Source organism: Saccharopolyspora sp. NPDC045941, assembly GCF_056431445.1.
The window spans coordinates 1-48,807 of sequence record NZ_JBWKKU010000070.1 but is presented as its reverse complement, the minus strand read 5'-3'; the positions used below and the strand labels follow the sequence as shown (position 1 = coordinate 48,807).

Below are 48,807 nucleotides of genomic sequence, written 5' to 3'. Positions count from 1 at the left end.
CCTTCGTGTGGACCAAGACCGCTGACGAGATCCTCGCCAGCCTCGCCCACTACTGCACCAGAATCAATAAAACTATTAACGACTCGGAACACTAGTGGGGTTTTCCAACCTCGTTTTGCGTGGCGGTGTGGGTAGCGGAACCTCAGAGGCTTCCTGGTCTGTGGGGGGCCCTCCTGATGTACGTCCAATACACGGCGGAGGGGCCGTCCTCGCCCAGGAGTGCCCCAGGGGCACGGGCGCAGTGAACCCGCGGCGGTGCCAGTGTCGTAGGTGGGCTATGCGCCTGCGGCGCATGCGACACCTCATCGACGTGTCGCTTTGCGACCCGCGGCTGCAGGGCGACCAGGATGAAAAACGCTCAGTGGGAAACCAGACCTCCGATTTCCATTGAAATTGCGGGAGTTGTCCACAGGCGTCGGCGTGTCGGGGTGCGACACGCCGACGGTCCGCAAGTTCCATTGAAATCGAAGGTCCGATTTCCATTGAAATTGCGGGCGTCAAGTGGTTCGCCGCTGGGGCCGGGGGTTGGTCAGGAGCCGAGGAGGGTCGTCAGGCGCGGCGAGTAGGCGTGGTCGAGCACCAGCGACGCCGCGCCCACCGCTCCGGCGTCGTCGCCGATCAGCGCCGTCTCGACGCGCACCGGTCGCACCTTCGGCGCCCACACCTGCGCGTCGACCACCTTCGCCACGCGGGCCCGCACCAGCTCCGCCACATGCCGGAGCGCGGGTCCGCCGAGCACCACGCGGTCGACGTCCAGCACGCTCACCACCGATGCCAACGCCTGGCCCAACCGGGTTGCCGCCACGCGCAGCACCCGGGTCGCAGTGGCGTCGCCGTCGGCCGCCGAGCGGCACAGGCGCTCGTAGGTCGCCGCGACCGGTTCCCCGTTCGGCTCCTCCCGGGTCGCCGCCCGCCAGTCGGCGACGATCGCGCGCATCGAGCAGTACGCCTCCAGGCATCCCTTTCTGCCGCAATGGCATTCGCGCCCGCCGCCGCTGTGCACGTGGCCGATCTCGCCGGCGTTGTTGCTGACCCCGCGATGCACCTGATCGCCCAGCACCACGCCGATGCCGACCCCGGAACCCAGGTAGACGTAGACGAACGAGCCCGCGCGGTCCGCGCGGCCGGCCCACCGCTCGCCGATCGCCGCGGCCGTCGCGTCGTTGTCCATCACCACCGGCAGCCCGGCGCGGCCCTCGACGATGTCGGCGAGCGGAACATCCGCCCACCCGGCCAGATTCGGCGGCCCGAGCACCCGCCGGTTCGCCGCGTCCAGCGGACCGGGCACCGCCAATCCGACGCCGAGCACCCGGCCGTCGGCGATGCCGGAACGCCGCACCAACTGGTGGAAGGTGCGGGCCAGAGCCGCCCCGACCGCCTCGGGCGAGGCGTCGTCGGGCACACGGCGGCGGCTGCGCATCCGCACGCCGCCCGCCAAGTCCAGCAGGACGCCGGTGATCCGCTCCGGATCGAGGTGCAGGCCGACCGCCGAGTACGCGTCCGGCACGACTTTCAGCAGCACCCGGCGCTTTCCCCCGGTGGACGGCGCGTGGCCGTTCTCGGTGACCAGTCCGTCGTCGATCAGCGCGCGCACGATGTTGGACATCGTCTGCGCGGTCAGCCCGGTGCGCCGCGCCAGCTCCACGCGGCTGACCTCACCGTGCTGCCGGATCGCGTCGAGCACGACCGCCCGGTTGAACCCGCCCACCCGCGGCAGATTCGTGCCCTGCCAGGACGCTTTCGCCATCGACGCTCCTCGTCTGGGGCAGCAAGATCGTTGACTTGTTCCATCGAATGGAATTATCTTGCCCAAGAGTGTGATCCGGATCTCAGGTCAGGCGCAACCACTGCCGGCGGGAGGCCGCGATGCGGCGGAACAAGGCGATGTCCGCGTTCATCACCACCACCCTGGTCTTCGTGCTGGCCGCGTGCGGCGGCGGCGCGGCCGACGACCCGAACACGATCAGCGTGGCCTACCACCGGTACGGCAACACGTTGCAGGTCGACCAGTGGATGCAGCGGGTCAAGCAGCAGTACGAGCAGGCGCATCCGGGCAAGGTCGTGAAGCTGGATCCGGTGGTCGCGCCGGAGAGCGAGTACCTGTCGAAGCTGCAGCTGCGAATGCGCTCGCCGTCCACGGCGCCGGACGTGCTCTACGAGGACAGCTTCAACGTGAACTCCGACGTCGCGGCCGGATACCTGGCGCCGCTGGACGACCGGCTCGCGCAGTGGCCCGACTGGGATAGCTACATCGACACCACCAAGCAGGCGGGCCGGGCGCAGGACGGCAAGACCTACGGCGTTCCGCTGGACACCGACACCCGCGGCCTCTGGTACAACCGCGAGTTGTTCGCCGCGGTCGGCCTGCCCGCCGACTGGCGGCCCCGGACCTGGGACGACGTGCTCGCCGCTGCCCGGCAGGTCAAGCAGCACCGCCCGGACGTCATCGCCCTGGACCTCGCGCTGGGCAAGGCCGAGGGCGAGTCGGTGAGCATGCAGACCGTCGAAATGCTGTTGTACGGCACCGAAACCGGCACTCTCTACGACGACCGGCAGCAGAAGTGGATCGCGCCGAGCAGCGGTTTCGCCGATGCGATGGGCTTCCTGTCCACCGCGTTGACCGAGGGCCTGACGCAGAGCGGGGCGCAGATCGCCGACGCCCAGTACGACAAGGTGTTCCGCGACGACCTGACCCGCGAGGGCAAGATCGCGATCCGGCTGGACGGCAGCTTCGCCTCCGGGAACTGGGTGGATTCCGGCTGGCAGGACTGGAGCCGGACGATGGCGGCGACGCCGATGCCCACCCAGCACGGGCAGCCGCCGGGCACGGTCACCCTCTCCGGCGGCTGGACGCTGGCGATCAGCTCGTCCAGCGGCAAGCAGGACGACGCGTTCGAGTTCATCAAGCAGGCGATGACCAAGGACAACGTCGTGGCCTACGCGGCGGCCAGCGGCAACCTGCCGGCCCGCGCGGACGCCGCCGCCGATCCGCGGGTGGTCGGCGCCAACCCGCTCAACCCGTTCTGGATCGGCCTGCTGGACAACACGCACTACCGGCCCGCGCTGCCGGAGTACCCGAAGGTCTCCGAGGCGATCCAGCAGTCGGTGCTCGACGTGGTGGCGGGCAAGCCGCCTGCCGAGGTCGCCGATCGCTGGTCGGAGCAGGTGTCGCGGATCGTGCAGCCGGCGAACACCCGGCCGGGTTGATGGGGGCGCGGGTGGGGCGCTGGCTGGTGCCGATGGCACCCGCGTTGCTGCTGCTCGGCCTGTTCGTCGCCGGTCCGATCCTGTGGAGCGGCTACGTCTCGCTCACCAACGCGGCGCTGACCGGGGCCGCGGCGACCGCGCCGGAGTTCGTCGGGCTGGAGAACTTCCGGCGGCTGCTCACCGATCCGGCGCTGTGGCATTCGGCCTGGCTGACGGTGGTCTTCACGGTGGGCTCGGCGGTCATCGGGCAGAACTGCCTGGGCATGCTCATCGCCGTGCTGACGCAGCACCGGCGCCGCTGGGTGCGCAGCGCGGTCGGCACCGTCGTGGTGTCGGCGTGGGTGCTGCCGGAGCTCGTCGCGGCCTTCGCCGTGTACGCGTTCCTGAACGCCGACGGCACGCTGAACCGGCTGCTCACCGGCCTCGGGTTCGGAGCGCAGGACTGGCTCTACAGCGCGCCGATGGTGGCGGTGATCCTGGGCAACGTCTGGCGGGGCACCGCGTTTTCGATGCTGGTGTACCAGGCGTCGCTGTCGGAGGTGCCGACCGACCTGGTGGAGGCCGCGGAGGTCGACGGCGCCGGGGTGTTCCGCCGGTTCTGGCACGTCACGCTGCCGATCATCCGGCGTTCGGTGCTGACCAACCTGATGCTCATCACGCTGCAGACGATCGGGCTGTTCACGATGATCTACGTGCTGACCGCCGGCGGCCCGGGCGCCGCGACGCAGACGCTGCCGCTGCTGATGTACGACTCGGCGTTCGAGTTCGACGAGATCGGCTACGGCGCCGCGATCTCCCTGGTGCTGCTGCTGATCGGCGGCATTTTCGCGGTCGTGTACGCCAAGAGCCTCCGGGAGGAGGTCTGATGGCCTCGGTGACTTCCGCCCGGCGGCGCTCGGTGTCCACTGTGGTCAATATGGTGCTCGCGGCCATCGCCCTGGCGTTCCTGGCCCCGCTGCTGTGGCTGGTCACGGCCGCGTTCGACGCGGACGCGCCGCTGGCGGCGCAGCTGCCCGCCGCGCTCACCCTCGACAACTTCGGCCAGGTGCTCGACTGGGAGACCAGCGTTCGTCCACTGTGGAACGGGTTGTTGATGAGCGGCGGCGCGGCGCTGATCTCGGTGGTCGCCGCCGTGCTGTGCGCCTATCCGCTGTCGCGCTACCAGCTGCGGTTCCGGCGGCCCTTCCTGTACGTCGTGCTGTTCGCCTCCGGCCTGCCGATGACCGCGGTGATGGTCCCGGTGTACAGCATGTTCGTGCGGCTGGAGCTGATCGACTCGTTGTTCGGCACCACCCTGTTCCTGGCGGCGACGTCGCTGCCGATCGCGATCTGGATGACGAAGAACTTCATGGACGGCGTCCCGATCGCGCTGGAGGAGGCGGCGTGGGTGGACGGCGCGTCGGCGATGCAGGCGCTGCGCGCGGTGGTGCTGCCGCTGATCGTGCCCGGCCTGGCGGTGGTCGGGATCTTCACGTTCATCACCGCGTGGGGCAACTTCTTCGTGCCGTTCGTCCTGCTGCTGGACCCGGCGAAGCAGCCCGCGTCGGTGGGCGTGTTCACCTTCTTCGGCCAGGGCGGCCTGATCGCCTACGGCCAGCTGGCGGCCTACTCGATCCTCTACACGGCCCCGGTGATCGCCCTGTACCTGATCGTCGGCCGAACCCTCGGCGGCGCCTTCAACCTCGCCGGCGCCATCAAGCACTGACCCGCCGCAATTTCCATTGAAATCGAAGGTTCAATTTCAATGGAAATTGCGGGAAGGACGGGCGCCGACGCCGGGCGGGGCCGCCGAGGTACCGATCCGCCGCATGGCGGCGGCGACCGCGGCGGGGTGGGTGAGCTGCGGGTTGTGCCCGGCGCCGGGGATGGTGGTGACGGTGGCCGAGCCTGGGTCGTCGAGCAGCGGATCCTGTTGTCCGGCAACGATGTGGACCGAGACGTCGCCGAGGAGCGTGCGGAGGGCGGCGCGTTCGGCGGGTTGGTTCGCCGCTCTGAGCCAGCGGGCGGTGCGACGGGCGACGGCGGGCCGACGCAGCTGGGCTGCGGCGCTCGCGACGGCCTGGCGGGCTTCGGCGGGCGGAGCGTCGCCGAGGAGCGCAGCCGTGAGGCGCGGGACTGAGATGCGTTTGAGCAGCGGCGCGGCGAGCGCGCGGAGCAGCTTCGAGGCTTCGGCCTGGAGGAAGTAGGGCGAAACCAGGAGCACGCCCGCGATGCGGTCGGGATGCGCGGCGGCGAAGCGCAGCGCCGGCGCGGTGGCCGCCGAATGGGCGACGATCACGGGCCGGGTTCGCAGGGGTGCCAGCAGGTCCGCGAGCCAGTCCAGCGGCGTGGCCCCGGTCGGGGCCGAGCGGCCGAGGCCCGGCAGGTCGGCGACCAGGGCGCGAGGGTCCCCCAGCTCGCCGAGCACGCCCCGCCAGGACTCGCCGTCGAGCGGAAGCCCGTGCAGGAGCACGAAATCGGGCGAGGTCCGGTCGCCGGCGAGGTAGGTCCGGGAGCCTGCGACGTCGTGGAAGCCGCCGGGGAGCGCGGCGGAAGTCGCGCCGAACCGGTCCGCCACGAGCCGGTCCGCCCAGCGGCGCAGCGCGGTCCCGGCGGGCGGCTGCCGGAGTCCGGCGGCGTCGGCGACCCGCTCCGCCGAAGCGGTGTCGTAGCGGTCCTCGATCAGGAAGTCCAAGGTTTCCGGGTCGGCGCCGGTCAGCGCGGCCGGGAGGCGGTGGACCAGGGACACCGGCACGCGGGTCCGCGGCGCGCGTACGCCCAGGTGGTCGGCGAGCATCCGGACCACGTCGGGCAGGTCCGGGGTGTCCGCGTCGAGCACCCAGTGCCGGCCGCCGGGCTCCGGGTCGTGCTCGGGGACGGCGGCCATGAACTTCGCGAAGTGGTCCACGGTCACGACGGGGACGAACGTGCGCGCGGTTCCGGGCAGCGCGGGCAGCCGCCCGGTCCACAGCTGGCGGACCAGTTCGGCCAGGCCGATGTACTGGCCGGCCTCGCCGGTGGCCGAGTGCCCGATCACGCTGCTGGGGTTCACCAGCGTCAGCGGGACCGCCAGCCGGGCGGCGACGACCCGCACGGCCGCATCCGCCTCGAACTTGGATCCCTCGTAGGCGCCCTTGTCCCGGTAGAGCGCCGCGAGTTCGGCCTCGGGGAGGGGATACCGCGCCTGCCGGTCCAGCCCCACCCGGTAGCCCGACACGTGGACCAGCCTGCGCAGATCGCGGCGGGTGGCGGCCCAGCGCAGCACGTTGAGGGCGCCCTCGACGTTGACCGCCCTCGCCTCCTCGCGCTGCAGCCCGAACCGGTAGAGGGCGGCGGTGTTGAAGATGTCCCGCACGTCGGCGAGCTGTTCGTCGTCGGCCGGGCTGAGTCCCAGGCCGGAACCACCGGTGAGGTCACCGGCGACGACCACGAGCCGGTCGTCGGCCGCGCCGCGATCGCGCAGCCACCCGCGCAATTCCGCCTCCCGGCTCGTCCCGCCGCGACCCCGGAGGACTGCCGCGACCGTGCGGCCCTGGTCCAGCAGGTGCAGCACTGTCCACCGGCCGATGAATCCGGTCGCGCCGAACACCACCGCGTCCGGTGTCCCGATAGGCCTGCCGCTCTCGATCACCATGCGAAAAAAATAGACCGGTCTACATATTTTGTCCAGCACCCGACGCCGAGCCCCTTGCCGTCGGAAGCGGCACCGCGCTGGTTTCGCGCGAAACCGGCGGATCGCGTGACGGGTGGCAGCGATTTCGCGCGAAACCGCCGCCACCCGGTGCGCCTACCGCCCGGCCGGAACCTGCCCGATCCCGTCGACCACGCCCCGCTCCAGCACGGCCTTAGTCTCCACGAGCGATCCGCCCGCGCCCAAGCTGCTGTCCTCGGCGAGCACGGTCCGCTTCCCCAAGTACTCCAGGGTCTGCGGGTCGAAGATCCACTGCTTGCGCATGCCGGCGTCCTCGTCGAGGTAGCTCACCACCAGACCGGTGCGGCCCTCGGCGTCCTGCGCCTGGCCGCCCAGCTCCACGCCGGGGATCTTCGCCGCCGCCTGGTACACCGCCGCGGCCAGGTCCGGCGGCAGCAGGGCTTCCTGGATCAGGTCGCCGAGCTTGTCGAACGTCCGCCGATCCTTCGAACCGCCGCTGCCGGAGTTCTCCCGCGCCCAGGCCAGCAGCGCGTCGGGGTCGGTCGGAAGCTTTTTGAGCTCCTCGTAGGTTGGCGTCTGGTCGGCGTGCTTGATCAGCTCGAACATCGGCTCGGAGCCCTCGCGGATCGCGCCGACGGGCGTGCCGGGGGCGACCTGCCGCTGCGCGAACCAGATCTCCCGCTCCTGCACCGGTCCCAGCACGAACGGCCCGCCGGTGTCGCCGTCGGCGGTGGAGTCCGCGCCGACGCTCCTGATGTAAACGTACTGGTCGGGCCGGACCTGGGGCTCTGGCTTCGCGGCGGCCGCCGCCGAGATCCGGCCCAGTTGCTCGGCCGCTGCGGCCTGCCCGGCGTTCGGGCCGGACTGCAGCACGAACACGCCGGCGGTGATGGCGGCGATCGTCAGCGGAACGGCGGCCAGGGCCCACCGCCTGCTCCGCGCCGGGCGGGCGTGGGTCCGGGGCTGCTGGTGGATCTCCTGCATGAGGTTCTCCCTGAGGACGGTGAACCGCTCGCCGGACAGCTCGGGCTCGGCCGGGGACGGCAGCAGGTGAGCGAGTTCGGCGCGGTCGACCTCTTCGCGCGACCCGCGTCGCATGGCCTTCATCGGTTCCTCCCTTGCGGCGAACGGGACGCCATCGGGCGTCCACCCCCTTCCTGTCCGGCTGCGGGCGCGGGTTCCGCCGCCACGCGCAGGTTCTGCATTTCGGCGTCGGCGAGCTTCTGAAGCCGTGCGCGGGCGCGCGACAGCCGGGAGCGCACCGTCCCGACCGGGACGCCGAGTGCTTCCGCGGCGGCCGCGTAGTCCAGGCCGGACCAGACGCACAGCGTGAAGACCTCTCGCTCGCCGCGGCGGAGCTTGGCCAGCGCGCGTTGCGCGGCCGCGACGCGTTCGGCGTCGTCCATCCGGCCCGCCACGTCGTCGGCGAAGTCCGGAACGGTGTCCTGCGGCCGGGTCCGGGCCAGCGCGGCCTGGTGCCGCCGCGCCGCGCGGGAGACGTTGCGCTGGACGTTGGTGGCGATGCCGAGCAGCCACGGCAGCAGCGATTCGCCGTCGGCGTGCACCCGGTCCCGGATCCGTCGGGTGGCAGCCGATGGCCTTCGAGCGGCGCTGGCGCGAGGACGTGCTGCCCTGGCTGGCCGCGCACGACGCGACCTACCACCTGGGCACCGATCCGCGGCAGGTCCAGGCCACTGTGGACGAACTGCGCGCGGCGCTGAAGGCGAATCCGCTGCCGTCGCCGGACGGCCCGCCGGTCGACCACGCCGCGCTCGACAACCTGGTGGTGCAGAGCATGTACTCGAAGTTCGCTTTCCCGCAGCTGGGCGGCACGCTCGCGGCGCTGCGGGACGGCGCGGGCGAGGCCGCCCCGGTGCTCGCGCAGGCGCAGGCCCGCACCATGCCGATGCAGGCCGATCCGAGCGACAGCATGGCGGCGACGTTGTACTCGATCCGCTGCAACGACACGGGGTTCCGGGGCTCCCCCGAGTCGGTGGTGGCGCGGTCCGGAGTCGAGGGGCGGCTGTTCCCGACCATGGGCTACTACTCGATCGTGCAGCCGTGCGTGTTCTGGGAGCGCCCGGACGTGAACCTGCCGAAGATCACGGGCAAGGGCCTCCCGCCGGTGCTGATGCTCCAGTCGGAGAACGACCCGGCGACCGCGTGGGAAGGCGCGGAGGTCGCGCACCGGAAGTTCCAGGGCTCGCGGATGATCACCGTCCGCGGCGAAGGCGACCACGGGGTCTTCGGCACCGGCAACGCCTGCGTCGACGACGCGACCACGGCGTACCTGCTCGACGGCGTGGTGCCCGGGCGCGACCTGACCTGCCAGGGCACTCCGGCGCCGGAGCCGGGGACGCGCAGCCTCGAGTCCGGCGGCCGGAGCCTGCTGGACGAGCTGGACCGGCTGTCCGGCGTGCTCGGCTGATCTCGGAAAAGGGCTTGGTGGCGCGCAAAAAGCTCGCGGGCGGGGAGTGGATTCGATCCGCTCGCCGCCCGCGGGCCGTTGAGACGCCTTGCACTCATCGCAGTTGTGGCCTCCTCCGGATCGGAATGGTGTCCCGGTGCAGCCGGTCGATCTCACCGGCCTCCGACTGCTCGTCGACTTCGGCGTCCTCCCTGCGCAGCGAAACGAACACCGCAGCGACCGCGATCAGGGACAACGCCAACATGGCCAGATCAGCCATGACACACCCCCTCGTATCGGCGCGCCGTTTTCGGCGGTAATCACTGGGACGCACACAGTGTCCGCCGGGTTGCTGATCGTTTGAAATCCCCGGATCTGCTCCCCCGGGCTGCGTAGATCCACCCGTCGGCGAAAACGAAAACGGCGTTTCCCCGAAAGAGCTTCAGCTCTCTTGGGGAAACGCCGCACGATTGCGCACACTGCGCTGGAGCTCCGCGCCGGACGGGTGGACGCGAAGCTTCCCACGTCGCTTCGCGAATCCACCCGTCCGGGGGTCGCTCGGTCAGTGACCGAGACGCTGTTTCAGGGCCTCCAGCTCATCGCGCATCGAGCTCGGCAGCGAGTCGCCGACGGTGTCGAACCACTCCTCGATGAGCGGCAGCTCCGCCTTCCACTCCTCGACGTCGACCTTCAGCGCCTCGTCGACGTCGGCCGTCGGCGTGTCCAGCCCGGTCAGGTCGAGCTCCTCGGCCGACGGCACCCGGCCGATCGCGGTGTCGGCGGCGGCGGCGTTGCCCTCCAGCCGGTCCACGATCCACTTGAGCACGCGCGAGTTCTCGCCGAACCCGGGCCACAGGAAGCGCTTGTCGTCACCTCGGCGGAACCAGTTCACGTAGAAAATCCGCGGCAGCTTGGTGGCGTCGGCGGACTTGCCGACGTTCACCCAGTGCTGGAAGTAGTCGCCGACGTTGTAGCCGATGAACGGCAGCATCGCCATCGGGTCGCGCCGCACGTCGCCGACCTTGCCGGCCGCCGCGGCGGTCTTCTCCGAGGACAGCGTGGCGCCCATGAACACGCCGTGCTGCCAGTCGAACGCCTCGTTCACCAGCGGCACCGTGGTCTTGCGGCGGCCGCCGAAGAGAATCGCCGAGATCGGCACGCCGTTCGGGTCGTCCCACTCCGGCGCCAGGATCGGGCACTGCGACATCGGCGTGCAGTACCGCGAGTTCGGGTGCGCGGCGTTCTCCCCGTTGTCCGGGGTCCAGTCGCGGCCCTTCCAGTCGGTGAGGTGCTGCGGGTCGCCCTCCATGTCCTCCCACCAGACGTCGCCGTCGTCGGTGAGGGCCACGTTGGTGAACAGCGAGTTGCCCTTCTCGATGGTCTCCATCGCGTGCGGGTTCGTGTTCCAGTTGGTGCCCGGGGCGACGCCGAAGAAGCCGGCCTCCGGGTTCACCGCGTACAGGCGACCGTCCTCGCCGAAGCGCATCCACGCGATGTCGTCACCGAGGGTCTCGACCTTCCAGCCCGGGATGGTGGGCCGCAGCATCGCGAGGTTGGTCTTGCCGCAGGCCGACGGGAACGCGGCCGCGACGTAGTAGACCTTGTCCTCCGGCGAGATCAGCTTCAGGATCAGCATGTGCTCGGCCAGCCAGCCCTCGTCGCGGGCCATCGCCGAGGCGATGCGCAGCGAGTAGCACTTCTTGCCCAGCAGCGCGTTTCCGCCGTAGCCGGAGCCGAAGCTCCAGATCATCCGCTCTTCGGGGAAGTGGGTGATGTACTTGGTGTCGTTGCACGGCCACGGCACGTCCTGCTGCCCCGGCTCCAGCGGCGCGCCCACGGAGTGCAGCGCGGGTACGAAGTCGCCGTCCTCGCCCAGCCGCTCCAGGACCTTCGCGCCCATCCGGGTCATGATCTGCATCGACACCACGACGTACTCGGAGTCGGTGATCTCCACGCCCAGCTTCGGCGGCTCGGCGTCCAGCGGGCCCATGCAGAACGGGATGACGTACATCGTGCGACCACGCATGCAGCCCCGGTAGAGCTCCGTCATGGTCGCCTTCATCTGGTTGGGGTCCATCCAGTTGTTGGTGACCCCGGCGTCCTTCTCCTCGACCGAGCAGATGTAGGTGCGCTCTTCGACGCGCGCCACGTCCGAAGGGTCCGAAGCCGCGTAGAACGAGTTCGGCTTGTTCGCCAGGCGGGTGAAGGTGCCCGCCTCGACGAGACGGTCGGTCATCCGCTGCCATTCCTGCTGCGAACCGTCGCACCACACCACCTGGTCGGGTGTGGTCAGCTCGGCGACCTCGCGCACCCACGACAACAGGCGCTCGTGCGTGGTCGGTGCCTGGTCGAGACCTGGGATGGTCAATGCGGTCATCGCTCCGCGTCTCCTGACTGGGCGCCACAGCCCGGATTCGCCGACGGGGTCTCCCGTCGGCCTTTACAGGGAAAGCTTCGCCCGCCCCGAAGACCGGGCGAAGTGAAAAAGGGATGCACCGAGGCTAACGGCGGATCGGGCGCGCAATGGAGATCAGCCATGTTCGTTCTCTCACAAGAACGATAAGGGAATCGATTCAGAAGCGACCTGAGTAGTGGTCTGGACGAAAATCTCGCCGTGCCGGGATCGCTTGGATCCAGAATTTCCGGCGAACCGGACGTGTTCGCGAACACCGGGTTACGCGCAGGCATCGACCGAATGGCGGTTGCTCCCCGTCGCGGACGTGAAAAACCCCGCCCGATGCGCATCGGGCGGGGTGGGAATCGAGCCGAGCGGTCAGCCCCAGACCTCGTCGGAGTCCGCCTTGCCGCCCGCTCCGCCGCGCAGTCCGCCGCTGTGCGTGTCGGCGTTGGCGGCGTGCGGCTGGGCCGCGTCGTCGAAGGTCCAGGCCGCGTCGTCGGTCGCGCCGGTCGCCTGGTTCGGGGCGTATTGGCCGTCGTCGGTCATCTTGCCCTGCTCGACCACGGTCCACTGGCCGTCGCCGGTGTGGTGCGAGATCGTCACGTCGCCGGTCTGGCTGATCTCCACGACCTGGTCGGCGGACCCGTCGCCGTCGACGTCGGTGACCAGCATGGTGCCGCCGGCCTCGGTCTCCACGACCGCCGTGTCTGCGATGCCGTCCTGGTTGGTGTCCTCGGTGGCCGGGCCGACCTGCATGTCGCCCTGCGGCGTGTCGATGACCATCGACCGGCCGTGCTGCTGGTCGTCCGGGTCGGCGCCGCCCGGGTGCTGCTGGGGCGCCTCGCCGGCCCACCCGCCGGTCTCCGCGTCGAAGCGGGCCTGCTCGACGACCACGCCATCGCTGTTGATCGACTGCATGAGGTCGGCCTGGCCGTCGCCGTTCTCGTCGATGTACGCGACGTAGCCGTCGTCGGTCATCACGGCGACCGTCTCGTCGATGCCATCGCCGTCGAGGTCGTAGTTGGCCTCGGCGGTGTACTCCTCGCCCTCGACGGTGACCTTGATGTCACCGTCTCCCGCGCCGGTCTCCTCGATGTACACGTCCGCAACCTCTCAGCCGCCGATCAACTGCAACGCCTAGGACGCAGGGTAGAGGCCGCGGGTTCCGCAGATGAAGGACGTCGCTTGTTTCCAGGCTCGTTTTGCGTGGCGGTGCTGGTGGCGGCCCCCCTGCGGGAGTTGCTGTCGCCTTCTCGCTGTGGGATCCCCGACATCATGAATGCCAATTCACCACGTCGGGGCTGTCCTCGCGAGAAGACGCCTGAGAACCCGCGGCGGTGCCGGTTGCGTAGGTGAGCTAAGCGGCTTCGCCGCTTCAAAGCCCGCCCTACCGCGCTCCACTGGATCCCGAACAGCTCTAGTTCTGCGCCTCGATCACGCAGCGCGCCGGGGCGGTTCACCCGGACAGACGTGTACGCCGTAGACCTGGCGTGTATACGGTGTAGACATGACCGAGCGGGGTACCGCGGCCCGGATCGCGGACGCGGCGTTGGAGATCCTCCTGGCGGAGGGCGCGCAGGCGGTGACGATGCGCCGCGTCGCGGCGGCGGTCGGCGTCACGCCGATGGCGACCTACCGGCACTACCCGAACCGCGAAGCGCTGCTGCGCACGGTCGCCGACGCGGCCTTCGCGGAGCTGGGCAAGGACTGGGGGAAGCGCGGCGCGGACCTCGACTTCGAGTCCCGGCTCGACGGGCTGACCGACGACTTCCTGGACTTCGCGCTGGGCAAGTCGAACCTTTACGCGTACCTGATCACCGAGCAGCGTGCCGGGACCCTGCGCTTCCCGGGGGACTTCCGCGAGGGCGGCTCTCCCGCGTTCGCGCCCGTGCACGCCGCCGTCGAGCAGGCCATGCGGGACGGCGTGCTGCGGACCGACGACCCGCTCGAAGTCGCGCTGGCGATCACGATGCCGGTGCTCGGCCTGGTGCAGCTGTACCTAGGCGGCCGTTTCAGCTCGTCGGAGGAGGACTTCCGGGCGCTGTGCAAGCGCACGACGAGGAGGGTTCGGGATGGGCTCATGGCGTGAAGCGCGCAACCGGTGGGCGCTGCCCGCCACGGCCGGTTCGGCGGTGCTGTTCTTCTTCGGCACCGGGCTCGCGCCGGTCGCCGCGCTGACCTGGCTCGCCCCGTTGCCGGTGCTGCTGATCGCGCCGCGCGTGTCGGGCGTGGTCGCGGCGACCGTCGCGTTCGCCGCCTGCTTCCTGGGTACGACGAACCTCTGGGGCTGGTCCGCGAACTCCCACGACCTGCCGCTGCTGCCCGGCGGCCTGCTGGTCACCGCCGCGTTCGGGCTGACGTTCGCGCTGGCCGTCCTGGTGTTCCGCGGGCTGCTCCGCCGGGGCTGGGCGTTGCTCGCCGCGCTCACGGGCCCGGCCGTCTGGGTCGGCGTGCTCTACCTGGTGTCGGTGTCCAACCCGATGGGAATCATGGGCACGCTGGCCACGACGCAGGCCGACGTTCCCGTGGTGCTGCAGGTCGCTTCGGTGACCGGGGCGTGGGGCATCGACTACCTGGTCCTGCTCGTGCCCGCGGCGCTCGCGGCGGTGCTGGCCCCGGCGGTGAGCACCGGGGCGCGGGTGCGCACCGGAACCGTCGCGGTCGTGCTGCTCGTCGCGGCGCTGGGCGGCGGGGCGCTGCGGCTGGCGAGCGAGCCGGGGCCCGCGCAGCGCGTGGCATTGGTGGCGAGCAACCAGAAGGGCTGGGCCGCCGATCTCGGCACGCCGGACGGCCGCGACCTGCTGCGCGACTACCTCGCCCGGCTCGCCGAGCTGCCGCGCGGCGTGCAGACGGTCGTGCTGCCGGAGGCTGCCTTCGGCTCCACCGAGGCCCGGCCCGCCGTCCTCGTCGAGCCGATGGGCCGGCTCGCGCGGGAGCGCGGGTTCGACATCGTCGTGGGCTTCGCCCACTGGGACGGGGGCGCGAAGTACAACTACGCGCTCACCTTCCCGGCCCGCGGCGGAGGCCCGGTGCCCTACCTCAAGCAGCACGACACCGTCAGCCCCACCGGGCGCGAACTCGTCTTCCCGCCGGTCGGAGGAGCCCGCCTCGGCGTCGAGATCTGCATGGACGTCAACTTCCGGAATCCCAGCAGCGACTACGCCGCAGCGGGCGCTCATCTCCTCGCGATCCCGGCGTCCGACGAAAACGCCAACGGCTGGCAGCACAGCCGCACGGCGCTGCTGCGCGGCGTAGAGAACGGCCAAGCGGTCGCCTGGGGCGGTCGGCAGACGACGCTGATGATCTCCGACGGGTGGGGCCGGGTCCTCGCGGACGCGCCCACCGACGTCCCCGCCCCGTTCACCTCGGTCGTCGCCGACGTGCCGCTCGGTCCGGGCGCCACGCCCCACACCCGCCTCGGCGACTGGTTTCCCCGGCTCGTCATCGCCCTGGCCCTGATGGGGCTGGCCATGTGCGCCGTTCGAGCAAGCCGGGTGCAGCGCGACTCCTCGGCGGTGTGCGGAGCGCCACATCGGGTGGACCTTTAGTAAGGTCGAAGTTCGAGGATGGAGGTGATCGCGTGGCTACGACGGAAGGTGTTCCCATGACCGACGGCCGGACGGCTCTCGTCACCGGTGCCACCGGAAACCAGGGCGGCGCGACCGCCCGCCACCTGCTGGCGCGCGGCTGGACGGTGCGCGCGCTGGTGCGCGACCCGGAGAAGCCCGCAGCCCGCGAGCTGCGGGATGCGGGTGCGGTGCTGGTCCGGGGCAACCTGGACGACGCCGATTCCCTGCGCGCGGCGATGGCCGGGGCGGACGCGGTGTACAGCGTGCAGGCCCTGGCGTGGGACGAGGCAGGCTTGGCCGCCGAAGTCCGCCAGGGCACGACCGTGGCCGACGTCGCGCTGGAGACGGGCGTCTCGCACCTGGTCTACAGCTCGGTCGGCGGCGCCGAACGCGACTCCGGCATCGCGCACTTCGAGAGCAAGTTCGCCATCGAGGAGCACATCCGGCGCATCGGTGTGCCCGCCACCGTGCTGCGCCCGGTGTTCTTCATGACCAACCTGGTCAGCACCACCGGCGATGCAGGCGAGCAGGTCCTGTCGCTGCCGCTGGCCCCGGCGACTTCGGTGCAGATGATCGCCCCCGACGACATCGGCTACTTCGCGGCCACCGCGCTGGACGACCCGCAGCGCTACATCGGCCGGCAGCTCGAAATCGCCGGCGACGAGCCGACCATGCAGGAGGTCGCGGCGACGATCCAGCGCGTCACCGGCACCCCGACCCGCTACGAACCGAGGCCGATCGAGGGGCGGGACCGGATGTTCGAGTGGTTCGAGGAGAGCGGCTACCGGGCCGACATCCCGGCCCTGCGCCAACAGCACCCGGGGCTGCAAACCCTCGAAGAGTTCCTGCGGCGGCAGGCCTGACCGGCGGTGATCGTGCGCCGTTTTCGCGCGAAAACGGCGTTCTCCACGCCTGGGGATGACGGTTTCGCGCGAAACCGTCGTCCCGCGAGCGCTTGTGGCCCACCTGCGGTCAGGTGGTTTCGGTGTAGAGGCGGGCCCAGCCTTCGGCCGTGAGATCCCGGGGCAGCGCGGGCAGGTCGCGGACCCGGCCTCCCGTGACGTTGCGGACGATCTCGCCCAGGCCCCGCCCGCGGCCGGTGAACACCGCCTCGACGAACCGCTGGTAGCGGCGGAGTTCGCCGAAGGGCACCAGCGGACCCGCGCGGCGCAGGATCCTCAGCACGCCGCCGTCGACCGCGGGCACCGGCCGGAACGAACGAGCGGAAACCTTGCCGCAGAGCCGGAATTCGTACCAGGGCGACCACTGCGCGGTCAGCTGGTTGCCGCCCGCGGCTCGCTTCCGGGCGACGTCCCACTGCACCAGCAGGACCGCCTCCGACCAGCACCGAGTGCCCAGCAGCCGTCGCGTCACCGCGGTCGTGATGCCGAACGGGAGGTTGCCGACCACCGCGTGCGGCGCGTCGGGGAAGCGGAATTCGAGCATGTCGCCCGTGATCACGTGCACCTGAGGCCATTTGCCGCGGAGCTCGTCGGCCCAGTGCGGGTCGAGCTCCACGGCCGTGATCGGTCGTCCGGTGCGGGCCAATTCGCGGGTGATGGCCCCGCGTCCCGCGCCGAGCTCCACCACGGGAACCGGCGACGGATCGAGCAGATCGGCCATGCGGCGGGCGATGCCGCGGTCGATCAAGAAGTTCTGGCCGAGTTCGCGGCGCGCACGATCGCGCGCCGAATTCCGGCGGGAAGGCATGTTGGCTGCTCCTGCGTTCGCGGACCGGTCGGAACCGGGCCCTCGCGAGCGCAGGTCAGCGTGGAATCACCGCACGACGAACCGCGCGTCGGGAAACGAGAGCCCGGACGCGGAAGGCGACGCGAAAACAGATCCGGCGCCGCCTAAGCGGAACGCAGCCGGATGAAGTAGGCACAAGCAGCAGGACAAGCCATGCGGGGAACGTAGCAATGCACGCACCGCCGGCGACACCGATTTTCCCGCTCGGGTTGACCTTGCCCCCAGGGGCGGGGTTTAGCGTTCGTCGAGGTGACAGGAATGCGGATCAGCGAACTGGCCCGGCGGGCAGGCGTGACGACCAAAGCGGTGCGCTACTACGAATCGCTGGGGTTGATCGCACCCGGACGGCTGCCCAACGGCTACCGGGATTACGACGAGGCCGACGTCCGCCTGGTTCGGGAGGTCAAAGCCCTCAGCAACCTGGGCATCCCCGTCGAGCGCACCCGGCCGTTCCTCGACTGCCTCGCGGCCGGGCGGCAGCACGCGGACGACTGCCCGGCCTCGCTCGCCGGGTACCGGGAGGCGATCGACGAGCTCACCGAGCGGATCGAAGCGCTCACCTCCCGTCGCGCGGTGCTGATCGCGCACCTGCAAGAAGCCGCCCATCGCAACAGCTGCGCGACCAGCGGAGAGGACCCGATGAACGACTACCTGAACCTGCCCGCAGACCTGCCCGTGCCCGAGGACGACGGCGCGGCGGACCACCTGCCCGGGATGCGGATGCCGCGCCTGGAACTCCCGAGCACAGCAGGCGAGACGGTCCGCGTCGACGCGCTCGGCCCGGGCCGCGCGGTGCTCTACATCTACCCGCTCACCGGCCGCCCCGGCACCGACCTCCCGGAAGGCTGGGACTCGATCCCCGGGGCGCGTGGCTGCACCCCCGAGGCGTGCGGCTTCCGGGACCACCACGAGGACCTGCACAACGCCGGCGCGGCCCGCGTGTTCGGCCTTTCCAGCCAGTCCACCGACTACCAGCGCGAGGTCGTCGAGCGGCTCCACCTGCCGTTCCAGATGCTGTCCGACCCCACGCTGAGCCTGGCCGACGCGCTCGACCTGCCCACGTTCGAGGCCGGCGGGATGACGCTCTACAAGCGGCTGACGCTGATCATCCGCGACGGCGTGATCGAACACGTCCACTACCCGATCTTCCCGACCAACGAGCACGCCGAGCAGGTCCTGACCTGGCTGCGGGCCAATCCTCTTCGCTGAGCACCCGGTCGCGTGAAACCATGCGGTGACCGGTGATCTTCGGAGGTGGCGGATGCGGATCTACCTGAGCGTCGACATGGAAGGCGTCACCGGCCTCGTCGACGCCCAAGACGTCCAGCCCGCCGGGCGCGACTACGAGCACGGTCGGCAGATGATGGCCGAGGACGTCAACGCGGCGATCCGCGGCGCGATCGCCGCGGGGGCGACCGAGATCACCGTCAACGACGCGCACGGACCGATGCGCAACCTGCGCTCCGACATGCTGCACCCGTCGGCCCGGCTGATCCGCGGCAAGCCCAAGAACATGGGCATGCTCGAAGGGCTCGACGGCACCTTCGACGCCGCGCTCTGCATCGGCTACCACTCGCGCGCAGGCACGTCGGGCGTGCTCAGCCACAGCTTCATGGGCCACGAGATCGAGGACATGTGGCTCGACGACCGCCCCACCGGCGAGATCGGCCTCACCCACGCCACCGCCGCCGCGCTCGGTGTCCCGGTGGTGCTGCTCTCCGGCGACGACACCGCGTGCGCGGAGATGACCGAATGGGATTCCGGCGTGCGGACCGCAGCTGTGAAGTACGCGCGCGGCCGCTTCGCCGCCGAACTGCTGCCACTCGCCGAGGCCCGCGATGCCATCGAAACCGCGACCGCCGCAGCCCTGACCGGCGAGCTCCCGGCTCCGCGGCCCGCGCCGGGAACCACGACGCTCGCTGTGCGCTGGCAGTCGGCGTCGGTGGCCGACACGCTGCTGAACCTCCCCGGTGTCACCGGCCGCGACGACCGCACCGTCGCGATCAGCGGCCCCGTTCCGGAGGTCTACCGGCAGTTCCGGGTGTGGCTGAACGTGGCCGCTTCGCTCACCGACCAGCGGCCCTACTGCTGATGATCCGTGTCCGTCCGGATACGCTGCGTTGGGCCTTTTCGGTTGCCCCGGCGCCGTTTTGATAACTCTGCGTCGCTTGTTCAGGCCTCGTTCACCTTCGCGTCCAGGAACCATCGCCTGGTCGACCTAACTTCCAGATGTTCCCCGACGAGCACCTGGAGGTCCGCTTGCCTTCCCGACCGGACAGCGGGCGGGTAATCCCGCTCCCCCTGCTTTCCCACCACTCCGCGAACCGCGCCTCGGTCACCTGCAAGTACCGCTGCGGCAACGCATGCGCGCACGAGGCCCCGAACACCTCGGCCAACGCCTACTTCGGCGACATCGTCGAGAGCGTGCTCAGCCGCCGGTCCGCGCTGAAGGCGAGCGGCGTGATCGCGCTGGCCGTCGGCGGCGCAGCGGCGCTCACCGGAACCGCGACCGCCGCCCCGGCGCCGCCGGCCCGCCCCGGCAGCGGGAACGTCCCGGGCACCGACTTCACCCCGGTCGCCCCGAACACCGAAGACCTCGTGGTCACCGCCGAGGGCTACGACCAGGGCATCGTGATCCGCTGGGGCGACCCGGTGGTGGCGGGCGCGCCCGAGTTCGACTTCGGCAAGCAGACCGCGGCCGCGCAGGAAAAGCAGTTCGGCTACAACAACGACTTCGCCGAACTGGTCCCGCTGGACGGCAGCGGCAAGCAGAACCTGCTGGTGGTCAACCACGAGTACACCACCGAAACGCACATGTTCGTCGGCTACGACGAGAACAACCCGACCGAGGAGCAGGTGCGCATCGCCTGGGCCGCGCACGGCCTTTCGGTGGTGTACGTGGAGCGGGAGCAGCGCGGCGGGCTCAAGCCGAAGCCGAGCCGGTACAACCGGCGCATCACCCTGAACACGCCGTTCGAGCTGCGCGGCCCGGCCGCGGGCAGCGACCACCTCAAGACGTCGGTCGACCCGACCGGCACCAAGGTCTTCGGCACGCAGAACAACTGCGCGGGCAGCCTGACGCCGTGGGGCACGATCCTCTCCGGCGAGGAGAACTTCAACCAGTACTTCGCCAACGCCGACTCGGTCACCGACCCGGCGACCAAGGCGCGCTACGCCCGCTACGGCATCAAGGGCACCACGAGCACCCGCAAGTGGGAGAAGTTCGACAAGCGCTGGGACCTCGCGCAGGAGCCCAACGAGGCCAACCGCTTCGGCTGGATCGTCGAGATCGACCCGCACGACCCGGACTCCACGCCGGTCAAGCACACCGCGCTCGGCCGGTTCAAGCACGAGGGCGCGGCGGTCAAGATCGCCGACGACGGCCGGGTGGTCGCCTACTCCGGCGACGACGAGCGCTTCGACTACATCTACAAGTTCGTGTCGAACGGCAAGGTGAAGCGGGGCACCAGCGCCCACGCCCGCCGGCACAACATGACGCTGCTCGACGACGGCACCCTGTACGTCGCGCGGTTCGCCGGCAACAGCCCGGCGAGCGAGATCGACGGCACCGGCAAGCTGCCGTCGGACGGCGCCTTCGACGGCACCGGCGAGTGGATTCCGCTGGCCAGCGGCAAGAAGTCGTTCGTGCCCGGCTTCACCGCCGAAGAGGTCTACATCTTCACCCGCCTCGCCGCCGACAAGGTCGGCGCGACGAAGATGGACCGGCCGGAGGACATCCAGCCGAACCCGGTCAACGGCCGCATCTACTGCGCGCTGACCAACAACTCCAACCGCGGCTCGACCGGCAACGCGGCGCCGGACGAGGCCAACCCGCGGGTCGGCAACAAGCACGGCCACGTGCTGGAGGTCGACGACGACGCGACGGGCACCAAGTTCCGCTGGGACCTGCTGCTGGTGTGCGGCGACCCGAACGACGCGGGCACCTACTTCGGCGGGTTCGACAAGTCGCAGGTCAGCCCGATCTCGTGCCCGGACAACGTGGCGTTCGACCGGCACGGCAACCTGTGGATCTCCACCGACGGCAACGCGCTGAAGAGCAACGACGGCCTGTTCGCGGTGCCGGTCGACGGCCCGGAGCGCGGTCGGGTCAAGCAGTTCCTGACGGTGCCGCACGGCGCGGAGACCTGCGGCCCGGTGGTCCGCGACACCGTGGTGACCGTGTGCGTGCAGCACCCGGGCGAGCTCGACGGGGCGAGCGCGGACAAGCCGGCCTCGCACTGGCCGGACGGCGGCGACTCGCAGCCGCGTCCGTCGGTCGTGGCGGTCTGGCGCAAGGACGGCGGTGAGATCGGCCGACGCTGATCCACCTTGCGAGCGCGGGGGTCTCCGGCAGGTCCGGAGGCCCTCGTTGCGTTGTGCGGGATTTCGCCCGGTCGCGGGATCGCCAGCACGGCTAGCCTCGTGCTGTGGCGGTGTTTTCGGACCAGCGAGCGTTCGCCGCGGCGATCAGCCGCGCGCTCGCCGATGCGATGCCGGGCTCGCGGGTGTCGTTGACCGGGTCGCTGGGGGCCGGAACCGACGACGAGTACAGCGATATCGACCTCGCCTGGGTGGTGCCGGACGGCGCGGTGCCGAGTGCGGCCGATCGGCTGGGCGCGGCGCTCGGTGCGGTCGCCGAGGTCGCGTCCGTGCGGTCGGCTCCGGAGTTCCAGCGATCCGCGTTGCACCGGTTGGTCTTCGCGCGGTTTCGCGGCGTGCCGTTGTTCTGGCGGCTCGACCTGCAGATCTGGGCCGCCTCGCACGCCTTCGCCGCCGACGTTCCTCAGGCGAGCGGCACCGACTGGTCGCTGCCGGAAAGCGCGGCGATGAACGCTCTCGGTGCGTGCAAAGCACTGCTGCGCGGGCGACCCGCGACGGCGGAAGGCTTGCTGTCGCGGGGTTTTCATCGCATCGGTGAGCCGGACCCGGCCGGTGGGTGGGCGCAGCGCATCGCCGCGCTCGTCGATGCGGCCGCCGCTCGGGAACCGCGACTGCACGAGCTCGCTTCGGACATCCATGCGCTGCTTCGCAGGTACGGCAACGACTTTCGGCTGTCGACGGGGTGAGGCCGGATGGATCTGGAGATCGTGCCGTTCGACGGCCGTTTCGCCGGGCAGGCCGCGCGACTGATCGCCGGTGACCACACATCGACGGGGACGGACCTCGCCGACGCGGATGTGGCCGAACGCCTCGTGGCGCAGTGGCGGGGCGACGGGCCGGCCGTGGCGGCCGTGGCCCGCGGCGAACTCGCCGGTTTCATGGCGGCATCGGCACCGGCATCTCCGGGAGGCCAGCTGGCCAGGATCCGCCTCCAGCAACACGCCTCGGTGCCGGGAGGCGCGAGATCTATCGCCGCCTGTACGGGGCGCTGTCCGGGCAGCTCACCGCGGTGGGCGCCTTCGAGCATTCGGTGGTGGTCGCGGCCGCGCACCAACCCATCATCACCTGCCTGTTCGAGCTGGGTTTCGGCATCGACCAGGTCAAGGGCCTTCGGCAGGTGGAGCCGATCGGTGCCGCCGGGGCGGTCGAGGTGCGCGAGGCCGATGCGGAGGATCTCGCGGAACTGCTGGATCTCGCGGTTGAACTGCAGCGATTCCACGCCGCACCGCCGATCCTGCGCCCCGCGCTCCTGGACCTCCGGGCGATCCGGGACGACCTCCGGGCGTCGCTCGTTGACGCCGACCGGGTGGTCCTCGTCGCGGTGGAGCGCAGCCGGCTGATCGGGGTGATCCAGGCGGGCCGCGACAACCGCTTCCCGGCCACGGCCACGGTCGGCCTCGCCGTGGTGACCGCCGACGCGCGATCCGGGGGAGTGGGCACGGCGCTGGTGTCCGGCGTCCTCGGCTGGGCGGCCCGCCGCGGCTTCCGCAGCTGCGGCGCCGAGTGGTCGTCGGCGAACCCGGTCAGCGACGCCTTCTGGCGCGGCCGCGGCTTCGTGCCCGCGCGCTACACGCTCACCCGGCTGATCGACTCCCGCGTCGCCTGGGTCGGCACCGGCCTGAGCTATCGCTATTTCTGAGCCATGTTGGGAAAGTGCGCGGCTCGTACCAGCGATCACCGTGCTCCGGTCTGGTTGTTGGCGGTAAACTACACGGTGCAGTTGAGTTGATGCACTGATGAGTGTAATTTCGTGGCGAGACCCAGAGGAGGATCACCATGTCCTACCCACCAGACCGGTACCGGGGCGACACCGGCGAGATCAGCGCTTCCTTCCGCCCGGCGGACGCCGATCCGGAGCTGGTCAACTCCTCCGGCACCAGGACCTACTACCTGGCCACCGGGAAACCGACCGGCCGAACCCACGACATCGCCACCGACGGCGAATTCGGGCTCTACCACGTGGTCGACCTGGCTCCCGGCGCCGGAACCGGCACCCACTTCCACAAGGCGATGTCCGAATCGTTCTTCGTCACCGACGGATCGCTGCAGGTCTACGACGGGGCGAAGTGGCGCGAAGCGACCAAGGGCGACTTCCTCTACGTGCCCCCGGGCGGACTGCACTCCTTCTACAACGAGTCCGACGAGCCGGCGTCGTTCCTGATGCTGTTCGCGCCGGGCGCCCCGCGCGAGGAGTACTTCGAAGGCGTCGGCCACATCGCGGCGCTGGGCGACGCCGAGCGAGAGCGGTTCTTCGTGGAGCACGACAGCTACTTCACCGACCTGCGGTCCGGCCCCAAGAGCGGCAACTCCCGGTGAGGCCCGACGTAGACTGCACGGAGTAGTGCAGTTCGTTGGAAGGAGGCTCCGGTGTCACCGACCGGCCGGCCGGAGAAGCGCCGCGCCATCGAGCAGGCGGCGCGCAAGGTGTTCGGCCGCGAGGGCTACACGAGGGCCAGCGTGGACGCGATCGCCGCAGAAGCGCAGGTGTCCAAGCGCACCATCTACAACCACTTCGCAGACAAGGAGCAGCTCTTCCTGTCGGTGGCGCTGGACGGGGCGCACGAAGTCACCGACGCCATCGCGCGGCTGATGGAGCTGCACCTGCGCAAGATCGTCGACATCGAGGAAGACCTCGTCGCCTTCTGCCGGGACCGGGTCGCGGCGGTGGCGGAGTTCCCGGACCACTTCGCGCTCGTCCGGACGCTGGAAGCGGAGGTGACCCGGATCCCCCCGGCGGTGCTGGAGAAGTGGCTGGCCGCGGGCCCGCAGTCGGCGCACGAGCGGCTCGCGCCGTACCTCCGGAAGATCGCCGACAACGGCCTGCTCCAGTTCGACGACGCTGAGCGGGCCGCCCTGCATCTCAACCTGCTCACCATCACCGCCGTGCTCCAGCGGACGTTCTACGGCTCGATGCCGATTCCGCAGGTCGAGGCCGACGAGCTCATCGTGAGCGGTGTGCGGGCGTTCTTGCGGCTGTACGCCGCTGCTCGCTCCTGAAGCGCGCTGTTGCGTCCACTTTGGATGCCGCGCGTCAGCTTTCGGATCGGTTGCCGGTCGATTCCCGCTGCTCCCCGCGTGGCGCCGCGCGGAGGGCGACCACCGTGATCGCCGCCGCGACCATCACGATGCCCACCACCCACAGGCCGGTCTTCTGCGAGCCGGTCGCGTCCTTGAGCGCTCCCGTGATGTAGGGCGCCGCGAACCCGCTGATGTTGCCCAGCGAGTTGATCAGCGCGATTCCGCCCGCCGCCGCCGCGCCCGCCAGGAAGTTGCTCGGCAACGCCCAGAAGGTGGGCAGCGCCGCGCAGACACCGACGGCGCAGATCGTCACGGCGACCATCGCGCTGAACGGATTGCCCAGGTACAGCGCGATCGGGATGGAGATGCCGCCGAGCAGCATCGGCAGCGCGACGTGCCACACGCGCTCCCGCGTCCGGTCGCCGTGCGCGGCCCAGAGCACCATGGCCACCGTGCCGACCACGTACGGAACCGCCGTGATCAACCCCGTTTCCATCGTCGACAGGTCAGTGCCGTACTGCTGCTCGAAGCCCTTGATGATGGTGGGCAGGAAGAAGCCCAACGCGTACAGCCCGTACGCGATGCCGAAGTACACGAACGCCAACGCCAGGATCCGCGGGTGGGTCAGCGCCTTCCGCAGCGGCCAGCCGTGCGCCGTCTCGGTCTGCGCCCGCTCAGCCTCCAGTTGCTCGGTCAGCCAGGCGCGCTCTTGCGGCGACAGCCACTTCGCCTGGGACGGCCGGTCGGTCAGGTAGAACCAGGTCACCACCGCCAGCAGCATCGCCGGGATGCCCTCGACGAGGAACATGAACCGCCAGCCGGACAGGCCGAAGACCCCGTGCCCGGTGCTGATCAGCGCGCTCGACACCGTGGCGCCGATGGCGCTGGACACCGGGACCGCGGTCATGAACAGCGCGACCGCCTTCGCCCGCTGCACCGCCGGGAACCAGTAGGTCAGGTACAGGATGATGCCCGGGAAGAACCCGGCCTCGGCCACGCCGAGCAGGAATCGCAGCACGACCAGCGCGGTAGCGCTCGGCACGAACGCCATCACCGTCGCGACCACGCCCCAGGTGATCATGATGCGGGCGAGCCACTTCCGCGCCCCGAAGCGGTGCAGGGCGAGGTTGCTCGGCACCTCCAGCACCAGGTAGCCGATGAAGAAGATGCCCGACGCGAAACCGAACGCGGTCGCGGTCAGCCCCAGCTCATCGTTCATGCCGTTCGGGCCGGCGAAGCCGATGTTGACCCGGTCCAGGTAGTTCACGAAGTAGAGCAAGATCAGGAACGGCATCAACCGCACCGCGACCTTGCGCAGGACGCGGTTCTGGGCACCGGCAGGGGCGGCGTCGACACTGCTCACTCGGGTGACCTAAGCCTCATACCCCCAATGGGTCAAGGGGTAGTCCGCTGATTGGGACGGCCGGTCGCCGGGCCGAAACCGTACGGCGATACCGTTAGTACATGCCCGAACGCCCAATTGCCCTGGTCACCGGCGCCTCGCGAGGCATCGGTGCCGCCGTCGCCCGCTCGCTTTCCGACACGCACGACCTGCTGTTGGGCGGGCGCGACGCCAACGCGCTGCAGGAGCTCGTCGACGAGCTCCCCGGTGCCAAATCGTGGCCCGTGGAACTCACCGACCACGAAGCCGTGGCCACTGCGGTCGCCGACATCGAACGGCTCGACGTGGTGGTGCACAGCGCCGGCCTGGTCGAGCTGGCCTCGGTCGCCGAAGCCTCCAGCGACTCCTGGCGGCGCACCTTCGAGCTGAACCTCTTCGCCGTCACCGAGCTGACGCGCTTGCTGCTGCCCGCGCTGCGCGCCGTGAAGGGCCACGTGGTGCTGGTCAACTCCGGTGCCGGCCTGTCCGCGAAGCCGAACTGGGGTTCGTACGCCGCGAGCAAGTTCGCGCTGCGCGCCTTCGCAGACGTGCTCCGCGCCGAGGAAGCCGGGCACGGCGTGCGGGTCACCTCGGTGTTCCCGGGGCGCACCGCCACCGACATGCAGCGCACCGTCCGGGACCAGGAGGGCGGGGCGTTCGAACCGGACCACTACCTGCGCCCCGAGTCGGTCGCCGCGCCGATCGTGTCCGCGGTGCGGGCCACCGGCGACGCACACCTCACCGAGATCGTCATCCGGCCGTCCTGAGGCCGTTCCGCGAGGGCCGACCCGCATGAGCCGACACTGCGCCGCGGGTACCTAGGTCCTCTGCGGGAGCCGCAGTCCCGCTGTGGCCGCTCCGGCGTGGCGAGAGCCTTGGTCGCTACGTCGGAGCCGTTCCAGCCGGACGACCTCGCCGCCGTCCGAGCAGCACCGCATGCCGCAAGCGGCTGACGCCGCCTCGCGAAGCGCGTCCTGCCCCGGAACCGGTCGAAGCATCCGGTCCGAACAGGGTGGTCCGGTTCAGCCCCGGATGTGCTGCGCGGACTTGCGTGCCGTGGCCTGCACGGTGCGCCGGTCCACGCGCGTGGGCTCGCGCTCGTGCAGCACTTCTTCACCCGCGACCCAGACGTCCCGGACGCACTGGGAACCGGCGGCCCACACCACGTTGGCCAACACCTGATCGTCCGGCGCGTCCAGGCCCGTGGCGAACGCCGGGTTGTCGATGTCGAGGTGCACGATGTCGGCCCAGCGCCCGGGCTCCAGCGCGCCGATGTCGTCGCGGTGCAGCGCCTCAGCCCCGCCTCGCGTCGCCGCGAGCAGCGCCGTCCGCGAGCTCAGCGCCGTCGCATCGCCCGTGACCGTCCGTGCGAACATTCCTGCCAACTGCACCTCCTCCCACAGATCCAGATCGTCGTTGCTGGATGGCCCGTCGGTGCCCAGTCCCACCGGAATGCCGGCGGCCAGCATGTCGACCAGCCGTGCGGTCCCCGACGCGAGCTTCGCGTTGGATCCCGGGCAGTGCGCCACGCCCACCCCGCGGCGCGCAAACAACTCGATGTCGTCGTCCGACAAGTGCACGCCGTGCGCGGCGAGTACCCGGCCGTCGAGCACGCCGAGCTTCTCCAACAACGCGGGCACCGAACCGAACTGCTTGCGCTGCTCGGCGTCTTCGGCGGCGCTCTCCGCCACGTGCGTGTGGACCAGGGCGGCACGGTGTTGGGCGGACTCGCCGATGGTCTGCAGCGCCTCCGGCGGCAGCGTGTAAGCCGAATGCGGCCCGTACGCCAGCTCCACCCGGTCACCGGGGCCGAACCGAAGGCCGTCGGCGTCGATCCACCGGTTGATCCCGTCGACCATGCCCTGCCAGCCGCCGAGCTTCTCCAGTGCCGGCGTGGAGATCACCGCCGATGCGAACACCACGCGCGAACCGACCGCCAGGGTGGCCTCCACCACCGACTCGCCCATGAAGTACATCTCGGCGCTCGTCGTGACGCCGGCCCGCAGCATCTCGACGCACCCGAGCTCCATCCCGGCGCGGACGTCCGCCGGACGCAGCCGAGCCTCGGCGGGCCAGATCACCTCGTGCAGCCAACGCAGCAGCGGCAGGTCTCCACCCATCCCCCGCAGCAGTGTCATCGGGCTGTGCGCGTGCGCGTTGATCAGGCCCGGCAGCAGGATTCCGCTGCATTCCCGGACGGCCGCACCGTTCGGGCGTTCCGGCGCCCCGACCCGCGGCCCGCAATACACGATGCGACCCTCGCCGTCGACGTCCACCACGGCGTCCCGGATCACCGAGCAGCCGGGATCGCAGGGCAGAACCATCGGTGCGTGCAGGCGCAGTGCGATCGACATGCCCGCATTCTGCCCGACGCTTATCCGCCGCCCGCCGTGCTCATGACAAGCAACATGATCACCCCCGCCAGCCCCGCGATACCGCCCAGCACCGCCATGAAAAAGATGTCTTGCGTGCGCCTCGTCATGACTCCAGAATCGCCGGATTCCGGTCCCTGGACCTCGGCTGATCGGCCCGTCGACCTCGTTCGATCGGCCAGTCCCAGCTGACCGTTCGACCGACCCCGAACGGGTAGGCGCAGCAGGCGGGTTCGGCTATGCGGCAGCGCCGGTGCAACAGCGCCGCGGCTCGCCGGGCAATGCTGTTACACCGCACGAAACCAACGGCGTGGCACCGCAAAGGCGGCGCACGAGCCGGATCGGCCGGCTAAGCCGTGCCAACGCGTGCCGGGGCAGAGATCATTCGTCCATGAGCCCGCTGCGCCAGGCCCAAGCCGCGGTCTCCACCCGGTTGCGGGCCTTGATCTTGCCCTGCGCGGAGGCGAGGTGCGTCTTCACCGTCGACAGCGACATGAACAGCTCCTGGCCGATCTCGCCGTTGGTCAGGCCGCGCGCGGTCGCCCGCACGACGTCGAGCTCGCGTTCGGTCAGGTCCACGCTCGGCGCCTGCACCGCGCGACGTTGCACCTGGGGCTGGGAGAAGTGCTTGAGCAGGCGCACCGTGATCTGCGGCGAGACCAGCGCATCGCCGCGCTCCGCCGCCCGGATCGCCTCCAGCAGCAGCGTCGGGCCGGCGTCCTTGAGCAGGAAGCCGCTCGCCCCGTTCCGCAACGCGCTGTCGACGTATTCGTCGAGATCGAAGGTGGTCACGACGACCACCTTGATCGGGTCGGTGACATCGGGGCCGGCCAGCTGCTTGGTGGCCTCCAGCCCGTCGATCCCGGGCATCCGGATGTCCATCAGGCACACGTCCGGCCGCTTCTCCCGCGCGACCCGGACCGCGTCCGCACCGTTCGCGACGTCCGCCACCACTTCGATGTCGTCCTGGGATTCCAGGATCATCCGGAAACCGGCGCGCACCAGCTCCTGGTCGTCGGCGATCAACACCCGGATCATCGCTGTCCCACTTCCCCGCTCTGCTCCGCCAACGGCAGAACTGCTTCGACGCACCAACCGATGTGGTCTCCGGGACCGGCCCGGAATCTGCCGCCCAGCAGCTCGATCCGCTCCCGCATCCCCACCAAACCGTATCCGCCCGAGCCACCGACCGGTTGCTGGCGTACCGCCGTGCCGTCATCGGTGATCCGCGCGTAGATGTTCACCGGGTCGGCGTGGACGTCGATCTGCACGTAACTCGCGTCGAGCGCGTGCTTTTCGGCGTTGGTCAGGGATTCCTGCACCACGCGGAGGGTGGACCGGGCGACTTCCGGCGGGATCTCCCGGCCGAGGTCGATGCGCAGGTCCACAGTGGTCGGACGGTGGTCGCCGACCGGAACCCGCCGAGTGGCGTTCACGAGGGCTTCGAGGTCCGCTTCGAGGTCGGTGGTGGCCTGCTCGGTGGCTGTCGACGCGCCGGCCGGTTCCGCGCCGCGCATGCTCGCGACCAGCCGGCGCATCGCGGTCAGCGCCTCGGTACCGCTGTCGGCGATGCGGGCCAACGCGTCGGTCGCCGCCTTCGGGTTCTTCTCCGCGACCATCTGGGCGGCTTGGGCCTGCACCACGATGCCGGTGACGTGGTGCGCCACCACGTCGTGCAGTTCCCGCGCCAAGGCCATCCGCTCGGCCTGCTGCGCGTCCGACACCGCGCTGCGCACGGTCTTCGCGCGCTCCGTGTCCCGCGCGCGGAAGTACAGCCCGGTGCCGACCGAGATGACCAGGAACAGCCCGCCCATGAAGATCGACTGCAGGTAGTCGCTGAAATCGCTGAGCGACGACGAGGGGACCGGCATCACGAACAGGGCGAACAACGCCGAGCCGACCAGCGCGGCGCCCGCCAGCACCGCGCGCTGCGGCTCCGCGTGCCTGGTGGCGTAGGTCACCAGCAGCATGCCCGCTCCGGTGGCGGAGATCGGGATCCCGCCGATCATGGCGACCTCGGTCGAGAGCCCCCAGAAGCGCATCATCAACGCGGTGAGAACCAGGGCCGTGGCCCCGAGCACCGCCGCCTCGAACGGCCGGACCGGCCCGAAGACGGCCAGCACCGACATCACGACACCGCACAGCAGGAGCACGACGCCGCTGACCAGCGAATCGCTCCCGTTCTTGGTGAATTCCAAGAAGGCCAGCACGCTCAGCACCGCGATCACCGGCCACTGCCGGCGCACCAGCGCGCGCAGCGGGGTGTCCCGGGACTCCTCCGGCGCGGAGAGCCGGCTGCGCAGGTAAATGCCGGTGCCCGCGGTGAGCATCAGCTGCAGGAAGCCGAAGCTCAGCGTCTGGCCGAACACCATCCCCGGGTAGACGGCCGACATGTGCCCGCGCACCAGCACCGATGCGACGCAGCTCACCACCAGCACCGCGGTGACCGGGATCGCCTTGTGCAGCGGGCGGAACCGGAACAGGTACAGGACCAGCAGGAGGCCTGCCAGGTTCTCGGTCGGGGTGATCGAGAGCAGCCCCAGGGAGTGGAAGTACGCGCCGGACAGCCGGCCGACCACCGTGGTGCAGCCCAGCACGACCGCGGCCGCGAGCCCGCACCAGACCGGGGCGCGGCGACCGAGGATCGCCAGCAGCGCCATCGCGGTGATCCCCGGGAGCAGCACGATGTCGTCTTCGAACAACCCCAGCGTGTTCCCCAGCCAGATCAACCCGAGCAGCCCGGCGAAGATCCACTGCTCGCGCAGGAGATCACCGAGCCGACGCCACCACGGGGCGGATGGCTCGGTCCCGGGCCTTGTCGCGATGTTGCTCACGGCTCGACCGTAACCGGTGGCCCGATTCGAACACCTTGGCCGAATGGTTCGAATGCCCTGGCCGATCGGCCGACCCTCGCGCGTCGATCAGCGGCCCCGAGGCCGATCCGGAATCCGCCGCCGGCCGCCAATCTCGAATCCAGCAGGTCCCGCACCGGTGGGACCCCGAGATCCGGACCGCAGCCCGAACACGAGCAACCGCAGGCACGGCGAGCACGGGCCAGCACGGCGACGAACGGCGTTAGCGGCGCGAAACGAGCAGGAGGAAGGAAGATGTCGGCTTCAATCGTCGACCGGCGGCCCGGGGAGCCGTTCCTGGTGGGGCGCGGATTGGTCAAGAACTACGGCTCCTACCGGGCGCTGGCCGGGGTGGACCTCGCGATCCGCACCGGCGAGGTGATGGCGATCGTCGGGCCGTCGGGCTCCGGCAAGACGACGCTGCTGCACGTGCTGGCCGGGATCCTGCGCCCGGACGGCGGCGAGGTGCTCCTGGACGGGCACCGCATCGACCAGCTCGGCGAGGCGAAGCGCAGCGCGCTGCGGCGCCACGAGTTCGGCTTCGTCTTCCAGCAGGGCATGCTGGTCGGCGAGCTGACGGCGGCGGAGAACACGGCGCTGCCGCTGCTGCTGGCCGGGGCCAACCGGAAGCAGGCGCTGGATGGCGCGCGGGACTGGCTGGGACGGCTCGGCCTCGGCGGGCTGGAGAAGCGGCTGCCCGGCGAGCTCTCCGGCGGTCAGGCGCAGCGGGTGGCGATCGCTCGGGCGCTCGCGCACCGCCCCAAGGTGATCTTCGCCGACGAGCCGACCGGCGCCCTGGACACCCGCACCGGCGAGGAGACCACGCAGGCGCTGTTCGCCGCCGCTGCGGCGACCCAGGCGGCCGTGGTCATCGTGACGCACGACCGGGAACTGGCCGCCAAGACGGGCCGGATCGTGGAGATCCGCGACGGCTTGATCGCGGGCGGGGTGATGGTCGGATGAATCCCGTGCAGCTGGCGCTGCGGGTGCTGCGCGTCGACTCGCGCAGCCGCCTGTCGGCGCTGCTCACCGCAGCCGGGGTCGCGGTCGCCACCGCGCTGGTCCTGTTCCTGGCGACCCTGCCGAACGCGACGGACGCTCGAATGGATCGGGCGACCTGGATGCGCGGTGCCGCCGATCCCTCCGGCGCGGTTTCGCAGGCGAGCCTGGACTTCTTCGAGAACGAGAAGATCATCCGGCTCGACGTGTCGGGCGACCGGCCCGCGGTGGACGGCGCGCCGGGCTTCCCCGGTGCCGGCGAGGTCCTGCTGTCGCCGCGGTTGGCCGAGCTGGCGAAGCAGCGCCCGCCTGAAGAGCTCGCCAACCGCTTCGACGGCAACGTCGTCGGAGTTCTGGACGAGACCTCGCTGAAGTTCCCGGAGCAGCTCGTCGCGGTGGTCGGGCACCAGCCGGGCACGCTGGACGCCGTCAAGGCCGAGGAATCGGGCTGGATCGCGGCCGGTACGGACGATTTCCTGCTGAAGTTCCTGTCCGGGGTGGGGATCGTGCTGCTGGCGATTCCCAGCCTGGTGCTCGTCGCGTCGGCGGCCAGGCTGACCGCCGCCAGGCGGGAGCGCAGGCTCGCGGCCCTGCGGCTGGCCGGTGCGACGCCGGGGCAGGTGGTCGGCACCGTCGCCGCCGAGACCACCATCTCCGCTGTGGCGGGGACCGTCGTCGGCCTCCTGCTGAGCTGGCCGCTGCGGTTCGTGGGGGCGCAGATCCCGTGGGGTGGCGGCACCTGGTTGCCGAGCGACTTCACCCCGTCGGTGCCGACGGTCGTCGCGGTGGCGGTCGTGATTCCGCTGCTGGTCGTGCTGGCTGCGGTGCTGGGTCTGCGCCGCGTCGTGCAGGCACCGGTCGGCGCGGCGATGAACCAGTCGCGGAAGGCGCCCAAGGCGTGGCGGCTGCTCGCGTTGCCCGCGGCAGCGGGATTCTTCGCGTTCGGGCTCTCCACGGCCGAGGCGACCGGCGGCCTGACGTTCATGCTCGCGGCGCTCGCGGCGGTTCTGCTGTCCGCCTCGATCGTCGGTCCGTGGTTGACCGGCGCGCTCGGCAAGCTGTTCGCCACCACGTGGCGACGGCCTGCGATGCTGCTCGCGGGTCGGCGGCTGCGCAGCGACCCGAAGGCCGCCTACCGGTCCGTGTCCGGCATCGTCCTCGCGGTGTTCGTCGGGTCGATGGCGCTGACGCTGCTGCCCAGCTTCGAGGCATTCGCAGGCGGCGGGCGTTCCTTCAAGGACTCCGTGCTGTACCTGGACGTTCCGTCCGCGACGGTGGCCGACCAGAAGAAGCGTGTCGTCGGCGAGCTGGAGCGCCGCGGCGCGAACGCCACCGTCGCGAGCGCGAACCAGGTCACCCTCGAGACCTCCGAGGGCGGGGAGTACGCCGGCCTGGTGATCAGTTGCCCGGAAGCGGCGGCGGTGACCCGGATGGCCGTCGGCGTGTGCGCGGGACCGCCCGCGATCCGCGCTGATCCGGCCACCCAGCTGCCGGACTCGGGGCTGCGCATCCGGGCCTATGCGGCCCAGGACTCCAACGAGGAGCCGGCGACGTTCGGGCTGCCCGCCAACGTCGTGACGCGGCCGCTCGGCGGTCAGGATCCCGAGCTGAGCTCTTCGGTGCTGATCGACCCCGATCTCGTGCCCGAGGTCGCGAACGTCGGGGAGTCGACGCTGGTGGTGAACCCGGCGACCGACGCCGACCGGGAGAAGGTGCGGACCGCGCTCGCCGCGGCACTGCCAGCCGAAAGCTTCATGAGCCGCGAGCTGCGGCTGAAGGACCAGCAGACGATGCTGGGCGACCTCAAGCGGGTGACCGCCATCGGCCTGGGGCTCGCAGCCCTGCTCGCGGGCAGCAGCGCCGCGATCACGGCCGCGTCGTCGGTGGTCGATCGCCGACGCACCTTCGGCGCGTTGATCGCGGCGGGAACCCCGGTGCGCATGCTGGGGCGCGCTCTGCGGACCGAGGCAGCGCTGCCCGCGCTGGTCGCGACGCTGACCGCCGGTGCGGGCGGTATCGCGATCGGGGTCTCGATGCTGACCCTGTTCGGGGATGACGCCCCGGTGGTGATCAGCGGCTGGATCCTCGCGCCGGTCGTGATCGGTGTGGCCGTCGCGGTGCTCGCCGCCTCCAGCAGCGGCCCGATGCTGCGCAGGATCAGCAGCGAACCCATCGCCGACGAGTAGTGGGCGAGCGCCCTGTCAGCAACCATCCGGCCAGTTCCGCCCGCGCGGGACTGGCCGGATGGCCATCCGGGGCCGACCACATGACCGATCCGCCGGACCTGTCCCGAACGTGATGCTTGAAGAGTCGGAAGGAAAGACCAGGGAGGTCAGAGATGCTCGCCAACATCGTTTCCGGAATCGGAGCCTTCATCGCCCTCGCGGTGCTGCTGCTCATGTCACTCAGCTCGGTTCTCCCCGAGATCATGGACCGTTTCGCGGCCCGGCGCGTTGCGTCGACGGCCGGTGCGCGGGTCAGTCCTCGGGCAGGCCGGTTCCCAGGCAACGCCGGTTCATCCGGGCCAGCACGTCGTACCGCGGCCGGCTCGGTTCGGGGGACTGGAAGCCACTCGGTGCTCCCTGCCGGGCACGCCGGGTCGCTTCGTTGGTGACGGTGAACATCGGCCGGGAGGCACCGTTCTGGGGCGCGGAATGCAACCACGCCAGCCGGTGCAGTGCCTCGCTGTGGTGGTCGGTGATCGTGACGCGCGCGGAGTCGAACGAGAACAGCACGGCCCGGTTGATCTCGACGATCGCCCGGTCCCGCCACAGGGTTCGTTCGGTGGAGGTGTCCATGCCCAGCCGTTCGGCCACGTGCCGGGTGACGCCGTACGCGTTCTCGTCGGCCAGGCCGCGAGTGCCGATCTCGGTCCCCACGAACCAGGTGTTGAACGGCGCGGCCGGGTACCGGATGCCGCCGATGAGCAGCTGCATGTTGCTGATCAAGGGCACCGTGTGCCAACGGAGGCCCAACTCGACGAACCACGGGAACTCCGGGTGCTCCAACGGGACTTCCTGCACGACGTCCCGCGGAACGGTCACCGGCTTGGGGCCTTCGTGGGCGGTCTCCACCACCAGCGGCAGGTGGTCGAAGCGCCCGCGCTGGGTCGGCGGTCTCCAGCCGAGGCGCTGGGCTTCGGCGGTGAATCCGCTGTACCTGGCGTCACCGAGCACACCGCCGTCGGACAACGCGTAGCCCGCGTACCGGACGACCTGTTCGTTCCAGATGCACGGGCCGGGACCATCCGGCGCGTCCGGGGCGAAAACCGTGATCAGCGGCTGGATCTGGCCCGCATTGGTGGCCAGCCGGAGATGCTCGAAGCATTCGCTGGCGATCGCTGAGGCGTTGCGCAGGCCGCGAAGATCGCGGACCTTCAGCCGGCGCCACGGCACACCGCTCGTGCACCACCCGCTGTCGCGCAGCGCGACGCGCGCGCCGTAGGCGAGTTCCTCGCTGGTGTGGCGGTAGGTACCGGTGTCGGCGAACTCCTGGCGCACCTCGGCCAGGCGCCGGGACAGGGAGCCTGCCTCGGGATGAGCGTCGTGGAAGGCCCGCAGGAACTGCTCGGCCGCCGAGATATCCGTGGTCGGTTCGGACCGATCGGCGACGAGTCGGCTCGTGCCGGTGGCGTATTCGCCACCGATGTCCGGCGGGCGCTGCTGGGTCGGGATGACTTCATCACGGATATCCGTCACGGGCCGGAAGGTAGTCGCGATCACCGCTCACTCGTCACTACATGAGCATTCTTCTTTTCGGTGAATTCACAACACCACGATCGCGCGGCAACCCACTCATCGTGACTTCTATCGACGTGCAGGTCACGATCCTTGATCGCCCAATTGAGTGAACATCTTGCTGTTCGTCGTGGATGGCCAGACCAAGTGCGGCGTCTGATCACCGCCAGCATCCGGCCTCCCGTGCGGCAAAGCTGGACGCGTGACGGCGATGAAAACGAAGATGCAGGTGTTGGAGGGCATGTACGCGGCGGAGGCCGAGTACCTGGCGGCCGGCGGGCCCGGCGAAGCGAGCTTCGAACCGCTCGCCGAATTCTTCTCGCCGCAGGTCGTCCTGCACCAGGCCGAGGCGCTGCCCTACGGCGGGAGCTGGCGGGGCCACCAGGGCATGGAACGGTTCTTCCTCGAGATGAGCCGAACCTGGGAATCGTTCGTGATGCTGGCGCAGGACTTCCTGACGCCGAGCGACACGACCGGGCCGCTGGTGGTGCTAACCCAGGTCCGAGCGCGCTCCCGGGCGACCGGCCGCCGGCTCGATTTCCCCATCCTGCAGACGATCGAGATCCAGGACGGCCAGATCATCGACATCCGCCCGTTCTACTGGGACACCGCAGAGATCGCGGAAGCTTGCACGAACGCGTGACCAGCGCTCGTCCGAGCCGGTTGACATTGCGCACCGAGAGCGAAAAGCCTTGGACGTGAGGGTGAAACGCTTGCTGGGATAGCCGGATGAGCTCCTTCTGGACGGGCCGGCTCGTTCGGCTGCGCGGCATCGAGCCCGAGGACTGGCGAGCGTTCATGCGGATGGACTCGCACTCCGAGCACCAGCGATCGGCGGACACGCTCTACCCGCCGCGCTCGGCCGACGGATACCGCGCGTGGACGGCCGAGCAGTCCGCCGCGCAACCGTTCGGCGACTCGCTCCGCTTGGTGATCGAGGCGTTGGACAGTGGTGCGCTGGTCGGGTCCGTCTCGACCCATGACGCGGATCCGCGCACCGGCCGGTTCTCCCACGGCGTGGCGATCGACGACCAGTACCAACGGCGTGGTTATGCGGCCGAAGCGGTCGTGCTCCTGCTGCGCTTCATGTTCGGCGAGCGCCGGTACCACAAGTGCGAGGCGCAGATCTACGCCGACAACGAGGCGTCGCTCGCGCTGCACCGCACGCTCGGCTTCATCGAGGAAGGCTTGCTGCGCGAACACGAATTCTTCGCCGGTCGTCACCACGACCTGGTGGTCATGGGCGTGACGGCCCCGGAGTTCGCGGAGCGGCACGGTCTCGGCGAAGCGCCTTCCGGCGACCGGCGCGACGAGGCCTAGCCGAGCAGGTTCGGCTGGTCGATCACCCAGAGCCAGGTGCCGTCGGGCTGGCGGCGGGCCACCTCGACGGTGACGCCGCCGTCGGCCAGCCGCACGGAGGTGAGCGCCAGGTCGCCGTTGCGGATCGCGGGCTGTGTCTCGCCGGGCGCGAACTCGGGCTTGGCCGCCACGAGCTGCTCGTACGCCGCGCGGATCTCCCGGTGCCCGACAACCCGGCCGGTCGGGACGATCAGCACGGCGTCGGGCTCGTACAGCGCCACCAGTCCGTCGACGTCGCCGGCGTTGAGCCGTTCCAGCACGAACCGGTTGAGGTCCTCCGGCTGCGCTGCGCGCTGGCGGTCGCTGGTCATCGCGCTCGTCCCCTCTGCTCAGGCAACTCGTTCCGAGCACACGATGGCAGCAAAGTCCGACACGACAAGCGATCCCGGGCGGTAGCAGCTCGCCGAGGTCTACCACGGAACCCTTAGACGCGCTCGAAGATCAGGTCGTGGATTTCGCGGCCCTCTTCGTGCGCCCGGTTCTCGAACTTCGTGACCGGTCGCCACTCCGGCCGCGGCGCCCAACCACCCGGCTCGTCGGCGTACCTGTTGCGCAGCTGCGGTTCCGCCTGGCAGACCTCCAGCATCTGCTCGGCGTAGTTCTCCCAGTCCGTCGCGAGGTGCAGCACGCCGCCGGGCGCGAGCCGGGATGCGATCAGCCGGACCGAGTCGGGCTGCACGAGACGGCGCTTGTGGTGGCGCTTCTTCGGCCACGGGTCGGGGAAGTAGATGCGCACCTCGGCCAGCGACGCGGGCTCGATGTGGTCGCGAAGCAGCACGATCGCATCGCCGCGCAGCAACCGGAGGTTGGTGATCTCCAGCTTCTCGGCCCGCAGCATCAGCTGGGCCAGCCCCGGCTTGTAGACCTCGACCGCCACGTAGTTGGCGTCGGGCTGGGCGGCGACGAGCTGCGCGGTCGTTTCGCCCATGCCGGAGCCGATCTCCAGCACGGTCGGCGCGGAGCGGCCGAACCAGGCCGCGAGGTCCAGCGGGCCCCCGGGCAGCGCGGTCACCTCGGAACCCAGCTCGGGCCAGTGGCGATCCCAGGCGCGCTGCTGGCCCACCGTCATCCGCTCGCCGCGCTGGACGTAGCTGACGACGGTACGACGAAACGGAACCTGCTGGTCAGAGGCATTCACGGGGACTCAGTATCGCAAACCGGTGATGGGCCCCGACGACCGAACCCACTCGTCCGGGAGGCGGGGCCGGTGGATCACCAGGATTCGATCTGGCCCAGCATCGACACCAGGCCGGTGGACCGCTTGACCGGCAGTGGAACCGGCTCGGTCTCGCCGTGCGCCGGCACCACGTTCAGCCAGCCCCGGTGCTCGTCGGTCAGCACCACGGTGGTCGGCATCCGCATCGGCGCCCGGTCCGACGGCGCGAACTCCCAGTACCCGGCCTCGCCGATGCCAGCCCAGGGCACGAAGACCCAGCCCGGTCGCGTGCCGAGCACCGCGTGCGCCTCGTCCTCGATCTCGAACGCCGCTTTCCGCGATTCGATCTCGCCGCGATCCAGCGCCCGCAGCCACCACGGGGCGGGGAGCCGCCGCTTGGCGCCGTGCAGCTTGCGGAACAGTTCGAGCACCTGTTGCTCGGGCGCGGTGTGGATCCAGCTCCGCCGCAGCGATGCTGGTGTCGCCGCCTCCAGCGCGGGCGGGTGTGCTTCGGTGGCCAGCGACCATTCGAGCCTGGGCACCGGCTCCAGCTGGACGTCGTCCGTCGAACGAACTCGCGCACCGTCCTGCTGCGCCGGAACTGCCGGGATTTCCTTCGATTGCACCATCGGCCCACCCTTCTGCTGTTGAGAAAGTTGCGAGCCACGAACTCGCCCTCGGCCAGCGCATGCCCCCAAGCGACGCTGGTTCGGGACATCCCTTACTCATGCCTTACCACAGCGAATGCAAAGAATGCCGCGAGCATATCGATTGTGTCAAAAGTCACATGTTTACAACGTGTTCAGCCCATCCACCGCAGGTCGACTCGACAAGTCACCCCGATGCGGTTGGAGTGGGGGGGTGCCAGATCAGACGATCCAACAGGTGGAGATCGACGGCGGTGTCGTCGTCGGCGTGGACAGTTCCGCATCGTCGCTGCGCGCCTTGATCGTGGCGGCCGAGGAGGCCCGGCGCCGCAGCGTCCCCTTGCACGTCGTGCGGGCCTGGAGCTTCCGGACCGCGCCGCGGCCGGCGGACTACCCGCCGAACGTCGTGCCGAGCATGGACGAGTTCCAGCAGTCGGTCCAAGCGGACACGGAACGCATCGTGGGCAACAAGCTCGGCGAACACCCCGATCTCCCGGTCCACATACACGTCGTCCACTCGCCGTCGCCGCAGGCGCTGCTGTCGGCATCGCGGGGGGCGGACCTGCTGGTCGTCGGCCATCGCGGGCGCGGGGGGTTCGCGGGCCTGATGCTGGGCTCGGTGGCCGAGCAATGCGTCCGGCACGCGGCTTGCCCGGTCCTGGTGGTCCGCCCCAGCGTCTGAAGCGGGACGCCGCGCGAGGGCCGCTGCGGTTATCCGGAAAGCACAGGGCCCGGGCCATCCCCCGAATGACAGCCCGGGCCCTCCCCCGTCCCGACCGCCGGCGCCCCCGAGCGCTTTGCAGTCGGTCGAATTCGGTTGTGCTAGTCGGCCCCGTCGTCAGCCTCGCGCGGTGTCCACAGCGGACCCTGCGGTGCCGCACGCACCGGGAGGCGACGTCTGCGGCTCGATCTTGCCGCTGATCCTATCGGTTGACGTGATCAGACTCTCGGCCGGGCCGGGTAACGTTTTGCTATCCCGCGTCCAACTGGGCATTTCTATAGTTGATCATGAAAGGTTCCACCGCCGCTTCGGTTCTCGCTGGTCAGGCGTCGCGCCGCCGAACGATGATCAAAGCGATCATCCACAGGACCAACGCGACGGCCGCGAAGTAGGCCAGCGCGCCCCACGGGCCGAACGGCATGTCGCCCACGCCGTCGCTGCCCGAGAGGAAGTGGCCGGCGGCGTTGAACGGCATCCACTTCTGCACGTCGGCGCCGATCTTCGGGATCAGCCCGACCAGGCTTTCCACCAGCAGCGGCCAGAGCAGCAGCAGGGCGACGGCACCGGCCGTCTGCCGCAGCATGGCGCCGACCGCGACCGCCAGCACCGCGCTGATCGCGAACACCAGGCCGACCCCGGCGACCTGGCGCCAGTCGTCGCCCGTGGCGAAGGCGAGATCCGCGCCCGGTGCCAGCAGCTTCGCGACTCCCCACGAGCCGAATGCGGCCACCTCGCCGATGATCAGCGCCACCAGCGCGACGACGACGGTCTTGGCCAGCAGCGCGGCGGTCCGGTTCGGCACCGCCTGGAAGGTCGCCCGGATCGTGCCGAACCGGTACTCGGTGGTGATCGACAACGCGGCGAGCACGAGGACCACCATCAGGCCGAACTGGTAGCCGGCCTGCGTCATCGACAGCGACATCTCGTTCTCGAGCTGGGACGCGAACAGCGTGGTGAAGCCGATGGTCAACGCCAGCGCGAGGAAGGTGCACCACCACGGCGACCGGGTGGAGAAGAGCTTGATGCGTTCGACGGCGAGCAGGGTCATCGAGCCACCCCCGAGGTGTTCAGCGCGGACGCGGCGGCGCCGAGATTGGTCTGGTATTCAACGGCGTTGCCGGTCATCTGCATGAAGGCCTCCTCCAGCGAGCTCCGCTGCGCGGTGAGCTCGTGCAGGACGATCCCGTGCTGCGCGGCGAGTTCGCCGATCTGCTCGGTCTCGGCCTCGTCGACGACCAGCGTGTCCTGGGTCGTCGACCGCACGCTCAGTCCCTGCGTGCTCAGGAGCTGCTGCAGCTGAGCTGCCCCCGGCGAGCGCACCAGCACGCCCTGGGTGCCTGCGTTGTCCACGAACTGCTGGGTGCTGCACTGCGCGATCAGCTCGCCGCGGCCGATCACCACGAGTTCCTCGGCCGTCAGGGCCATTTCGGAAAGCAGGTGGCTGGAGACGAACACGGCGCGCCCCTCGGCGGCCAGGCCCTGCATGAACCGCCGGATCCAGTGGATGCCCTCCGGGTCGAGCCCGTTCACCGGCTCGTCGAACAACAGGATCTTCGGGTCGCCGATCAGGGCGGTCGCGATCCCGAGCCGCTGCGACATGCCCAGCGAGAAGCCGCCCGCCTTGCGGTTCGCGACCTCCTCCAGGCCGACCATGCCGAGGACCTCGTCGACGCGCTTCGCGGGCAGGCCGTTGGACTTCGCCATCCACAGCAGGTGGGTGCGCGCCGACCTGTTGGGGTGCACCCACTTCGCGTCGAGCAGCGCGCCCACGGTGCGCAGCGGATTCTTCAGCTCGCGGTAGGGCTTGCCGTCGATGCGCACCTCACCGGACGTCGGCCGGTCCAGGCCGAGCATCATGCGCATGGTGGTGGACTTGCCTGCCCCGTTGGGGCCGAGGAAACCCGTGACCCGGCCGGGTTTCACGGTGAACGACAGGTTGTTCACCGCGACTTTCGGTCCGTAGCGCTTGGTGAGGCCGATCGCCTCGATCATGATCACTCCTGTAAGCCGACAATGCCGCGGCCCAACCGGGCCACACCACAAAGGGTGCCCGGTCGATCCGTGCGCCTGCATCGGCCCAGCGTCTGGACCTCGGGTCAGACCTGAGTCGTAGTCGACCCCGTCCTGCGGGATGACGGCCTCAGGGGTGTCCCGGAGATCTCACCGGAACCAGCGGTCCAGGACCGCCGCCAGCCCGTCCTCGGCGACCGGCCCGGTGACCTCATCGGCCGCGGCGCGCACGATCTCCGCAGCCTGCCCCATCGCGACGCCGCGCGCCGCCCAGCGCAGCATCTCGATGTCGTTGTCCCCATCACCGGCGGCGAGGGTGTCCTCGCTCGCGATGCCCAGCTCGGCGCGCAGCTTCTCCAGCGCCGAGCCCTTGGTCACGCCTTCCGGCACCACGGTGACCCACGGCTCGTAGTGGTCCACGGTGTAGGTGCAGTTGGGCAGCCGGACCCCGGCCATCGCCGCGATGAGCTCGGCGGGCTCGTGATCCACCCAGTTCGCGATCAGCCGCGGCACCGGGTGGTCGACGAGTTCGTCCAAGGTGGCCAGCTGCTGCGGTCCGTGCAGCTCGTCCTCGGGGAACTTGCTGGTAACCAGGCTGCCGGCGCCGATGTCCTCGCTCGCGAAGATCGCCCCGGTCAGCCGCCTGGTCAGTTCGGCGAGCACCGGCCCCGGTTCGAACGTCTCGATCGACACGGGCTCCCGCGCCGCCACGTCGACCCGCACCGCTCCGTTGGAGCACAACGCGACTCCGCCGGTCAGCTCCAGCTCGTCCAGGATCGGCAGGGTGCCGAGCATGCTCCGGCCGGTCGACACCACGACCTGGGTGCCCGCTTCGACGACGCGGCGCACCGCGGCCTTGACCTCGGCGGAAATCGCTTGGGTGGCGGGGTCGAGCAGGGTTCCGTCGATGTCGAGGGCGATGAGTCGGGGTTTCCACGCGGCGTCGCTCACCACCGCAGGCTAGCCGTCCACCAGCGCGTTCGTGGGTCGCTGGAGGCGCAATTCACGCCTCACCCGGTTTGACCAGACCGGTTTCGTAGGCGAGCACCACGGCCTGCACCCGGTCGCGAACGTCCAATTTGGACAGGATGCGACCGAGGTGGGTCTTCACGGTGGCCTCGGACAGGAACAGCGTGCCCGCGATCTCGGCGTTCGACAGTCCTTTCGCGACCAGCACCAGCACCTCGCGCTCCCGCTCGGTCAGCACGTCGAGCACCGACGCGTCCCGCAGCTGGCCGCCGCGCTCGCCGAGGAACCGGTCGAGCAGCCGCTTGGTGACGCTGGGCGCGACCACCGCGTCGCCGCTGGCCACCGAGCGCACCGCTGTGACCAGGCTCTCCGGCGGGGCGTCCTTGAGCAGGAATCCGCTGGCTCCGTTGCGCAGCGCGGAAAGCGCGTACTCGTCCAGGTCGAAGGTGGTCATCACCAGGACCTTTGCGCTGTCCGCCGCGACGATCCGGCGGGTCGCCTCGACGCCGTCGAGCACCGGCATCCGGACGTCCATCAGCACCACGTCCGGCCGCAGCCGCTCGGCGAGCCCGATCGCCTCCTCGCCGTTGCCCGCCTCGCCGACGACCTCCAGGTCATCCTGCGCGTCGAGCACCATCCGGAAGCCCATGCGCATCAGTTCCTGGTCGTCCACCAGCAGCACCCGCACCATGCCGTACACCCTATCCGAGCTGGGGTTTCGGTTTTCTCAGCGACCTTTCTCGGCCGATGCCCCGGGCTGCGCGTCCGGATCGAGCGGCAGCACCGCGCGCACCCGCCAGCCGCCCTCGGGCCGCGGACCGGCCTCCAGCGTGCCGCCGTAGACCGCGGCGCGCTCCCGCATGCCGATGATCCCGTTGCCGCCCGAGGCCAGCCCGGACGGCTCCTTCCGGATGCCGTCGTCCAGCACCTCGATCTCGATGCGCTGTCCGTCGTTGTCCACCCGGACCGAGGCAGTGGTGCCCGTGCCGCCGTGCTTGACCACGTTGGTCAGCGACTCCTGCACGATCCGGTAGACGCTGAGCCCGATCCTGGTCGGCAGTCCGGCGAAATCGCCGGTCAGCTCCATCGACACGGCGAGCCCGAGGCCGCGTACCCGGTTCACCAGGTCGCTGAGGTCCGCGGCGGTGGGCTGCGGGATGCGGCCGGGGTCTTGCTCGTCGCTGTCGCGCAGCACGCCGAGCAGGCTCCGCAGTTCGCCGAGGGCCTCGCGGCCGGTGCTGCCGATCGCCTGCAACGCGCGCTCGGCGAGATCCGGGTTGCTGCGCAAGGCGTATCCGGCGCCGTCGGCCTGCGTCACCATCACGCTGACCGAATGCGCCAGCACGTCGTGGATTTCCCGGGCGATCCGGTTGCGCTCCTCGGCGACCGCGATGCGCGCCTGCTGATCGCGTTCGACCTCCAGGTTGCGCAGCCGTCTCTCCACCTCGGCGTGGTACGCGCGGCGGGCGCCGATGAACTCGCCCAGCACCCAGCAGAAGCCGGCCAGCATGACGAAGAAGAGCACCTGGACGAAGATCAGCTCCGCCAGGTTCCCTCCCCGCTGGCCGCCCGCGAACAGCCGCGCCAGATAGAAAGCGCCGGTCAGCGCGGTGTAGAGCGCCGCGATCCGGCGTCCCTCGGAGGCGACCAGGGTGTAGATCATCATGCACGGCGCGATGAGGGCCACCGTCGAGCCCGGGCCGGTGTTGGCGACCGACATGATCGCCATGCCGAGCAGCGCGACGTACGCCGACTGCACCGGCCAGATGCGCCGCACCGCCAGCGGCACGGTCAGCAGCACCCCGGCCACGGCGTACAGCCAGGCGGGCATGCCGATCGAGGGCTTGCCCTCGTCGAGCTCTCCCAGGTGCACGAGCAGCATGAAGGTGGCGATCCCGCTGTCGCCGACCAACGGGCGCGCCCGCAACCAGAGGCTCAGTTTCCGCACTTGACGAGGTTATGCGCCGCATACGTGGTCCGGCGTCATCCCACGGGCTCGACCCGGGTCAGCCTCAGGTCGCACCCGCGCGGAGGCGTCCGGTGTGTGCCTCGGCACGGGCGGGGATCCGACCGCGGCCTGCTGGGCCGGTCCGTGATCGCGCGCACTTGGTCCGGTTCGGTGTGGGTGCGTGGCAGGATGTAGCGCGCAGCGAGATCGCACGATCGGGAAGGTCGGACTTGAGCACGGCAACCGAGCAGCAGCACTGGCCTGGCCCGCTATCCGCGGCGGTCGCCCGGCTGTGCACCGGGTTGCAGCCGCAGGTGTCCGAGCGGACCGCGGCCGGCTTCGCCGAGGTGCTGCGCAGGCTCTCCGCGCCGCTGCAGGTGGCCGTCGCGGGCCGGATCAAATCCGGCAAGTCCACGCTGGTCAACGCGCTGATCGGGCGCCGGGTCGCGCCCACCGACGTGGGCGAGTGCACCCGGCTGGTCACCCGGTTCCAGTACGGCACCGTGGACCGCGTCGAGGTCGTCTTCCACGACGGCAACAAGCAGGCCGTGCCCTTCGACGCCGACGGCGGCATCCCGGCCGACCTGGGCGTGGACATCGACGAGGTCTCGCACCTGGAGGCCTACCTGACCAACGCGGTGCTGCGCGACCTGACGGTGATCGACACCCCCGGGCTCGGTTCGCTGGACGCCGCGTCCGTGGCGCGCACCGAAGAACTGCTGGGCACCCGCAAGGAGGACGCCGACGACGCCGACTCCGATCTCGATCCGGTGTCGCGCAACGCGGTCGCGGGCGCCGAGGCCGTCCTCTACGTGGTGACGCAGGGCGTCCGGGCCGACGACGAGCAGGCCCTGGCCGCGTTCACCGCCGCCACCGCCAGCCGCGAGGCCGGGCCGGTCAACGCGATCGCGGTGCTGAACAAGGCCGACACCATCGAGCCGAGCTCGGTCGAGGACTCGGGCGGCGAGGTGTGGAAGGCCGCGTCGCTGCTCGCGGAGAAGCAGGCCCAGCTGCTCAAGCCCAAGGTCGCCGACGTGCTGCCGGTGATCGGCCTGCTCGCGGAGACCGCCGAATCCGGCGAGTTCACCGCCGCCGACGCGGAGGCGCTGCGCGGCCTCGCCCAGCTGGACGAGGCGACCCGCGAAACCCTGCTGCTGTCCGCGGACCTGTTCACCAGCTGGGAGTGCGCCGTGCCGGCCGGCACCCGCAACCGGTTGCTGGAGCGGATGGACCTCTTCGGGATCCGGAGCGCGCTGGAGGCGATCGACGCGGACCCGGAGATCACCGCGGGCGCGCTGCGGCGTCGGTTGCTGGATTCCTCCGGGCTGGCTTCGGTGCTGAACCGGCTGGACACGGTGTTCCGGGCGCGGGCCGACGGGATCAAGGCCGCGGCCGCGCTGGCCTCGGTGACCGCGCTCGCGCACGCCTCCGGCGATCAGGGCGAGCGGCAGCGGGTGCACGACGCGATCGAGGTGCTGCTGGCCAAGCCGGAGGCGCACCAGCTCCGGGTGCTGGAGGCGTTGACGCTGGTCGCGGCCGGTGCGGTGGCGATGCCCGTGGACCTGGCCGAGGAAGTGATGCGGGTCGGCAGCAGCAACGACGTCGGCGAGCAGCTCGGCCTGCCCGGCCGGCACCGCAAAGAGCTGACCGACTACGCGCTGGAGCGGGCGAACTGGTGGCGCTCGTTCTCGTCGTTCGGCGCCACGCCCGCGCAGAGCCGCATCGCGCACGTGGTGCACCGGGCGTACTTCCTGATCTGGCAGCAGTTGCGGTCCGGGTGATGGCGATGCGGGGCTGGCGACGCAAGAATTCACCTGAAAGTGGAACCGGTGGTGTTCCCGACGCGTCCGATCCGGACGAGGGCACGGCAGTTGCCCCGGACGCCGACGCAGAGGTGGGAACCGACATGACCGCCGTGACCAGCGATGTCGTCACGGATCAGCTGGATCGCGCGATGACCGAGCGGGCGACGCTGATCCAGCTGTGCATGTACGCGATGGACCGGGCGCGCAGCGCGGGAGTGGTGGAGCGGCTGTCCGAGGGGCTCAGCGGCATCGGCGTTTCGGCACTGCGGCCGGACGGCACCCGCTTCGACCCTGCGCACCACGAGGCCGGTGGCATCACGCCCACCGACGACCCGGCCCTGGACGGCGTGATCGCCGAGACCGAGGTGCTGGGCTTCGCCGATCGGGACCGCGTGCTGCGCGCCCCGGTGGTGACCGTCTACCAGCTGCGGCAGCAGTGACGCCTGCCGCTCCGACGATTTCGCGGGGGACCGCCGTCCGCGGCGGGATTCGAGAGGAGCGAGGCGCATGACTGCACCGGGCGTCGCTGTCACCGTGGGCCTGCCGCAGCAGGTCAAGCAGGCCAGGGAGAAGCTGCACGGGTTCCTGCGGGAGGCCGACCCGACCGCCGCGGAGTGGGTCGAGCAGGTTCGGCGCGGCCGCCAGAAGACGCCCAGCGTCGTGGTGGTCGGGGAGACCAACCGGGGCAAGAGCTCGCTGGTCAACGCCCTGCTGGAGCACCCGGGACTGTCCCCTGTGGACGCTCAGGTGGCCACCAGCACGTACCTGGAGTTCACCCACGGCGAGCAGTGGGCGGCGCACGCCTGCTACCCCGGCCAGCAGGAGCCGGTGCCGTTCGACCTGGCCGAGCTGCCGAACTGGGCCAGCGCGGGCCGCGAACTGCCCGAAGGCCAGCTGCCGCCGCGCTACGTGCAGATCACCGCGCCGGTCGACGCGCTGGCCCGGGTGACCGTGGTGGACACGCCGGGAGTCGGCGGGCTGGACGCCCTGCACGGCGAGCTCGCGATGGAGGCGGCGGCCTCGGCGACGGCGCTGCTGTTCGTCGTCGACGCGTCGGCCCCGTTCACCCGGGGCGAGCTGGAATTCCTGCAGAAGGTCGCCGAGCGCGTCGAGACCGTCGTGTTCGCGCTGGCCAAGACCGATCAGCACCGCGGCTGGCGGCAGGTCTTGGAAGCGGACCGGAAGCTGCTGGCGGAGCACGCGCCGCGGTTCGCCGACATGCCGATCTTCCCGGTGTCCGCCCGGATGCAGGAGCTGGCCGAGAAGGCGCCCAGCGAGCAGGCCGCGGACATGCTGCGCGAGAAGTCCGGCATCGTCGAGCTGCGCACCGAGCTGGAGCGGCTGATCGGCGGGCGGGCCGCGATGCTCGGCGAGGCCAACACGATGCGGGCACTGTCCACTGTGCTCGGTGAGCTGGTCGCGAAGCTGTCGGCGGAGAAGCGCGCGCTGACCGTCGGCGAGGACGAGGCGGAGTCGCTGCGCGCGCGGCGCGACGAGCTGTCCACCGCGCGGCGGTCGTCGACGCGCGGCTGGCAGGTGAAGCTGCGCGGCGAGATCCAGCGGACCCGCGTCGAGACCAGCCACGAGGTGGCCCGCCAGGTGCGGGAGGTGCAGAACTGGTTCCGCCGGGCGATCGACAGCGCCGACCGCAACCAGCTGGCCGAGCTGCCCCGCCACGTCGACGCGGCGTTGCAGATGGCGTCGACCCGGGTGGCGGCGACGCTGTCGGCGCGGCTGGCCGCGGTCGCCGAGCAGTCGTTGAAGGAGCTGTTCTCCGCCGAAGAGCTCGACGTGATCCGCTCGCAGTTCGCGCGCGGAGCGCAGGCGCCGATCGCGTTGCGCCCGCCGGACAAGCGGCCGCCGACCGCGGAGGACAAGCTCCTGGTGTTCATGGGGGTCTCCGGCGGGCTCGGCGTCGGCCGGGCGGCCGCGATGCCGCTGGCGGGCCTGGGCATCGCGGCGCTGAACCCGGTGGTGCTGCCGGTGACGATCGTGCTCGGGCTCGGGGCCGGCTGGTGGATGGCGCGGACCCGCAAGCACGCGGCGGACAAGCAGCACCTGAAGCAGTGGCTGACCGAGGCCATCGCGGATGCCCGCTCGGCGCTGGACCAGCTCGTGGCGGAGCAGCTGATCGAGGCGGAGCAGCAGCTGTCGCTGGCCCTGGACGACGCCCTGATTAGGCGGATCGAGGCCATCGAGGGCGAGCTGCGGGAGGTGGACAAGGCGCTGAAGATGGACGCCGCGGAGCGCAGCCGGCAGCTGCAGACGGTCAACCGGCGCCTCACCGAGGCGACCGCCGGGCGGGAGCGCGCCGAGAACCTCCTGGGCAGCATCCGGAACCTCCGCGACACCGCCTCCTGAGCCGGGGCTCACCACCCGTGCGTACTTTTTGTCGCTATAGCACAATGCCGCTTAGCTTGAGTTGATCTTGGTGGTTTAGGGCCGGGATGATCTTGGTGTGGTGGATGATGGCGTGGTGGCTGGTGCCCGGT

General features: G+C 70.4%; 44 protein-coding genes. 23 read left to right on the top strand and 21 right to left on the bottom strand.

Going from position 1 to position 48,807, the window contains the following annotated elements; translation table 11 throughout:
- Positions 1–529: 529 nt before the first annotated feature.
- Entirely contained in the window at positions 530–1,747 is a 1,218-nt protein-coding gene (locus tag AC07FN_RS37890) for an ROK family transcriptional regulator (protein WP_478399979.1), read from the bottom strand.
- 119 nt (positions 1,748–1,866) lie between these two features.
- On the opposite strand from AC07FN_RS37890, the gene AC07FN_RS37885 reads away from it, so the two are divergent.
- Genes AC07FN_RS37885 through AC07FN_RS37875 form a run of 3 tightly spaced genes read left to right on the top strand, consistent with a single transcriptional unit; the run spans position 1,867 to position 4,912 of the window.
- Entirely contained in the window at positions 1,867–3,207 is a 1,341-nt protein-coding gene (locus AC07FN_RS37885) for an extracellular solute-binding protein (protein ID WP_478399978.1), read from the top strand.
- 32 nt (positions 3,208–3,239) lie between these two features.
- The gene (locus AC07FN_RS37880) at positions 3,240–4,073 is read left to right on the top strand and encodes a carbohydrate ABC transporter permease (RefSeq protein WP_478399977.1); all 834 of its coding nucleotides are present in this window, start codon (positions 3,240–3,242) and stop codon (positions 4,071–4,073) included.
- Complete coding sequence (locus tag AC07FN_RS37875) at positions 4,073–4,912, top strand: carbohydrate ABC transporter permease (RefSeq protein WP_478399976.1); 840 nt, start codon at positions 4,073–4,075, stop codon at positions 4,910–4,912. The genes AC07FN_RS37880 and AC07FN_RS37875 overlap by 1 nt, the downstream gene beginning before the upstream one ends.
- A gap of 36 nt (positions 4,913–4,948) precedes the next feature.
- Here the strand turns inward: AC07FN_RS37875 and AC07FN_RS37870 are convergent, their stop codons facing one another.
- The 3 genes from AC07FN_RS37870 to AC07FN_RS37860 form a co-directional block, all read right to left on the bottom strand.
- Positions 4,949–6,820, bottom strand: a complete 1,872-nt coding sequence (locus tag AC07FN_RS37870; RefSeq protein ID WP_478399975.1) for an alpha/beta fold hydrolase — start codon at positions 6,818–6,820, stop codon at positions 4,949–4,951.
- 153 nt (positions 6,821–6,973) lie between these two features.
- A complete protein-coding gene (locus AC07FN_RS37865; RefSeq protein ID WP_478399974.1) occupies positions 6,974–7,945 on the bottom strand; it encodes a CU044_5270 family protein in 972 nt (323 codons plus the stop codon).
- Positions 7,942–8,403 carry an RNA polymerase sigma factor gene (locus AC07FN_RS37860; RefSeq protein WP_478399973.1) on the bottom strand — a complete coding sequence of 154 codons (462 nt, stop codon included), beginning with the start codon at positions 8,401–8,403 and terminating at the stop codon, positions 7,942–7,944. The genes AC07FN_RS37865 and AC07FN_RS37860 overlap by 4 nt, the downstream gene beginning before the upstream one ends.
- A gap of 29 nt (positions 8,404–8,432) precedes the next feature.
- Between AC07FN_RS37860 and AC07FN_RS37855 the strand changes: the two genes are divergently transcribed.
- Positions 8,433–9,266 (top strand): alpha/beta hydrolase, encoded by an 834-nt coding sequence (locus AC07FN_RS37855; protein WP_478399972.1) that lies wholly within the window; start codon positions 8,433–8,435, stop codon positions 9,264–9,266.
- A gap of 94 nt (positions 9,267–9,360) precedes the next feature.
- Here AC07FN_RS37855 and AC07FN_RS37850 read toward each other — a convergent pair whose 3' ends face one another.
- The 3 genes from AC07FN_RS37850 to AC07FN_RS37840 all read right to left on the bottom strand — a co-directional run bounded on the left by AC07FN_RS37850 (position 9,361) and on the right by AC07FN_RS37840 (position 12,744).
- Positions 9,361–9,525: a hypothetical protein gene (locus AC07FN_RS37850; protein WP_165968264.1), complete on the bottom strand. Its 165-nt coding sequence runs from the start codon at positions 9,523–9,525 to the stop codon at positions 9,361–9,363.
- A gap of 282 nt (positions 9,526–9,807) precedes the next feature.
- Positions 9,808–11,622, bottom strand: a complete 1,815-nt coding sequence (locus AC07FN_RS37845; RefSeq protein ID WP_478399971.1) for a phosphoenolpyruvate carboxykinase (GTP) — start codon at positions 11,620–11,622, stop codon at positions 9,808–9,810.
- A 396-nt stretch (positions 11,623–12,018) separates the two neighbouring features.
- Complete coding sequence (locus AC07FN_RS37840; RefSeq protein ID WP_478399970.1) at positions 12,019–12,744, bottom strand: DUF6802 family protein; 726 nt, start codon at positions 12,742–12,744, stop codon at positions 12,019–12,021.
- Positions 12,745–13,150: 406 nt separating this feature from the next.
- On the opposite strand from AC07FN_RS37840, the gene AC07FN_RS37835 reads away from it, so the two are divergent.
- The 3 genes from AC07FN_RS37835 to AC07FN_RS37825 are packed head-to-tail and all read left to right on the top strand — an operon-like array spanning position 13,151 to position 16,075.
- Complete coding sequence (locus AC07FN_RS37835; protein WP_478399969.1) at positions 13,151–13,732, top strand: TetR/AcrR family transcriptional regulator; 582 nt, start codon at positions 13,151–13,153, stop codon at positions 13,730–13,732.
- Complete coding sequence (locus tag AC07FN_RS37830; protein ID WP_478399968.1) at positions 13,716–15,191, top strand: nitrilase-related carbon-nitrogen hydrolase; 1,476 nt, start codon at positions 13,716–13,718, stop codon at positions 15,189–15,191. Before AC07FN_RS37835 ends, AC07FN_RS37830 begins: the two co-directional genes overlap by 17 nt.
- Positions 15,192–15,247: 56 nt before the next feature.
- The gene (locus tag AC07FN_RS37825; RefSeq protein WP_478399967.1) at positions 15,248–16,075 is read left to right on the top strand and encodes an NmrA/HSCARG family protein; all 828 of its coding nucleotides are present in this window, start codon (positions 15,248–15,250) and stop codon (positions 16,073–16,075) included.
- Between the two features lie 109 nt (positions 16,076–16,184).
- Here AC07FN_RS37825 and erm read toward each other — a convergent pair whose 3' ends face one another.
- Positions 16,185–16,922, bottom strand: coding sequence for a 23S ribosomal RNA methyltransferase Erm (erm, locus tag AC07FN_RS37820; RefSeq protein WP_478399966.1), 738 nt, complete (start codon positions 16,920–16,922; stop codon positions 16,185–16,187).
- 297 nt (positions 16,923–17,219) lie between these two features.
- Here erm and AC07FN_RS37815 point away from each other — a divergent pair, with 297 nt between their 5' ends.
- The 7 genes from AC07FN_RS37815 (at position 17,220) to AC07FN_RS37785 (ending at position 24,338) form a co-directional block, all read left to right on the top strand.
- Entirely contained in the window at positions 17,220–18,170 is a 951-nt protein-coding gene (locus tag AC07FN_RS37815; RefSeq protein WP_478399965.1) for a MerR family transcriptional regulator, read from the top strand.
- Positions 18,171–18,222: 52 nt separating this feature from the next.
- Positions 18,223–19,053, top strand: a complete 831-nt coding sequence (locus tag AC07FN_RS37810) for a M55 family metallopeptidase (RefSeq protein WP_478399964.1) — start codon at positions 18,223–18,225, stop codon at positions 19,051–19,053.
- Between the two features lie 137 nt (positions 19,054–19,190).
- The gene (locus AC07FN_RS37805; protein ID WP_478399963.1) at positions 19,191–21,284 is read left to right on the top strand and encodes a PhoX family protein; all 2,094 of its coding nucleotides are present in this window, start codon (positions 19,191–19,193) and stop codon (positions 21,282–21,284) included.
- 104 nt (positions 21,285–21,388) lie between these two features.
- Positions 21,389–22,027: a hypothetical protein gene (locus AC07FN_RS37800; protein ID WP_478399962.1), complete on the top strand. Its 639-nt coding sequence runs from the start codon at positions 21,389–21,391 to the stop codon at positions 22,025–22,027.
- Between the two features lie 323 nt (positions 22,028–22,350).
- Positions 22,351–22,980, top strand: coding sequence for an N-acetyltransferase family protein (locus tag AC07FN_RS37795; RefSeq protein WP_478399961.1), 630 nt, complete (start codon positions 22,351–22,353; stop codon positions 22,978–22,980).
- A gap of 137 nt (positions 22,981–23,117) precedes the next feature.
- Positions 23,118–23,657: a cupin domain-containing protein gene (locus tag AC07FN_RS37790; protein ID WP_478399960.1), complete on the top strand. Its 540-nt coding sequence runs from the start codon at positions 23,118–23,120 to the stop codon at positions 23,655–23,657.
- Between the two features lie 51 nt (positions 23,658–23,708).
- Positions 23,709–24,338 carry a TetR/AcrR family transcriptional regulator gene (locus tag AC07FN_RS37785; RefSeq protein WP_478399959.1) on the top strand — a complete coding sequence of 210 codons (630 nt, stop codon included), beginning with the start codon at positions 23,709–23,711 and terminating at the stop codon, positions 24,336–24,338.
- Positions 24,339–24,372: 34 nt separating this feature from the next.
- On the opposite strand, the gene AC07FN_RS37780 is transcribed toward AC07FN_RS37785, so the two are convergent.
- On the bottom strand, positions 24,373–25,722 hold the full coding sequence (locus AC07FN_RS37780; protein ID WP_478399958.1) for an MFS transporter: 1,350 nt from the start codon (positions 25,720–25,722) through the stop codon (positions 24,373–24,375).
- Between the two features lie 101 nt (positions 25,723–25,823).
- Between AC07FN_RS37780 and AC07FN_RS37775 the strand changes: the two genes are divergently transcribed.
- Positions 25,824–26,507, top strand: coding sequence for an SDR family oxidoreductase (locus AC07FN_RS37775; protein WP_478399957.1), 684 nt, complete (start codon positions 25,824–25,826; stop codon positions 26,505–26,507).
- A 255-nt stretch (positions 26,508–26,762) separates the two neighbouring features.
- Here AC07FN_RS37775 and AC07FN_RS37770 read toward each other — a convergent pair whose 3' ends face one another.
- The 3 genes from AC07FN_RS37770 to AC07FN_RS37760 form a co-directional block, all read right to left on the bottom strand.
- Positions 26,763–28,094, bottom strand: a complete 1,332-nt coding sequence (locus AC07FN_RS37770) for an amidohydrolase family protein (protein WP_478399956.1) — start codon at positions 28,092–28,094, stop codon at positions 26,763–26,765.
- A 399-nt stretch (positions 28,095–28,493) separates the two neighbouring features.
- The gene (locus AC07FN_RS37765) at positions 28,494–29,150 is read right to left on the bottom strand and encodes a response regulator transcription factor (protein ID WP_478399955.1); all 657 of its coding nucleotides are present in this window, start codon (positions 29,148–29,150) and stop codon (positions 28,494–28,496) included.
- The gene (locus AC07FN_RS37760; protein ID WP_478399954.1) at positions 29,147–30,946 is read right to left on the bottom strand and encodes a sensor histidine kinase; all 1,800 of its coding nucleotides are present in this window, start codon (positions 30,944–30,946) and stop codon (positions 29,147–29,149) included. Before AC07FN_RS37760 ends, AC07FN_RS37765 begins: the two co-directional genes overlap by 4 nt.
- Positions 30,947–31,219: 273 nt before the next feature.
- On the opposite strand from AC07FN_RS37760, the gene AC07FN_RS37755 reads away from it, so the two are divergent.
- Both AC07FN_RS37755 and AC07FN_RS37750 read left to right on the top strand, forming a co-directional pair.
- A complete protein-coding gene (locus tag AC07FN_RS37755; protein WP_478399953.1) occupies positions 31,220–31,927 on the top strand; it encodes an ABC transporter ATP-binding protein in 708 nt (235 codons plus the stop codon).
- Positions 31,924–34,149 (top strand): FtsX-like permease family protein, encoded by a 2,226-nt coding sequence (locus AC07FN_RS37750; protein WP_478399952.1) that lies wholly within the window; start codon positions 31,924–31,926, stop codon positions 34,147–34,149. The genes AC07FN_RS37755 and AC07FN_RS37750 overlap by 4 nt, the downstream gene beginning before the upstream one ends.
- Before the next feature lie 291 nt (positions 34,150–34,440).
- On the opposite strand, the gene AC07FN_RS37745 is transcribed toward AC07FN_RS37750, so the two are convergent.
- Positions 34,441–35,661, bottom strand: coding sequence for a nitric oxide synthase oxygenase (locus AC07FN_RS37745; protein ID WP_478399951.1), 1,221 nt, complete (start codon positions 35,659–35,661; stop codon positions 34,441–34,443).
- A gap of 262 nt (positions 35,662–35,923) precedes the next feature.
- On the opposite strand from AC07FN_RS37745, the gene AC07FN_RS37740 reads away from it, so the two are divergent.
- Both AC07FN_RS37740 and AC07FN_RS37735 read left to right on the top strand, forming a co-directional pair.
- Positions 35,924–36,343 (top strand): nuclear transport factor 2 family protein, encoded by a 420-nt coding sequence (locus AC07FN_RS37740; RefSeq protein WP_478399950.1) that lies wholly within the window; start codon positions 35,924–35,926, stop codon positions 36,341–36,343.
- Positions 36,344–36,429: 86 nt separating this feature from the next.
- Entirely contained in the window at positions 36,430–37,020 is a 591-nt protein-coding gene (locus tag AC07FN_RS37735) for a GNAT family N-acetyltransferase (protein ID WP_478399949.1), read from the top strand.
- On the opposite strand, the gene AC07FN_RS37730 is transcribed toward AC07FN_RS37735, so the two are convergent.
- The 3 genes from AC07FN_RS37730 to AC07FN_RS37720 form a co-directional block, all read right to left on the bottom strand.
- Positions 37,017–37,370, bottom strand: coding sequence for a YybH family protein (locus AC07FN_RS37730; protein WP_358580465.1), 354 nt, complete (start codon positions 37,368–37,370; stop codon positions 37,017–37,019). The two genes, AC07FN_RS37735 and AC07FN_RS37730, sit on opposite strands and share 4 nt — an antisense overlap.
- 113 nt (positions 37,371–37,483) lie before the next feature.
- Positions 37,484–38,128 carry a tRNA (guanosine(46)-N7)-methyltransferase TrmB gene (gene trmB, locus AC07FN_RS37725; protein ID WP_478399980.1) on the bottom strand — a complete coding sequence of 215 codons (645 nt, stop codon included), beginning with the start codon at positions 38,126–38,128 and terminating at the stop codon, positions 37,484–37,486.
- 143 nt (positions 38,129–38,271) lie between these two features.
- Positions 38,272–38,844, bottom strand: coding sequence for a hypothetical protein (locus AC07FN_RS37720; RefSeq protein WP_478399948.1), 573 nt, complete (start codon positions 38,842–38,844; stop codon positions 38,272–38,274).
- 232 nt (positions 38,845–39,076) lie between these two features.
- Here AC07FN_RS37720 and AC07FN_RS37715 point away from each other — a divergent pair, with 232 nt between their 5' ends.
- On the top strand, positions 39,077–39,544 hold the full coding sequence (locus AC07FN_RS37715) for a universal stress protein (RefSeq protein ID WP_478399947.1): 468 nt from the start codon (positions 39,077–39,079) through the stop codon (positions 39,542–39,544).
- 361 nt (positions 39,545–39,905) lie between these two features.
- On the opposite strand, the gene AC07FN_RS37710 is transcribed toward AC07FN_RS37715, so the two are convergent.
- The 5 genes from AC07FN_RS37710 to AC07FN_RS37690 form a co-directional block, all read right to left on the bottom strand.
- Complete coding sequence (locus AC07FN_RS37710) at positions 39,906–40,631, bottom strand: hypothetical protein (RefSeq protein WP_478399946.1); 726 nt, start codon at positions 40,629–40,631, stop codon at positions 39,906–39,908.
- Positions 40,628–41,575, bottom strand: coding sequence for an ABC transporter ATP-binding protein (locus AC07FN_RS37705; RefSeq protein WP_478399945.1), 948 nt, complete (start codon positions 41,573–41,575; stop codon positions 40,628–40,630). The genes AC07FN_RS37710 and AC07FN_RS37705 overlap by 4 nt, the downstream gene beginning before the upstream one ends.
- 168 nt (positions 41,576–41,743) lie before the next feature.
- Positions 41,744–42,544 (bottom strand): HAD hydrolase family protein, encoded by an 801-nt coding sequence (locus AC07FN_RS37700; protein WP_478399944.1) that lies wholly within the window; start codon positions 42,542–42,544, stop codon positions 41,744–41,746.
- Between the two features lie 52 nt (positions 42,545–42,596).
- Positions 42,597–43,253: a response regulator gene (locus AC07FN_RS37695; protein ID WP_478399943.1), complete on the bottom strand. Its 657-nt coding sequence runs from the start codon at positions 43,251–43,253 to the stop codon at positions 42,597–42,599.
- A gap of 36 nt (positions 43,254–43,289) precedes the next feature.
- Positions 43,290–44,510, bottom strand: coding sequence for a sensor histidine kinase (locus AC07FN_RS37690; RefSeq protein ID WP_478399942.1), 1,221 nt, complete (start codon positions 44,508–44,510; stop codon positions 43,290–43,292).
- A gap of 230 nt (positions 44,511–44,740) precedes the next feature.
- Here AC07FN_RS37690 and AC07FN_RS37685 point away from each other — a divergent pair, with 230 nt between their 5' ends.
- The 3 genes from AC07FN_RS37685 (at position 44,741) to AC07FN_RS37675 (ending at position 48,676) form a co-directional block, all read left to right on the top strand.
- Positions 44,741–46,291, top strand: a complete 1,551-nt coding sequence (locus AC07FN_RS37685) for a dynamin family protein (RefSeq protein WP_478399941.1) — start codon at positions 44,741–44,743, stop codon at positions 46,289–46,291.
- 125 nt (positions 46,292–46,416) lie between these two features.
- On the top strand, positions 46,417–46,755 hold the full coding sequence (gene grpE / locus AC07FN_RS37680) for a nucleotide exchange factor GrpE (RefSeq protein ID WP_478399940.1): 339 nt from the start codon (positions 46,417–46,419) through the stop codon (positions 46,753–46,755).
- Between the two features lie 67 nt (positions 46,756–46,822).
- On the top strand, positions 46,823–48,676 hold the full coding sequence (locus AC07FN_RS37675; protein ID WP_478399939.1) for a dynamin family protein: 1,854 nt from the start codon (positions 46,823–46,825) through the stop codon (positions 48,674–48,676).
- Positions 48,677–48,807: the final 131 nt, after the last annotated feature.

Coding starts and splice junctions, on each gene's coding strand:
- AC07FN_RS37695 (WP_478399943.1), bottom strand. CDS start 43,253: ATGGTGCGGGTGCTGCTGGTGGACGACCAGGAACTGATGCGCATGGGC.
- AC07FN_RS37835 (WP_478399969.1), top strand. CDS start 13,151: ATGACCGAGCGGGGTACCGCGGCCCGGATCGCGGACGCGGCGTTGGAG.
- AC07FN_RS37710 (WP_478399946.1), bottom strand. CDS start 40,631: ATGACCCTGCTCGCCGTCGAACGCATCAAGCTCTTCTCCACCCGGTCG.
- AC07FN_RS37855 (WP_478399972.1), top strand. CDS start 8,433: ATGGCCTTCGAGCGGCGCTGGCGCGAGGACGTGCTGCCCTGGCTGGCC.
- AC07FN_RS37735 (WP_478399949.1), top strand. CDS start 36,430: ATGAGCTCCTTCTGGACGGGCCGGCTCGTTCGGCTGCGCGGCATCGAG.
- AC07FN_RS37740 (WP_478399950.1), top strand. CDS start 35,924: ATGCAGGTGTTGGAGGGCATGTACGCGGCGGAGGCCGAGTACCTGGCG.
- AC07FN_RS37805 (WP_478399963.1), top strand. CDS start 19,191: ATGTTCCCCGACGAGCACCTGGAGGTCCGCTTGCCTTCCCGACCGGAC.
- AC07FN_RS37850 (WP_165968264.1), bottom strand. CDS start 9,525: ATGGCTGATCTGGCCATGTTGGCGTTGTCCCTGATCGCGGTCGCTGCG.
- AC07FN_RS37750 (WP_478399952.1), top strand. CDS start 31,924: ATGAATCCCGTGCAGCTGGCGCTGCGGGTGCTGCGCGTCGACTCGCGC.
- AC07FN_RS37720 (WP_478399948.1), bottom strand. CDS start 38,844: ATGGTGCAATCGAAGGAAATCCCGGCAGTTCCGGCGCAGCAGGACGGT.
- AC07FN_RS37890 (WP_478399979.1), bottom strand. CDS start 1,747: ATGGCGAAAGCGTCCTGGCAGGGCACGAATCTGCCGCGGGTGGGCGGG.
- AC07FN_RS37845 (WP_478399971.1), bottom strand. CDS start 11,622: ATGACCGCATTGACCATCCCAGGTCTCGACCAGGCACCGACCACGCAC.
- trmB (WP_478399980.1), bottom strand. CDS start 38,128: ATGACGGTGGGCCAGCAGCGCGCCTGGGATCGCCACTGGCCCGAGCTG.
- AC07FN_RS37810 (WP_478399964.1), top strand. CDS start 18,223: ATGCGGATCTACCTGAGCGTCGACATGGAAGGCGTCACCGGCCTCGTC.
- AC07FN_RS37875 (WP_478399976.1), top strand. CDS start 4,073: ATGGCCTCGGTGACTTCCGCCCGGCGGCGCTCGGTGTCCACTGTGGTC.
- AC07FN_RS37880 (WP_478399977.1), top strand. CDS start 3,240: ATGGCACCCGCGTTGCTGCTGCTCGGCCTGTTCGTCGCCGGTCCGATC.
- AC07FN_RS37775 (WP_478399957.1), top strand. CDS start 25,824: ATGCCCGAACGCCCAATTGCCCTGGTCACCGGCGCCTCGCGAGGCATC.
- AC07FN_RS37770 (WP_478399956.1), bottom strand. CDS start 28,094: ATGTCGATCGCACTGCGCCTGCACGCACCGATGGTTCTGCCCTGCGAT.
- AC07FN_RS37790 (WP_478399960.1), top strand. CDS start 23,118: ATGTCCTACCCACCAGACCGGTACCGGGGCGACACCGGCGAGATCAGC.
- AC07FN_RS37830 (WP_478399968.1), top strand. CDS start 13,716: ATGGGCTCATGGCGTGAAGCGCGCAACCGGTGGGCGCTGCCCGCCACG.
- AC07FN_RS37870 (WP_478399975.1), bottom strand. CDS start 6,820: ATGGTGATCGAGAGCGGCAGGCCTATCGGGACACCGGACGCGGTGGTG.
- AC07FN_RS37815 (WP_478399965.1), top strand. CDS start 17,220: ATGCGGATCAGCGAACTGGCCCGGCGGGCAGGCGTGACGACCAAAGCG.
- AC07FN_RS37705 (WP_478399945.1), bottom strand. CDS start 41,575: ATGATCGAGGCGATCGGCCTCACCAAGCGCTACGGACCGAAAGTCGCG.
- AC07FN_RS37730 (WP_358580465.1), bottom strand. CDS start 37,370: ATGACCAGCGACCGCCAGCGCGCAGCGCAGCCGGAGGACCTCAACCGG.
- AC07FN_RS37675 (WP_478399939.1), top strand. CDS start 46,823: ATGACTGCACCGGGCGTCGCTGTCACCGTGGGCCTGCCGCAGCAGGTC.
- erm (WP_478399966.1), bottom strand. CDS start 16,922: ATGCCTTCCCGCCGGAATTCGGCGCGCGATCGTGCGCGCCGCGAACTC.
- AC07FN_RS37885 (WP_478399978.1), top strand. CDS start 1,867: ATGCGGCGGAACAAGGCGATGTCCGCGTTCATCACCACCACCCTGGTC.
- AC07FN_RS37825 (WP_478399967.1), top strand. CDS start 15,248: ATGACCGACGGCCGGACGGCTCTCGTCACCGGTGCCACCGGAAACCAG.
- AC07FN_RS37865 (WP_478399974.1), bottom strand. CDS start 7,945: ATGAAGGCCATGCGACGCGGGTCGCGCGAAGAGGTCGACCGCGCCGAA.
- AC07FN_RS37765 (WP_478399955.1), bottom strand. CDS start 29,150: ATGATCCGGGTGTTGATCGCCGACGACCAGGAGCTGGTGCGCGCCGGT.
- grpE (WP_478399940.1), top strand. CDS start 46,417: ATGACCGCCGTGACCAGCGATGTCGTCACGGATCAGCTGGATCGCGCG.
- AC07FN_RS37755 (WP_478399953.1), top strand. CDS start 31,220: ATGTCGGCTTCAATCGTCGACCGGCGGCCCGGGGAGCCGTTCCTGGTG.